This is a genomic window from Aeromonas sp. QDB30, from assembly GCF_027707645.1.
Taxonomy (GTDB): Bacteria; Pseudomonadota; Gammaproteobacteria; order Enterobacterales; family Aeromonadaceae; genus Aeromonas; species Aeromonas caviae.
Map to the genome: position 1 here is coordinate 56,417 of NZ_JAPCIY010000004.1, position 42,842 is coordinate 99,258.

Below are 42,842 nucleotides of genomic sequence, written 5' to 3' on the forward strand. Positions count from 1 at the left end.
GACCATGTCACCGTTGCGACCGGTGATCTCGCCGACGAACTGCTGGGTGTCGGAGACGGAGTAACCGTAGTCGTAGTTCTGGTATTCGCTGTGGTTGTGACGGCGCAGGAAGCCCTCGGTGTAGCCGCGGTGGGCCAGGTTCTCGAGGGTGCCCATCAGGGTCGGATCGAATGGACGGCCAGCCACCGCATCGTCGATGGCCTTGCGATAGACCTGGGCGGTACGGGCGCAGTAGTAGAAGGACTTGGTACGGCCTTCGATTTTCAGCGAATGAACGCCCATTTTGGTCAGGCGCTCGACGTGCTCGACGGCGCGCAGATCCTTGGAGTTCATGATGTAGGTGCCGTGCTCGTCTTCAAACGCGGTCATGAACTCGCCCGGGCGGTTGGACTCCTCCAGCAGCACCAGGGCATCGGTCGGCTTGCCTGCGCCCAGGGTCGGATCCACCTTTTGCACGGCGATGGGCTCCTGGCGGTGGACGATCTGGCCCACGTCATCTTCCTTGCCCTCGTGCACCTTGTACTCCCAGCGGCAGGAGTTGGTGCAGGTGCCCTGATTGGGGTCACGCTTGTTGATGTAGCCGGAGAGCAGGCAGCGGCCGGAGTAGGCCATGCACAGCGCCCCGTGGACGAAGACTTCCAGTTCCATCTCCGGCACCTGCATGCGGATCTCCTCGATCTCGTCGAGAGACAGCTCGCGGGAGAGGATGGCACGGGTCAGGCCCATCTGATGCCAGAACTTCACCGTGGCCCAGTTGACCGCGTTGGCCTGCACCGAGAGGTGGATAGGCATGTCGGGGAAGGCTTCGCGCATCATCATGATGAGGCCGGGGTCGGACATGATGAGTGCATCCGGCTTCATATCCACCACGGGGCGCATGTCGCGGATGAAGGTCTTGAGCTTGGAGTTGTGGGGCTGGATGTTGGCCACCACATAGAACTGCTTGCCGAGGGCATGGGCCTCGTTGATGCCGAGCTGCAGATTCTCGTGATCGAATTCGTTGTTGCGCACCCGCAGGCTGTAGCGCGGCTGGCCCGCATAGACGGCGTCTGCGCCATAGGCATAGGCGTAGCGCATGTTCTTGAGGGTCCCGGCAGGGGAGAGCAATTCTGGTCTGAACATGTTGGACTCTTTTATCTGATTGCAAATCAGGACGGCGCCACCTGATGGCGTCGTGTGGGTTCATCGGTGGCGCGACCGTCTTCGACGCACGCCCATCCGATGGGGGTACATCGGAGCAGGAGGTGACTCGATACTCCGGATATACGGGGTGCGAGATTGTACTCGTGACCGCCTCGTCATGCAATTTGGGACGGTCTTGGCATGCCTGCGCCATGTTCATTTTACGCTCAGACTGGGGTTGCTAGAGTGCAAGGGGTGAAAGATGCCCCTGAGTTGGCTGTGAAATGGATCTTTTCGGCGAAAAAGACCATCTCCAAGTTGAAATTTTGCCCTGCTCGGGAAAGAATGCGCGCTCGGTTGTTGGTCCCCGGTGACGGGCCCACAAGAGACCGATGATGAGCAGGGCAAAGGCCCACAGGAACAGGAAACCATACAGGAATTTTATGAATCCCCTTCGCATTGCCGCTTCGGCTCTTTTATGTACGCTGGCGCTGGTCAGCCAGCAGGCCGCCGCCGTTGAATACCAGCTGCCTGCAGCCAACAGCCGCCTGATCGGTGAGAACCAGGAATACGTGGTGCCCGCAGACAATCGTCCGCTGGAGCAGATCGCCTCCGACTTCCAGCTGGGTCTGACCAACATCATGGAAGCCAACCCGGGCGTCGACCCCTACCTGCCCAAGGCGGGCAGCACGCTGATCATTCCCCATCAGCTGATCCTGCCCAACGCTCCCCGCGAAGGGATCGTCATCAACGTGGCGGAGATGCGTCTCTACTACTACCCGAAGGGCAAGAACGTGGTGCATGTGCTGCCCATCGGCATCGGCCAGCTCGGGGTCAACACCCCGGAGAACTGGATCACCAAGGTTGAGCGCAAGCGTGCCAACCCGACCTGGACCCCGACCGAGAATATCCGTCGCCGCTACGCCGCCCAGGGCAAGACCCTGCCCGCGGTCTGGCCGGCCGGCCCGGACAACCCCATGGGCCTGCACGCGCTCTACATCGGCAACCTGTACGCCATCCACGGCACCAACGCCACCTTCGGCATCGGTCTGCGGGTGAGCAGCGGCTGCGTGCGCCTGCGCGCCGACGACATCAAGTACCTGTTCGATCACGTGCCGGTCGGCACCCGCGTCCAGTTCGTCAACCAGCCGGTCAAGACCACGGTCGAGCCGGATGGCGGCCGCTACATGGAAGTGCACGAGCCGCTGTCGCGCACCGAGGAAGAGTTCAACTCCACCGCCTCCGTGCCGCTGCCCATGACCCCGGCTACCACCCGCTTCATCGCCCACTCTGACAGCGATTCCAACGTGGTCAAGCAGGTGCTGGAACAGCGTACCGGCATCCCGACCCGCCTCAATCCAGAGGCGTAATGGCCGGCAAGTGCAGTTAAACAACAACGGCGACCATCAGGTCGCCGTTGTTGTTTCTGCGTATCCGGACGTCAGCTGGCTGGTGGGGCATAGAGGGCCAGCCAGTTGCCTTCGGTATCCTCGATGATGACCCGGGAGCCATGACCACTGCCGATGCTGTGCAGAGGCTCCAGCACCCGCCCGCCGAGCCGGGGGACCAGCAGTTCCGCTTCCTGCAGCCTGTCACCGAGGGAGAGATAGATGAGGGGACCGGCACCGCCGGGCTGGTGATATTTGTCCATGGGGCCGAGACAGGCCGCCGCGTTGCTGCCGTCGTGGCGCAGCATGGCAAAGCGCATGGTCTCTTCCTGGATGGGGGTGACCTGCACATCGAGCAGGGCCGAGTAGAAGTCCATGGCGCGATCCAGATCCCGTGTCGGAATGTCGGCCCAGACCAGGGTGTTGTCCATCGTCGTATTCTCCAGAGTTCCCGGCCAACGCGGTCGGTGGCTCTTTGAGGTTAGAAGTGGCTGTCGGGGGGTGCCATGGATAAAAAAAGCGGCGCCTGATGGCGCCGCTTGAAGGGGGAAGAGCCGAGTAAGGCTCCCCCTCTTATTTGCCGGCAATGCTGAGCCCGCCAAAGCGGATCAGCGGGGCATAGAAGTCCTTGCCATCGTCGTGGTGCAGCTGGTTGCCGACCGCTTCCAGCTCCCCGAGCAGACGATAGAAGTTGCCCGCCACCGTGATGCCGCGTACCGGTGCCACGCGCTCGCCATTTCGGCAGAGGAAGCCGGAGGCACCGAACGAGAAGTCGCCGCTCACCGCATCGGCCCCGGAGTGCAGGCCGTCCAGCTTGACCAGCTCCAGGTACTCACCGCTTTGTACCTCGGCCTCGCCGTGGGGGCCGAGCCCGAACACCAGGTGACGAGGGGCTACGTCCAGGGCACTGCGGGCACTGCGGGCGGCTGCACCGTTGCTCGTCACGCCGAAGTGGCGGGCGGTGGCGCTGTTGTGCAGCAGGGTCTTGAGCTCCCCCTCGCCGATGAGCAGGAGATCCGAAGTGGCGGCCCCTTCGCCGTCAAACGCCTTGATCTTCATGCCCCCCGGCATATAGGCACGACTCTCCAGGGTAAGCCAGCGAGAAGCCACGCTTTGGCCCAGCTTGTCGCGCCAGGGGTTGATCCCCTGCTGGGCCCACTTGCCAGACAGGGCGGCCTGGAAGCAGCCGAACAGGCTGGCCAGGGCATTGGTGTCGAAGATGGCGCTGTAGTGGCCGCTCGGCACCGCTTCTCCCGCCAGCAGGCCATCGGCCACGGCGTGGATCTGGCGGATCAGGGTCTGGCTGTCCAGTGCATCGAAGCGGCGCTCATACTGCCCCTGGGAGAACATGGACTGACGGCCGTCGCGCTCGATTAGGGCGGAGCTGTAGCAGCCGACGCTGAACGCCTGATGCTGGCAGAGGCTGCCCTGGCTGTTGGCGAGCCACAGCCGCCCCTCTCCCTCGAAGAAGCTGTTGTAGGGGGCGCCGGTCACGTCCGGCAGCGCCAGCATGTCCGACTCGAGGCGCAGGGCCAGGGCAATCTTCTCCTCCACTGGGGTGGTGTCGGGCTGATTGATCTCGGCGCAGTCGGTGGTGAGCCGGCTCTGCTGCACGGTGATGGTCTGATCCGGGTCCACCTTGGCGAAGCGGCTGGCATCCAGCGCATCCTGCAGCATGGCGGCCTGCGCCGACTGGTCGAGGGATTCCGAATAGGCGATGCCGACCCGGCCCTCTTTTATCAGCCGAATGCCGATCTGCTGGCTGCTGGTGACCTTGTATTCGCTGAGCTCGCCCTTGTCGGCCTTGAGGGAGAAGGCTTTGTCCTGGTTGGCGATGATGTCCGCCTCGGCACCGAGATCGGCGACCTGGTCCAGCAGGCGGGCAAGCAGTTGGTTCATGTCGAGTTGGCTCATCAGGCATTTCCCCCCACCAGAATATTGTCAACCTTGAGTGGCGGCTGGCCGACGGAGGCTGGAATGGAGCCTGAGACCGAGCCGCACATGCCGGCGGAGAGGGCAAGATCGCGCCCCACCATGGAGATCTCCTTCAATACCTGCGGGCCGGTGCCGATCAGGGTGGCCGACTTGAGCGGTCGGGTGATCTTGCCCCCCTCGATGAGGTAGGCCTCCTGCACGTTGAAGTTGAACTCGCCGGTGCCGGGCTGCACCGAGCCACCGCCCATCCGCTTGGCATAGATGCCATGCTCCACGGTCGCCAGCATCTCGTCCAGGCTGTGATGGCCCGGCTCTATGTAGGTGTTGCGCATGCGCGAGGCCGGCGCGAACTTGTAGGATTCGCGGCGCCCGGAACCGGTACGGGCGTAGCCGGTGCGCAGGGCCCCCATCCGGTCCACCAGGAAGCCGGTCAGCACGCCATCCTTGATGAGCTGGGTGTGCTGGGTCGCCATCCCCTCGTCATCGACGTTGATGGAACCCCAGGCGTTGCCCTGCAGCCCCTCGTCCACCGCGCTGACCGCCGGATTGGCGATGAGCTGGCCCATCTTGTCGTGGAACACCGAGGCCTTCTTGGCCACCGAGGTGGTCTCCAGCAGGTGGCCGCACGCCTCGTGGAAGATGACGCCGCCAAAGCCGCTCTCCATGATGACCGGCAGCTTGCCGCTCGGGCAGGGGGCGGCGCCCAGTTTCACCAGTGCCTGGCGGGTGGCGGTGAGGGCCAGCTCGCGGGGATCCACGCCGGCGGCGTGTTCCCAGCCCATCATGGAGCCGGGGGCTTCATAGCCCACGCTCTGTTCGCTGCCAAGGGCGGCGATGGTCTGGGCCATGATGCGGTTGTAGTGGCGGCGATCGCTCACCTGCACCCCTTCGCTGTTGAAGATCTCCACCTCCTGCTCCCAGCCCAGCACGTTGCCGGCAAACTGGCTCACTTTGGTGCTCTCGGCGCGGGCCGCGGCATCCATGGCGTGCAGGTAGGCGATCTTCTGTTCCAGCAGCTTGTCGGCCGACAGCGGCAAGGCCACCGGGTTGCGATCGCTCAGGCGACTGAAGTCGAAGGCGGTGGCGGTCACCACGGGGTCACGCCGGTCTTTGGCCGCCAGCAGGCTGACGATGCGCAACAGCTCATCGCGGCTGGCCAGGTTGGTGTAGCCGTAGAGCACCTTGTGGCCATAGCACAGGCGCACGCCGATGCCGAAATCGAGGCCGCCGCTGATGTTTTCTATCTGGCTGGAGAGCAGGCTGAGCTGGCTGCGGCGCTTGCGCTCCACAAACAGCTCGGCGAAGTCGGCACCCAGCGCCAGCGCGTGATCGAGCACGTCGCGGGCGATGGCGGGGGCCAACAGGGAGAATGGGGTCATAGAATTTCCTTATTCTGGTCTGTCCGTTTGCTTCCGATACCCGGCGTTGTGTTGTTATGGGGTGTCGACCTCATTGTTGCAGACCAGAAGCAAAAAGTCGCTATAGCGTCAGCCGATGATACCGAACGAGAAAATCGGTGCGATTTATGCGCCCGGCAGCCCGAGCGCAGGCTACCGACAGGGGAGGTTGGCGCCGCTCATGGCGCTCGCTTGATATCTGGTCGACCCACTGCTCGATGCGGGGTCGATCTGGTCGTCCATTGGCTGGCGTCGTTGAACATCCAGGCGATCAGGATCAGAGCAGTTCGTGGATCTCGTTCAGGATCTGGTCGACCCACTGCTCGATACGGGACTCGGTCTGGTCGTACTGGTTGGCGTCATCAAGGGCCAGCCCGACGAAGTGACGGCCATCGTCGATGAGCGCCTTGGAGGCGTCAAACTCGTACCCCTCGTTGGGCCAGTAGCCCACCAGCTTGACCCCCTTGGGGACCAGCTGATTGTGCAGCAGGCCGAGGGCATCCTGATACCACTCCCCATAGCCCAGCTGATCGCCCATGCCAAACAGGGCGATGATGCGTCCCTCCAGATGCAGGTCGGCGATGTCTTCCCAGCGAGATTCCCAGTCCTCCTGCAGCTCGCCGAAGTCCCAGGTGGAGATGCCCAGGATCAGGATGTCGTACTCCTGCATGCGGGCGAGGGGCACATCCTTGATGTTGTGGAGATCGACCAGCTCGGGGCCAATGAGGGCGCGGATCTTCTCGGCGGCCATCTCGGTGTAGCAGGTGGTGGAGCCGTAAAACAAACCTATCTTCATCGCTCTTCTCTTGATCGCAGTAGGCAAGGGGCGTGACCGGCACAGCGGCGCCCGGGGGGGAGGGCGCCAGTCTAGCAGATTGCGCCGGGCTCTTCACCGCCTGAGGGGATGTGCAGCCTTGCCTTGCGGCCCGGGTGGGTCGGCACGTTACAATGGCGACCTGTTTCCCTGAGCGCGGCGCACCATGAGCAAAGCAGAATCCCATCCCCTGATCGAGCCGTTTCTCGACGCCCTCTGGCTGGAGCGTGGGCTTTCCGACAACACGGTCAGCTCCTATCGCACCGACCTGGAAAAATTTGCCCTCTGGCTCGATGAGCAAGGCGGTTCCCTGCTGCTGGCGGGGCTGGACGACATCCAGCACTACCTCGCCTGGCGGGTCGACCACCAGTTCGCGGCCAGCAGTACGGCCCGTTTCCTCTCGGCCCTGCGCCGCTTCTACCAGTATCTCAATCGCGAGAAGCTGCGCAGCGACGATCCCACCGTGCTGCTGGAGGGGCCAAAGCTCCCCAAAAAGCTGCCATCGGATCTGAGCGAAGCCGAGGTGGAGGCGCTGCTGCAAGCGCCCCTGGTGGACGACCCGCTGGAGCTGCGGGACAAGGCAATGCTCGAGCTGCTCTACGCCACCGGGCTGCGGGTGTCCGAGCTGGTGGGGCTGACCGCCGAGCATGTCAGCCTGCGCCAGGGGCTGGTGCGAGTAGTGGGCAAGGGCAACAAGGAGCGGCTGGTCCCCATGGGGGAGGAGGCGGTGCACTGGCTGGAGCGCTACTACCGGGAGGGGCGCACCCTGCTGCTGGGTGGCACCAGCTCGGACGTGGTGTTCCCCTCCAAGCGGGCCCGGATGATGACCCGCCAGACCTTCTGGCACCGCATCAAGCTCTATGCCCTGAGAGCCGGCATCAGGGGAGAACTCTCCCCCCACACCCTGCGTCACGCCTTCGCCACCCACCTGCTCAATCACGGCGCCGATCTGCGAGTGGTGCAGATGCTGCTGGGCCACGCGGATCTCTCCACCACCCAGATCTATACCCACGTGGCCAACGAGCGGCTCAAGGCACTGCACGGCCAGCACCACCCCAGAGCCTGATCGCCTCACCTGCCTTGCAACAAAAAACCGCCCGAAGGCGGTTTTTTTCAGCACACGACAGGGAGGAAACGGTTATTTCCCCTGCTGGGATTTCAGCAAGTCGCGGATCTCGGTCAGCAGCTCCTGATCCTTGGTGGGGCCGGCCGGGGCAGCGGCTTCCTCTTCCTGCTTCTTCTTCAGGGTGTTGATGGCCTTGAGCCCCATGAAGATGGCGAAGGAGATGATCAGGAAGTCGATACAGGTCTGGATGAATTTGCCATAGGCGATGACCACGGCAGGGGCATCCCCTTCGGCGGCCTTCAGGGTCACGGCGAGATCGCTGAAATCCACGCCCCCCAGGATCAGCCCGATGGGCGGCATGATCACGTCTCCCACGAAGGAGGAGACAATCTTGCCAAAGGCGGCACCTATGATGATACCGACCGCCATGTCGATCACATTGCCCCTGGATGCAAAGGCCTTGAACTCTTGAATCAGACTCATTTTTCCCCCTAGAAATGGACGACATGCCACTTGAGCGCACGTCGATTTGAATAATAAAACATCAGCAAAACAGAGGGATGACTAAAGATGTCTCCCGTCGTCCTGATTAGCTTGCGGGGCTAAAGCCCGATTGGCAACCTGTCATCCCGTGATTTTTTCTTGCGGACGTTATTAATCGATCACTAATTAAGGTCTTTGGGAGAGGGAATTGTCTGGGTTACCTTATGAGGCCATTCAATCATGCCAAGTGAATGAGCTGATGCGATATTTACTGCTGGGAATGATGCTGCTGTGCGCTTTTGCGGCCAGCGCGGGGATGGACCCCCATGTGTTGAAACAGACCATAGAGCAGCGCCTCGGTGTGCAGGTCTACCTGGTGGACGAGACCCCCATGCCGGGCCTCTATCTGCTGGGCACGGCCCAGGGACTGCTCTACAGCGATGCCAGGGGAGACTATGTGCTGCAGGGCTCCATGCTGGATCTGGCCCACGACATGAGAAACCTCACCCGGCTCAGCCAGCAGCAGCAACGCAGGCTGGCGCTCTCCCAGATAGGGGAGGCCCGGCTCTGGCTCAAGGCCACCCCTGAACGCCACCGCCTCACCCTGTTTACCGATCTCGCCTGCGGTCCTTGCCGCATCGCGCTGGAGGAGTTACCCCGCTTGCAGGCGAGGGGCGTGAGCGTGCAACTGCTGCCTGCGCCTGTCGCCGCCTCGGATCAGGCTAGCTGGTGCGATCCCGGTCTGCTGCGCGAACTCAACTTCAGCGATCGTTTGCCTGAGAGCGGCTGTAATGCGATCCTTGCCCATCATATCGGCCTGAGCCAATGGCTCGGGATCAAGGCGTCACCGAGCTGGGTCCTGCCCAATGGCGACCTGGTGCGCGGTTACCAGAGCCCCGAACAACTGCTCAAGATACTGGATCACATCAATGCCCCTGCAAATCCGTCGTCGTCCGCGAGTTGATGATTCCCATCTGCCCGCCACCCTGCACCCGCTGCTTCGCCAGATCTTCACCAGCCGCGGGGTCGAAGACCCTGCCCTGCTGGAGCGCAGCGCCAACCAGCTGCTGCCGCCCCAGCGCCTGTTCGGCATGGCGCAGGCGGTGCCGCTGCTGGCCGAGGCGCTGACGGCGCAAAAACGCATTCTCATCGTCGGTGACTTCGACTGCGACGGCGCCACCAGCTCGGCCCTGTGCGTGCTGGCTTTGCGCGCCATGGGGGGGCACCACATCGATTTTCTGGTGCCCAACCGATTCGAGTTCGGTTATGGCCTCACCCCGGAGATCGTCGAGCTGGCGGTGGCCCGCGGCGCCGAGTTCCTGATCACGGTGGACAACGGCATCTCCAGCATCGCCGGGGTGGCGGCGGCCAAGGCGGCAGGCATGCAGGTACTGGTTACCGATCACCATTTGCCCGGCCAGGAGCTGCCTGACGCCGACGCGATAGTGAACCCCAACCAGCATGGCTGCGACTTCCCCTCCAAGTCCCTGGCCGGGGTCGGGGTCGCCTTCTATCTGATGGCGGCCCTCAACACCCATCTGCGCCAGAGCGGCTGGTATGAGTGCCAGGAGCTGCGCGCCCCCAACGTGGCGGATTACCTGGATCTGGTGGCCCTCGGCACCGTGGCCGACGTGGTGGCGCTCGATGGCAACAACCGCATCCTGGTTCATCAGGGGTTGCAGCGGATCCGGGCCGGCCGTTGTCGCCCCGGCATCCAGGCGCTGGTGGATGTGTCGGGCCGCGACGGTCGTCGCCTGTGCGCTGCCGATCTCGGCTTTGCGCTGGGGCCGCGCCTCAACGCGGTGGGCCGGCTCGATGACATGTCCCTCGGGGTCGCTTGTCTGCTCTGTGACGACATCAACCTGGCGCGCCAGTTCGCCTCCGAAATGGACAGCCTCAACCAGGAGCGCAAGGAGATCGAGCAGGGGATGCAGCAGGAGGCGCTCGCCACTTTGGAGCAGATCCGTTTTCGTGACGGCGAGGTGCCCTCCGGCATCGTGCTGCACCGAAACGAGTGGCATCAGGGGGTGGTGGGGCTGGTGGCCTCCAAGGTGAAGGAGAAGTACTACCGCCCGGTCATCGCCTTTGCCGAGAGCAGCGAGACCGAGCTCAAGGGCTCCGGGCGCTCCATCCCGGGGGTGCACCTGCGCGATGCGCTGGAACTGCTCGATACCCGCCACCCCGGCTTGATGGGCAAGTTTGGCGGCCACGCCATGGCGGCCGGGTTGACCCTGCCCAAGGCCAATATCGAGGCCTTCGGGCGGGCTTTTGAGGCGGTCATCGGCGAGCTGGTGACCCCTGAGCTCTTGACCGGGGTGCTGCTCACCGATGGCGAACTGCTGCCGGACGAGCTCACCCTCGAGCTGGCAGAGCTTATTCGCGCCTCCGGCCCCTGGGGTCAGGCCTTCCCCGAGCCGCTGTTTGACGGGGAATTCGTGCTGGTGCAGCAGCGGCTGGTGGGGGAGAAGCACCTCAAGATGATGCTGACCACGGATTCCGGCCACGCGGTGGATGCCATCGCCTTTGGCGTCGACTTGCAACGCTGGCCCGATGCCTCGGTGAAGCGGGTGCGGCTGGTCTACCGGCTCGACGTCAACGAGTGGCGTGGCAACCGCAGCGTGCAGTTGCTGGTGGAGCATCTGGAAGCCGCCGGTCTCTGATTCCCGCGAGTCTCTCTTGCTGCCGATGACGGCCACCTCAGGGTGGCCGTTTTTTTATGGTGTGAACCCGGATGTTGTCGTTGACCCGTCTATTGCTTCACAGTTTAAGCTTCCCTTCATCGGGTCACGGACACCTCAGCGAGTGGTTGTCATGAAAATATCTGAACTGGCCCGGCGCTGCGGCCTGGCACGCTCCACCCTGCTCTATTACGAGAAACTGGGGGTGATTGCGGGCACGAGGGGCGCCAACGGCTATCGCCACTACGACGATGACGATCTGCAGCGGCTGCGGATGGTACAGGCCCTGCAGGCCGGTGGCCTCAGCCTCAAGCAGTGCCTCGCCTGTCTGGCGGGCGAGCTGGAGCAGGCGACACTGGAAGCCCGGGTCAGGGAGCTGGATGAAGAGCTGGCGCGGATGCAACGCGCCCGGGATCTGCTGGCGGATCTCGCCGGTTTGCGTGCGCACTCCGGCGACGAGTTCAAGGCCTGGCAGCGGCAACTGCAGCATCAAGCCCCGCAGGCCTACTTTGCCTGGGTGATGAAGCAGGGATTCAGTGAAAAAGAGCGTTACCACCTGCAGTGGCTCAGCAAAGACATGAACGAACATGAGCGCTACATCCGGGATTTCAAGCTGCTGCTGGACGGCATGAGCTATTGGGGGCCGGGCGATAGCCTCTTCACACAGCAGCAGTTTGCCGCGCTGCCCAGCCAGCCTCGCCGGATCCTCGACATGGGCTGCGGGCGCGGCGCCGCCACCTTGGCGCTGGCACAGGTGACGGACGCCACCATAGTGGCCATCGATCTGGACGAGGAGGCGCTGGCCGCCGTGGCGAGATCGGCCAGCGCGGCTGGCTTTGAGCAGGTCACTACCCTGTGCGCCAACATGGCGGCGCTGCCGGCAGACCTTGCCCCCGCCGATCTCATCTGGGCCGAGGGGAGTGCCTACACCATCGGGGTGGCCAACGCCTTGCAGGCATGGCGGCCGTACCTTGCCGGCCCTGCTGCCTGCCTGGTGCTGAGCGACCTGGTGTGGCTGACTGACACGCCCCCAGAGGAGGCGCTGGCGTTCTGGCAGCGAGATTATCCCGCAATGCAGACCCTGGCGGGCCTGCTCAAAACGGTGCAGGAGGCGGGTTATCGCTGTCTGTGGCATACCCCGTTGCCGCAAAGGGCCTGGGACAACTATCTGGATCCCATCGAGCGCAATCTGGCGCGCCACCGTGCCGAGCTGGGGGATAGCCCAGCCTGGCAGGATCTGAGCCGGGAAGTGGCCATCCACCGCCAATACCTGGGCAGCTATGGCTATGTGATCTGCTGCCTGCAGACAGTCTGATCAGGCCATCCATTGCAAGATAACAAACGGAGAAAACCTTATGAATATTCTCATTCGACCTGAAACGGGCGCCGATCACGACGCCATTGAAGCGCTGACCGTGGCCGCGTTCCTCAATGCCCCCCATACCGATCACAACGAACAGCTGATCGTGCGCGCCTTGCGCCAGGCCGGGGCACTCAGCCTGTCGCTGGTGGCGGAGCAGGCGGGGCGGGTGGTCGGCCACCTCTGCTTCTCGCCGGTCACCATCAGCGATGGCAGCCCGCACTGGTATGGCCTTGGCCCCATTTCCGTCTCCCCTGCGCTTCAGGGCAGGGGGCTGGGGTCACGGCTGATGGACGCGGGTCTGGCCGAGCTCAAGGGGATGGGAGCGGTCGGCTGCGTGGTGCTGGGGGATCCCGGCTTCTACGGCCGTTTCGGTTTCGTGCCCGAGCCGGGGTTGACGCTGCCCGGCGTGCCGCCCGAGTACTTCATGGCCCGCTCGTTCGGCGCTGCCATGCCCAGTGGTGAAGTGCGCTATCACCCGGCCTTCGAGCAGGGCTAAGCCCTCACCTTGAGGAAGATGCAAGTCGCTTTCTCAAGGTGGTGCAACCTTGCCGGTTTTAGGGAATAGGGCGGTGTTTAATATCAACCTTTCTGATATCTCATGGTGGAAAATGCAATAAGTGACGGTATTGTGATATATTCCACCTGTAATTTTTCTTGACGGACAGCCCCCTTGTCATCCTCTCGCCGCCCCTCGTCATGGCCGATGGTGCTTGCCATCGCCTGCCTTCTCTGGCTTGCCGCTGCGGCGGCGGCAGGGGTCGTTGCAACGCCGGGAATGGAGACGCAAGGGCAGGAGTGGCCGATGCTGTTCCATGAGCCAGCGAACCCGGGGCTTGCCGACAACGTCAGCCTGCCGCCCGCCTCCCAGTGGCGGCTCGGTTTCGAACAGGGACGGCGACTGGAAGGGGCCGCTCATGCCGAGCTCTACCAGATGCTGCTGGCCTGGTTCCAGCACGAGATCCTCGGCCTGCTCTGCGGCCTGCTGTTTTTCCTGCCTCTCATCTATCTCAGGCAGCGGCCCGACTACTTCGGCGCTCTGCACACACGGCGGCTTCGCTGCCACCACCTGCAATATCGCTTCTGCCAGGGCGACTAGGTTCACCAGCCGGGCGCCTGCCCGTTTGATCCCCGTCATTGAGTACCGCTGACCGGGCTGCTCGGCAGTCTGGCGGCTGCCGTGGTCATTCTGGGTGCTGCGCCAGCTCTCTCTGTAAACGTCATCCGTGACGTCATCTTCGCGACTGGCCGTTGGCCGGGCGCGGACGTGCTCTTATTGCAACCAAGTGGTGAACTCATTCATGGACTATTACGTCAATCTCTTCATCCAGTCGATTTTTGTGGAAAACCTGGCGCTGGCCTTCTTCCTTGGCATGTGCACCTTCCTGGCCGTTTCCAAGAACATCAACACCGCCTTCGGTTTGGGCATGACGGTGCTGGTGGTCATGGTGATCGCCATTCCCCTCAACAACCTGATCTACCGCCATATCCTGCGTCCCTAGAGTACCTTCCTCGGGGAGTTTGATCTGGGCTTTCTCGATTTCATCGTCTACATCGGGGTGCTGGCGGCGCTGGTGCAGGTGATGGAGATGGTGCTCGACAAACATTTCCCAGCGCTCCATCACGCGCTCGGTATCTATCTGCCGCTGCTGACGGTGCACTGCGCCATCTTCGGCGGGGTGATGTTCATGGCCCAGCGGGATTACGACTTCATCGAATCCGTGGTCTACGGGGCGGGCTCAGGGCTGGGCTGGCTGCTGGCCATCGTCGCCATTGCGGGGTTGCGCCAGAAGATGAAGTATTCGGATGTGCCCGAGGGGCTGCGGGGGATCGGCATTACCTTCATCGTGGCCGGGCTGATGTCCCTCGGCTTCATGTCTTTTTCCGGCATCTCGCTCTGAGCCATGGGCCGGGTGGTGGCCCAATGAAGGTGCTCAATCCAGACGCTTTGCCATGTTGTAGCCGGTGATGGTGAAGCCCAGCGCCTGATAGAGCGCCAGTGCCCTCGGGTTGTCATGGGCCACCCTCAGCTTGATCTGGTGGATGCCTAGGGGGGCGAGCTGCGCTTCCAGGGCGGCCATGGCTGCCTTGCCGAGGCCGCGACCACGATGGGGCGGTGTCACATAGAAGTCGTAGATGAAGGTGGTGCCGGCGGCGGCGTCGATGGCGTGCCAGAGATAGCCCAGAGGCTCGCCCGGCGCGTTCGAGGCTTCAGGTACCATGGCGAGCAGGTGATGACCCGGGGTGGCGACACCCAGTGGCAGGAGCTGCTGCAACGAGGCGTCGGCCTGACGGTGGGCGTCAGGCAGCGCCATCCCGTGGTTGCTGGCAAGATCCTGGGCGTAATCCTCGATGAAGTAGTCGCGATAGGCGGGAAAGTCTGCGTCACGCAGGGGGATCAGGCGAACGGTGAGAGTCGGCATCCGGCACAGCACTCCAGAGAAGGGGAGTGGCCACGTTACGCCAGAACGGCGCCAATCACAAAGGGACAACCGCTGCCTGCGAGGTGACGGCGATAAAAAAAGAGCGCCCAGGGGCGCTCTTTTTTCTGCCAGCAGGAAAAGAGGCTTATTTGACCTCTTCCCCCTTGGCTTGCAGGTCTGCGTGGTAGGAGGAACGCACGAAGGGACCGCAGGCGGCGTGGCTGAAGCCGAGCTCCATGGCCACATCCTTGAGTTCGTCGAACTCTGCGGGCGGCACATAACGCTTCACCGGCAGGTGGTGGCGGCTCGGTTGCAGATACTGGCCCAGGGTCAGCATGTTGACGCCGTGCTCGCGCAGATCCTTGAGTACCTCGACGATCTCCTCGTTGGTCTCGCCAAGGCCCATCATCAGACCGGACTTGGTCGGCACGTGGGGGTGCATCTCCTTGATGCGGCGCAGCAGCTCCAGGGACCACTTGTAGTCGGCACCCGGACGGGCAACCCGGTACATGCGCGGGGCGGTTTCCAGGTTGTGGTTGAAGACGTCAGGCGGGGTCTCGCGGAACACCTCCAGCGCCTGCTCCATCCGGCCACGGAAGTCCGGGGTCAGGATCTCGATGCGGGTCTGGGGGCTGTGCTCGCGGATCTCGCGGATGCAGTCGGCGAAGTGCTGGGCACCGCCGTCCCGCAGATCGTCGCGGTCCACCGAGGTGATCACCACGTACTTGAGGTTCATCTCCTTGATGGTGAGTGCCAGCTTCTTCGGCTCCTCCGGATCCAGCGGCAACGGACGGCCGTGGGCCACGTCGCAGAAGGGGCAGCGGCGGGTACAGATGGCGCCCATGATCATGAAGGTTGCGGTGCCGTGGTTGAAGCACTCCGCCAGGTTGGGGCAGGAAGCCTCTTCACACACAGAGTGCAGCTTGTTTTTGCGCAGGGTGCTCTTGATGTGCTCGATCTTCTGGCTCGACGGCGGCAGCTTGATCCGCATCCACTCCGGCTTGCGCAGCACTTCCTCGTTGGGATCCGGCATGAATTTCACCGGGATCAGGGCCATCTTGTCGCCATCGCGCAGCTTGACGCCCGGCTCCATACGAACGGGTTTGCTCATGATTCACTCTCGGTGTTTGTTATTGTCTGGTTGACGGTCACCAGGGGCCTTGCGGCTCCCTCGTGACCACGGGGCATGGGGTTGCTCATGCCGCCTCTTCGGTATTCGTGATCTCTTGGTAGCCAATCAGGCGGGCCAGCTCCGTCACCAGCAGGGACTGTGCCTCGGCGACGCTCTGCGGGCCGCCCAGGGCGCTGGTCTGGGTCATGGCCATGCCCGCATAGCCGCACGGATTGATGCGCAGGAAGGGAGTCATGTCCATGTTGACGTTGAGAGCCAACCCGTGGAACGAGCACCCCTTGCGAATGCGCAAACCCAGGGACGCCAGTTTGGCTTCCATACCCAGATCGCTCTTCACGTAGACGCCCGGGGCATCGGCCTTGGCGTAGGCCTCGATATTGCTTTTGGCGAGCGTGTTGATGATGGCGGTTTCGAGGCAGGTCACCAGCTCCCGTACAGAGAGCTTGCTGCGGCGCACATCCACCAGCACGTAGAGCACCAGCTGGCCCGGGCCGTGATAGGTCACCTGGCCGCCGCGATCACTCTGCACCACCGGGATGTTGCCGGGGGCGAGCAGGTGTTCGGCCTTGCCGGCCTGACCCTGGGTGTAGACGGGGTCATGCTCCACTACCCAGAACTCGTCCGGGGTGTCGGGGGTGCGATTGTCGGTGAACGCCTTCATGGCGTCCCACACCGGCTGGTAGGGGCGACGGCCCAGCTGTCTGACGAGCAGTTGGCCGGCTGACGGTTGTGGCTCGGCGGGCGTTTCGAGTGACATCTTTCCTCACTGGCGGCGCGGTGTCGGTACGGTCGCCGCTGCGACCGGGCGGCAAATAATCAGTCGCCCCGGTGGCGGGGCGAGAGAGGCAACTTACAGGACGTAACGAACCAGCTCGATCTTGCCAAGGGCGGTATACATGGCCTCGATGTGTTCCTTGCTCTGGGCGGTGACCGTCACCCGTACCGAGTGATAGTTGCCCTTGGAGCTCGGTTGAACGGTCGGGCTGTAGGTGCCGGGAGCATGTTGCTGCAGCACTTCCACCACCATGTCGGGCAGGGCGGGATCGGCCACGCCAAGCACCTTGAACGGGAACTTGCAGGGGAACTCCAGCAGTTCATCAAACTTGGTATTCATCTACTTCACCTTTCTGGGTCGCCGGGAAGCGACGTCATCTTTACGTCTTTGAGGGCCGCCGAAACGGTCCCCTCATCTGCCCCCAGGGGACAGTTCCCAGTCTATATGGGCATGAGCCGCCTCGGGATCAAGACCCGGCGGTGCGGCAAGACGTGGAAATGCTGCTTTTTACCACAAATCGTCAGTCGGCGGAACCTGCAGATTACAGGGTTATTGACTGGACAGACCGCAAAAGACAGCAGCGGCGCCTGTTGGCGCCGCTGCTTGAGGAAGGGTCTGTTACTTGAACCAGCTGGAGACCAGCATCACCAGGTAATCCCACAGGCGGCTCATCAGGCCACCTTCCTGCACCTCTTCCAGGGCAACCAGGGGAACCTGCTTGATCTCCTTGTCCCCTTGCTTGAGGTACACGGTACCGACGCGCTGGCCCTTGGCCAGGGGCGCCTTCAGCTCGCTCTCCAGCTGGAAGTCCGCCTTGAGGTTGTTGCCCTGGCCACGGGTGACCAGCACGGAGACGTCCTTGTCGACCCCCAGCTTCACTTCAGACTTGTCGCCCATCCAGATCTTCTGGGTGACCAGTTCGGTGCCCGCCTTGTAGGGGGTCAGGCTCTGGAAGAAGCGGAAGCCGTAGGTGAGCAGCTTCTTGCTCTCGGCGGCGCGGGAAGCCTCGCTGTTGGCCCCCATGACCACGGCGATCAGGCGCATGCCTTCGTTGTTGGTGGCGGAAGAGACCAGGTTGTAGCCGACCTGGCTGACGTGACCGGTCTTGATGCCGTCAACCTGCAGGGATTGGTCCCACAGCAGGCGGTTGCGGTTGTGCTGGGTGATGCCGTTGAACACGAAGGACTTCTGGGAGTAGATCTTGTACTCCTCCGGCTGATCGTGGATCAGGGCCTGACCCAGGCGGGCCATGTCGCGGGCGGTACTGTAGTGGCCCTCTTCATCCAGGCCGTGGGGGTTCTTGAACTGGGAGTCCTTCATGCCGAGCTTGGCGGCCCAGGCGTTCATCAGGCTGGCGAAGGAGTCGGTGCTGCCTGCCAGGTGCTCGGCCATGGCGACGCAGGCGTCGTTGCCGGACTGGATGATGATGCCCTTGTTGAGATCATCGACGGAGACCTGCTTGCCCACCTCGATGAACATCTTGGAGGAGTCGGAGTAGTTCTTGGACCAGGCGTTCTGGCTGATGGTCACCATGTCGGTGCCCTTGATGTTCCCTTTGTGCAGCTCGTCGCCGACGATGTAGGAGGTCATCATCTTGGTCAGGCTGGCGGGGGGCAGACGCTCGTCGGCGTTCTGCTCGGCCAGCACCTGGCCCGAGAAGTAGTCGATCAGGATGTGGGCCTTGGCGGAGATCTCGGGCGCGGCAGGCACCACCATGGGGGCGCTGTTCAAAGTGGGGACCGGCTGGGCACTCGGCAGGGCCGAATCCGGGGTCGGAACAGGCTGGTTGGCCTGAGCGGTGGCGCTTAACAGGGAGGCCAGAATAACGGAGCGGGCAAATTTGGACATCTTGAAATTCCTGGTGCCTGGATGGGATGTACCCAAGTTGAAAAAAAGCGGGCCCCACTATACCAGATGTGCGTGTCGGTCATAGTCCGAGATGCGACCTGGACGGGATTTTATGGGATGGTCCCCGACCTCGCGTCGTATCCCGGCGCGAGGTCGGGGCGGGTATCAGGGCACGATGAAGGCCTGCTCCAACCCACCCTGGCGGATCTGCTCGAGCAGAGGGGCCTGCTTGTCGCTGGCCACGGGTCCGAGCAGGACGCGGAAGACGGCGCCATGTGCCACCACCTGGTACGGCACGCCATAGCGCTGGGTCATCACCTTGCCCATGGCCTCGGCCCGCGCCTGCGAGCCGCTGGCGAGCACCTGGATCATCTTGCCCTGGGTCGCACCGGCCTTGGGGGGGGAGACGGTGGTGGTTGCCGTGGCGGCAGGAGCAGGCGCGGCCTTGGCCGGTGCCGTGGGGGCCGGCGTCTCGTTCGCGAAGGAATTGGCTGCTGGCGCCGCAGGCTCCATGGGCGTCATCGGGGTCATGGGCACCATCTCTACCATCTGATCCGGCTGATCGGTGATGAGTTCGAGGCGCACCCGGGCCTCACCCCCTTCCACCATCTCCAGCTGCGCGGCGGCGGCGTGGGAGAGATCGATGAGGCGATCGCTGCCGAAGGGGCCGCGATCATTGACGCGAACTATGGTCTCCAGACCGTTGTCCAGATTGGTGACCCGCACGTAGCTTGGCAGGGGCAGGTTGCGGTGGGCGGCGCTGAACAGGGTGCTGTCCTGCACGTCACCGTTGGCAGTCTTGTTGCCGTCCAGATCCCGGGAGAGCCAACTGGCAGTGCCTTCCTCGCTGTAGTGCTTGACGTCGCGCCACACCTCAAACTTCTGCTTGCCGATCCAGTAGTCCCGGTTGCCGCTCTCGCTCATGGGTTCGGGGCGGGGAATGGCGCCGGTCGCCTGGGGGATCTCGATGACCTGGGGCTTCTCCTGGGGGATGGGCTCTGGCGGCAGCGGCTGGGGCTCGGGTTGGCTGCTACAGGCGGCCAGCAACAAGGTCAGGCTGAGGGGAAGAAGTTTGTGGCTGTAATGCATAAGCGTCCTGGATTGCTTGACTGAGTTGATGCACCGCCATCGCATAGAGAGGGCTGCGATTGTAGCGGGTGATCACGTAAAAATTGTGGCGCGCGACCCAGTATTCCGGTCCTTCGGCCTGCTCCATCGCCAGCAGTTTTACCGGCGTCTCGGGTGACGGCGGTGTGGCGACTTCTATGCCCGCAGCGGCCAGCTCTGCCCAGCGGTGTCTTAGCTCGGGCTCGGGTGCAAGCAGGGTACCTACTGGCGCCAATCCGATCAAGGCGGGCTCCACCACCGGCTCGCCCCAGCGCCAGTGGTGCAGGGCGAAGTAGTTGGCCACGCTGCCGATGGCATCTGCCGGGTTGGCGAAGAGATCCCGCTTGCCGTCTCCGTCGAAGTCGACCGCGTAGTGGCGGTAGCTGGAGGGCATGAACTGGCCCATGCCCATGGCGCCGGCATAGGAGCCCTTGAGATTGGTGAGCGGCCACTTCTCTTCCCGGGCAAGCAGCACCAGCTGGGCAAACTCCTTGGCGAAGAAATCCGCCCGTTCTGGGTAGTGGAATCCCAGGGTGTAAAGGCTGTCGAGCACCGGATGGCGGCCCATCTGTCGACCGTAAAAGGTCTCGATGCCGATGATGGCGACGATGAGGGAGGCGGGGACCTGGTAGGTCTGCTCGGCCCGTGCCAGGGTGGCGGCATGGCGCTGCCAGAATCCCACTCCGTCCCGGATGCGCTCCGGGGTGACGAACAGCGGCCTGTAGCGGTGCCAGGGCTTGGCTTCCCAGGGGCGGCGGATGGTGTCCAGTACCTCCTGGCGCAGGCTGGCCTGGGCGGCGGCGGCCTGCAACTCTGCCAGCGGCACCTGCTGCTGCTCGGCCAGCAGGCTGAGCCGGGCCGGCGAGACGGCAGCACCCGCCGTCAGGGTGCACAGAGATAGAGCCAGCCAGCCGAGCCGCATCAGGCGAGCAGCCGCCTGTGGGTCTGGATGGACATCAGAACGCCGAAGCCCGCCATCAGGGTCACCATGGAGGTGCCGCCGTAGCTCACCAGTGGCAGGGGAACCCCTACCACCGGCAGGATGCCGCTTACCATGCCCATGTTGACGAACACATAGACGAAGAAGGTCAGGGTCAGGGCGCCCCCCAGCAGGCGTTCGAAGCTGTTCTGGGCCTGCATGGAGATAAACAGGCAGCGGCTGATGATGTAGAGGTAGATGACCAGCAAGAGGGCCACGCCCACCAGACCGAACTCCTCGCTGAAGACGGCGAAGATGAAGTCGGTGTGGCGCTCTGGCAGGAATTCGAGCTGGGACTGGGTGCCTTGCAGCCACCCCTTGCCAAACACGCCGCCGGAGCCGATCGCAATCTTGGACTGGATGATGTGATAGCCGCGACCGAGGGGGTCCTTCTCCGGGTCCAGCAGCATCAGCACCCGCTGGCGCTGGTAGTCGTGCATCAGGAAGAACCAGAGAACCGGCATGAAGGCGCAGATGAGCAAGACCGCGAGCCCGATGAGCCACCAGCTGATCCCCGCCAGGAAGATGACGAAGAAGCCGGAAGCGGCCACCAGGATGGAGGTGCCGAGATCGGGTTGGGCCGCGATCAGCAGGGTGGGCAGCAGCACCATCACCAGGGCGATCATCACATGGCTGAACTTTGGCGGCAGGGAGTGCCGGCTGAGCCAGGCGGCCACCATGATGGGCATGGAGAGTTTCATCACCTCGGAGGGCTGGAACTTCATGAAGCCGAGATCGAGCCAGCGCTGGGCCCCCTTTCCGATATGGCCGAACACGTCCACAGCGATGAGCAGCAGCACCACCACCGCAAACAGGGGCACCGACCAGCGGGCATAGAGGGAGGGCGGCAGCTGTGCCATGCCGATCATCAGACCGAAGGCCAGGGCGCCGCGCACCAGCTGGCGCACAATGGAGTCGAGATCCTGGCCCGAGGCGGAGTAGAGCACCACCATGGAGAGGGCCATCAGGGTCAGCAGGCCGAGCAGCAGCGGCAGGTCGATGTGCAGCTTGTACCAGATGCTCTGCTGGCGGGCAGAATTACTCATTGGGAAACGACCTCACTCGGTTGGGACGGCTTTTCCGGTGCCGGTGGCAACTGGGGTTCCGGCGGCAGCAGATAGGCATCCAGCATGTGGCGGGCGACCGGTGCCGCCATGGCGCTGCCGCCCCCGGCGTTCTCCAGCACCAGGGCGACCACCGCCTTGGGTGCCTCGAAGGGGGCGAAGGCGACGAACAGGGCGTTGTCGCGGTGCTCCACCTTGGTGGTGGCCGCGTTGTAGACCTGGTTCTCCTTGAGGCCCACCACCTGGGCGGTGCCGGACTTGCCCGCCGCCTTGTAGGGGGTATTGGCGAAGGCGCGGCGCCCCGTCCCTTCGTGGCCGTTGATGACGCGCCACATGCCGTCCTTGGCCACCTGCCAGTAGGTATCGCTCTTGGCGGCGATGGCCACGTTCGGGTTGATGGGGGCGTTGACCACGCCATCGGAGGAGGCGGTGCTCTTGAGCAGGTGCGGCGTCACGTCGTGACCGTTCTGGGTCAGGATGCTGATGGCCTTGGCGAGCTGGATCGGGGTGGCGCTCCAGTAGCCCTGGCCGATGCCGATGGAGATGGTGTCCCCCTGGTACCAGGGTTGACGCCAGCGGGCCATCTTCCAGTCCCGGGAGGGCATGACACCCCGGGTCTCTTCATAGAGGTCCACGCCGCTGTACTGGCCGAAGCCGAACTTGGTCATGTAGCTGTTGATCTTGTCGATGCCGACCCGGTAGGCGAGATCGTAGAAATAGGTATCCGCCGACACCTCGATGGCACGATAGACGTCGAGCCAGCCGTGGCCCCAGCGGCGCCAGTCCCGGAACTTCTTGGTGGTGCCCGGGATGGAGAAGCTGGGCCCGCCGAAGTAGCGGTAATTGGGGGTGATCGCCCCCTCGTTGAGCCCCATCACCGCCATCATGGGCTTGACGGTGGAGGCGGGGGCATAGATGCCCTGGGTGGTGCGGTTGACCAGCGGCCGGGCGGGATCGTTGAGCAGCGCCGAGTAGTTGGCGCTGGAGATGCCGGTCACGAACAGGTTGGGGTCGTAGCTCGGGCTCGACTCCATGGCCAGGATGGCGCCGGTGTTGGGTTCCATCATCACGATGGCGCCCCGGCGGCCGGCCAGCAGCTCCTGGGCCTTCAACTGCAGGCGGATGTCGATGTTGAGGTAGATGTCCTTGCCGGGCTCGGGGGGCTGGAATTTCAGGGTGCGCACCACCCGGCCGCGGTTGTTCACCTCGACCTCCTGATAACCCGCCACGCCGTGCAGCTGATCCTCGTAGTACTTCTCCACCCCCTGTTTGCCGATGTCCTTGGTGGCGGCATAGTTGGCGAGCTTCTCCTCCTTCTCGAGGCGCTCCACGTCACGGGTGTTGATCTTGGCCACGTAGCCCAGGGCATGGGTGAGGGTGTCGCCGAACGGGTAGTAGCGCTTGAGGTAGGCCTCGATGCTGGCCCCCGGGTAGTTGTGCTGGTTGACCGAGAAGAGGGCGACCTGGTATTCGGTCAGCTTCTCGAACAGGGGCACGGGCTTGAAGCGGCGCTGACGTTTGACCTCGGCCAGGAACTTCTCCTTGGTCCCCTCCGGCAGGGCCAGCAGGGTGATGAGGTCGTCCGCGGTCTTCTCCAGGTTCTCGGTCTCTTCGGGCACGATCTCCAGGCTGTAGACCGGGCGGTTTTCCGCCAGCAGGACACCGTTGGCGTCGTAGATGAGACCACGGGGCGGCGCCACCGGCACCACACGGATGCGGTTGTCGTTGGATCGGGTCTGATAGGTTTCGTAAGACTCTACTTGCAGGTAGTAGAGGTTAGCCAGCAGCACCAGCATGAGGGTGACCATGCCGATGTAGGCGACCAGGGTGCGCCGGAAGAACAGACGTCCCTCGGCACTGTGATCGCGCATTTCAATGCGATTCTTCAGCATGCCGTTACCTTGTGGCTGACGTGCGGGTGAGAGAGGAGAAATGCATGCTCAGGGTCGGCATGGGTCACTCTCTGTGATAAGGGTGATTGGTGGTGATGCTCCAGGCGCGGTAGAGGCTCTCGGCCACCAGTACCCGCACCAGGGGATGGGGCAGGGTCAGGGGCGAGAGCGACCAGCTCTGTTCCGCGGCAGCCTTGCACTCGGGGGAGAGCCCCTCCGGGCCACCCACCAGCAGCGCCACGTCCCGGCCATCCAGCTTCCAGGCTTCCAGTTGCACGGCGAGCTGCTCCGTGGTCCAGGGCTTGCCCGGAATGTCCAGGGTCACGATGCGGGAGCGGCCGGCGGCGGCCAGCATGGCTTCCCCTTCCTTTTGCAGGATGCGGGGAATGTCGGCATTCTTGCCGCGCTTGCCTGCGCCTATCTCGACCAGCTCGAACGGCATGTCTTTGGGGAAGCGGCGACGGTACTCTTCGAAGCCATGCTCTACCCAGGCAGGCATCTTGGTGCCCACGGCAATCAACTGGATCTTCATCTTTGGTTACGCTGTCGCCCTTTATTGCGAATTGACCTGGGCGGCGCCGCTCCAGAGTTTTTCCAGCTGGTAGAAGTCGCGGTACTCATCCTGCATCACGTGGACGATGACCGACCCCATGTCCACCAGCACCCACTCACCGGTGAGTTCCCCTTCCACGCTCAGCAGGTCGAGCCCCGCATGACGGGCCTCGCTGGCGAGGTTGTGGGCGATGGCACTGACGTGACGATTGGAGTTGCCGGAGCAGATGATCATGGTGTCCGTGATGCTGGATTTGCCGCGCACATCGAGGGTGATGATGTCGCGGCCTTTCATGTCATCGATCTTGTCGACGATAAAGGCGAGCAATTCTTGGCCTTGCAATGTCTTCTCCTATCTTCCGGCGCCAGAGGGCGGCGGATTATATCATGGTCACTCCCGTTTCCCAGCCTGGCAAAGGGAGCATCGCCCGGGGAGCCGTCCCGTGGGGGAGGGGCCCCTTGACGATCACTATAGTGTGCAACCCGGCCTGGCAATAGTCAGGGCCGGGCCCGGTGCGCCCGGACGTGTCGGCTGACCCGCCTGCGTGACGCCGTTTACTGCGTTGCCGATGAGCGGTAGAGCCCGTGGCGCCGGATATAGTCGGCGACCGGGTTGGGCAGCAGGTATTTGGGATCCTGGCCTGCCGCGAGCAGGGCACGCAGCCGTGTGGCCGACAGCTCGACGGGCAGATTGTCACAAAGCCAGACATGACCGTGGCGCTGGCGATGGAGAGCCCGAATGTCCCGGGTCTGGTGGCGGGCCAGCAGCTCGGCCACCTGGACGGGATAATCCGGTTGCCAGCCTGGGCGGCAGCTCACCACCAGGTGGGCGTAATCGAGCAGCTCCTGCCAGCGGTGCCAGCCCGGCAGGCCGAGCAGGGAATCCATCCCCATCAAAAAGCAGAGCGGGGTGTCCGGCAGCTCGCTCCTCAACTCGACAAGGGTGTCGATGGTCCAGGAGGGGGTGTCGCGCCTGAGCTCCCGCTCATCCACTACGAATCCCGGGTTGTCCGCCGCAGCGAGCCGGACCATGGCGAGCCGCTGCTCGCTGGAGCAGAGCGGATTGGCCCGGTGGGGCGGGATATGGTTCGGGAGCAGGCGCACCTCGGCCAGACCCAGGGCCTCCCGGGCCTCGATGGCGGGTCTCAGGTGGCCGATGTGAATGGGATCGAAGGTGCCGCCGAGGATCCCGATGGGCGGTGTCAGCATGATTCCGTCTCCAGCAGGGGGAGCGGGGTTCCGTCACGAAAGCCGAGGGCGATGGTTTGCAGCATCAGCCAGGCCTGTTCGGTGTCGAAATGGCGCTGGGCATGGTCCAGCTGGGCCATCAGTTGCCAGAGTTGCCGGATCTTGGGGAAGGGAAGCCGGGTCAGCGCCTGCTGGATGAGCTGCTGGCGGCTCTGCCAGATGCGCAGGCGGCTGAAATGCTCCACCAGGGGCTGTCCGGCGCGGGCGGCCAGCGCCAGCTCGGTGAGCTGCTCCAGTTCGCGGCACAGGGTCCAGGCCAGCATGCCGGGTTCGGTGCCCTCGGCGCGCAGGGCCAGCAGGATGCGCTGGGCCCGGTTCACCTTTCCTTCCAGCAGGGTATCGACGAGCTGGAAGGGGGTGAAGTGGGCGTGGCGGATGATGGTCTCCTGCAGATAGGCGACGCTGATGGGCTGGGGCGGGGAGAGCAGGGTCAGCTTCTCGATCTCCTGGCTCGCGGCCAGCAGGTTGCCCTCGTAGGCGTGGCACATGAAGTTGACCGCATCCGGCAGTGCCTTGAGGCCGAAGCGCTGAAAGCGGGCGCTCATCCAGCGCGGGAAGAAGCGGGGTTCGGGGTGGTTGACCGGCACATAGGTGCCGCTCTGGCTCAGCTTGTCGAACCAGGCCGCCTTCATCTGGGTCTGGTTGAGGCGGGGGCCCGAGAGCACCAGCAGCAGGTCGGGGTGGAGCTGCTTGCCAATGTCGCTGATGCGGGCGGCGAGATCCTTGTCGATCTTGGCGGGCAGCACCAGCTCGATGATCTGGCGGGCCGAGAACAGGCTCATGGCCTGGCAGGCATCGTAGACCTGGTTCCAGTCCAGCCCCTGTTCCACCACGAAGCTGTGGCGTTCATCGAAGCCCTGTTTGCGTGCCACCTGACGCACGGCGTCGACAGCTTCCAGTTTGAGCAGGGGCTCGTCCCCAAAAATGAGATAGCAGGGCTTGAGCCCTGCCTTGAGATGATCCGCAAACTGCTCGGGATAGACTCTCATCAACACCCTCTCATCAAGATACGCGCATCAGAACTTGACCTGACTGAGCTGGCGAATAACCAGGTTGGCGGCCTGCTCCTGCATCTCCTTGCCGAGCTGTTCCTGCTCGCGGGAGGAGGCGAGTGCCGCATCCGGCTTGTTCAGGAAGCTGCGGTTGAAGGTGATGGGGAAGACCTGGGTCGGTTTGCCCGGCATGACCACGGTGAACTGGGTGCTGTAACTCAGCAGGTATTCGCGGTCCTGGCCGATGGAGTCGACGGAGGCGACCTGGCTGCGGCTACGTACCCCGGCCAGGGTCAGCACCGGGATGCCCTCCTTGTCGGCGAGCTGCACGCCAGCGGCCTTGAGGCGGGTGGTGACCAGTCGGTAGAAGTCGCTCTTGTTGTCACCGACCACTTTCATGGTCATCAGTTCGGGGGGAATGGCGGTGCCCCGCATCTGAAAACCGCAGGCCTGCAGCAACAGTCCTGCCAGCACGATGGCCATCCAGCGCGTGAAGATGGTGCCCATAAAAAATCCTCTTTGCATGAAGGGAAGAGCGGCGGGCGCAGGGCCCGCCGTCATCATCCGTGTGTCGTCAGCCCCTGGCCCAGACCGTCGGCCGCCGCCAGGGGAGGCGTCATCAGTTGGCCACGATGTTGAGCAGTTTGCCCGGCACGTACACGACTTTGCGCACGGTCAGACCGTCGGTGAACTTCTGTACGGACGCATCGGCCATGGCCAGCTTCTCGACGTCGGCCTGGCTTATCTCGGCCGGCACGGTCAGCTTGCCGCGCATCTTGCCGTTGATCTGCACCACCACCAGCTTCTCGGTCTCGACCATGGCCGCTTCGTCGGCCACCGGCCAGGCCGCGACATCGATGTCCCCTTCCTTGTCCAGCATCTTCCACAGCTCGAAGCCGATGTGCGGGGTGATGGGGTAGAGCATGACCACGACCGCTTCCAGCGCTTCCTGCATCAGGGCGCGATCCTGAGCGTCGCTGCCCAGTTTTGCCAGGTTGTTCATCAGCTCCATGATGGCAGCGATGGCGGTGTTGAAAGTCTGACGGCGACCCACGTCGTCGCTCACCTTGGCGATGGTCTTGTGCAGCTCGCGGCGCACGGCTTTCTGGTCGCTGGTGAGGGCGGCGACGTCCAGTGCGGCAACGGCGCCACCGGATACGTGCTCGAAGGTGATGCGCCACAGGCGACGCAGGAAGCGCTGGGCACCCTCTACGCCGGAGTCGGACCACTCCAGGGTCATCTCGGCCGGGGAGGCAAACATCATGAACAGACGGACGGTATCGGCGCCGTAACGCTCCACCATCAACTGCGGGTCGATGCCGTTGTTCTTGGACTTGGACATCTTGGTCATGCCGGAGTGGATCACTTCACGACCCTCAAGGTCGACCGCCTTGGTGATGCGGCCCTTGTCGTCACGTTCCACCTTGACGTCGAGGGGGCTGACCCAGACGTTGCCGCCCTTCTCATCCTTGTAGTAGAAGGCGTCGGCCAGCACCATGCCCTGGCAGAGCAGGCGCTTGAACGGCTCGTCGCTGTTCACGAGGCCCGCATCACGCAGCAGCTTGTGGAAGAAGCGGGCGTAGAGCAGGTGCATACAGGCGTGCTCGATGCCGCCGATGTATTGATCCACCGGCAGCCAGTGGTTGGCAGCCGCCGGATCCAGCATGCCCTTGTCGTAGTCCGGGGAGCAGTAGCGGGCGTAGTACCAGGAGGACTCCATGAAGGTGTCGAAGGTATCGGTCTCGCGGAACGCTTCCTGGCCGTTGTAGGTGGTCTTGGCCCATTCTGCGTCGGCCTTGATCGGGCTCTGGATGCCATCCATCACCACGTCTTCCGGCAGCAGTACCGGAAGCTGATCTTCCGGGGTCGGCACCACGGTACCGTCCGCCAGGGTCAGCATGGGGATGGGAGCGCCCCAGTAGCGCTGACGGGAGACACCCCAGTCGCGCAGACGGTAGTTGACGGTGCGCTTGCCCTTGCCGAGCCCTTCCAGCTTGTTGGCGATGGCATCGAAGGCACCCTGGAAGTCGAGGCCGTCGAACTCGCCGGAGTTGAACAGCACGCCCTTCTCGGTATAAGCCGCTTCGCTCACGTCGACGTCACCATCAACCGGCTTGATGACAGGCTTGATCTCGAGGCCGTACTTGGTGGCGAATTCGTGGTCACGCAGGTCGTGACCCGGTACCGCCATCACGGCGCCGGTGCCGTAGTTCATCAGCACGAAGTTGGCGACCCAGACGGGCACCTTGCGGCCATCCAGCGGGTGAATGGCGTAGAGGCCGGTTGCCATGCCCTTCTTCTCCATGGTGGCCAGTTCAGCTTCGGCTACCTTGGTGTTCTTGCACTCTTCGATGAAGGCGGCCAGCTCCGGATTGTTCTGGGCTGCTTGCAGCGCCAGCGGGTGACCGGCGGCGATGCCCACATAGGTCACACCCATGAAGGTGTCCGGACGGGTGGTGTAGACCTCGAGGTGCTCGGCCTGACCGTCGATATTGAAGCTGATGTTGACCCCTTCGGAGCGGCCAATCCAGTTGCGCTGCATGGTCTTGACCATCTCCGGCCAGCCTTCCAGATTGTCGATGTCGTTCAACAGCTCTTCGGCGTAGTCGGTGATCTTGATGAACCACTGAGGGATCTCTTTTTGTTCCACCGGGGTGTCACAGCGCCAGCAGCAGTTGTCCACTACCTGCTCGTTGGCCAGCACCGTCATGTCGTTCGGGCACCAGTTGACGGAAGAGGTCTTCTTGTAGACCAGGCCCTTTTCGTAGAGCTTGGTGAAGAACCACTGCTCCCAGCGGTAGTAGTCCGGCTTGCAGGTGGCCAGCTCCCGATCCCAGTCATAGCCCAGACCCAGCATCTTCAGCTGGTTCTTCATGTATTCGATGTTTTCGTAGGTCCAGGGGGCCGGCGCCGTGTTGTTCTTGATGGCGGCGTTTTCTGCCGGCAGGCCGAAGGCGTCCCAACCGATGGGTTGCAGCACGTTCTTGCCATTGAGCCGTTGATAACGGGAGATCACATCACCTATGGTGTAGTTGCGAACGTGCCCCATGTGTAGACGACCAGACGGATAGGGGAACATGGAGAGGCAGTAGAACTTTTCCTTGTCTACTTTCTCCACCGCCTTGAAGGTTTTCTTGGCATCCCAGTGCTTCTGCACTGCTGGTTCTATGGATTGGGGAACGTATTGCTCTTGCATTGGTGACATCCGGATCTGTGAAATGAATAGATAAAACGGCTGGGAAATCCCGATAGAATACCCATATCCTGCGGCGGCAACAACCGCCAGCATCCGCCCGGTCTCGGGCCAGGTCCGGTACCCGCGAGGATTTGCAGAGCCGCAAGAGCCGCAAGAGCCGCGAGAGTCGCAACGAAGTGAGAATGGCAACCGCCGCCCGTATCCGCCGAGCCCGAGGTCAGGGTCTGGCTCGATCGGGATTCAGCAGAGGAGTGATGGCCATGGACAAACGTCGACAAGGGTATGAAGCCTTTATCGCCCAGCTCAAGAAGCAGTGGGAAGAGACGGAAGCGTTTCAGGGAGAGCGCCTCAACCGGATGATCGCCAAGGTGCAGGCCTATCTGGAGGCGGCCGGGGATCTGACCCAGGACGAGCTGGCGCTGATCGCCGAGTATGTGAAGCGGGATCTGGGCAACTATGACGAAGGGCGCAAGGATGAGCAGGTGGAGGAGTCTGCCTTCATGCTGGCGCTCAAGGACACCGCCTGGTCCTGGCTGGCAGACGTGACCGACCGCACCCAGGTGGAGTGGCAGGAGTTGGCGGACGAGCTGGAACACAAGGGGGTCTACCGGGCCGGCGACTGGGTGGGGCTCGGAGTATTGGTGTGCGATCACTGCGAGTGGCGCCATACCGTGCTGCACCCGGAGCAGCTTGGCACCTGCCCCGAGTGCGGGGCCGATGAGTATCATCGCGAGCCGCTGTCTCCTTGAGCCGCCAGACTGTGCCAAGCCATAAGCCAAACCATAAAAAGAGGCGCCCAAGGGCGCCTCTTTTGTTTATCGGGGTTATGTGGTCTTAGCCCTTGCGCGCCCAGGGGTGGGCGCGGGGGCGCAGCCACAGGGCCAGCCCCAGCAGGGCGGCGGCCAGGCCATACATGGGCCAGCTGCCAAAACGCAGATAGGGGGTCATGCCGTGGGCGGGGCGTACCTCGGCACGCAATACTCCAGCCTCGAACTGCGGGATCTGGGCGATGATGCTGCCGTCTATCTCGGTGACGATGGTGATGCCGGTGTTGGTGTCGCGCAGCAGCGGGCGGGCCAGCTCCAGGGCGCGCATGCGGGCGATCTCCATGTGCTGCCAGGGGCCGATGCTGGTGCCGAACCAGGCGTCGTTGGAGACGGTCAGCAGAAAGTCGGTATCCGGCTGCACGTTGCGGCGCACCTCGTCCGGGAAGATGATCTCGTAACAGATGGCGGCAGCAAACTTGAGCCCCTTGGCGATCAGGTTCGGCTGCACCTCGTCACCCCGGCTGAAGGAGGACATGGGCAGGTTGAAGAAGGGGGCGATGGGACGCAGCAGATCTTCAAAGGGTACGAACTCGCCGATGGGCAGCAGGTGGTACTTGTAGTAGCGGTTCTTGTGCTCGTAGTAGTAGGACTCCTTGCCTTCTGCATCCTGCACCCCCATGCCGAGCACGGTATTGAAGAAGCGCTGCTGTTTCAGATCGTAATGGATGATCCCCGCCAGCAGGCCGGTGTCGTTCACCTTCATCGCCTTGTCCAGGCTCTCCAGATAGATACCCATCTCCTTCTCGATGGCCGGGATGGCGGACTCCGGCCAGACGATGATGTCGGCATCCTGGTTCTCGCGGCTGAGATCCTGATACTTGCGCACGGTCGGCACCAGGGCCTCCGGATCCCACTTGAGGGACTGCTCGATGTTGCCCTGCACCAGCGCGACCTTGACCGGTTCACCCCGGGTCACCCAGTTGAGCTGCATCAGCCCCTGGGCGGCGCCCACCAGGGCGACGGGGAGCAGCAGCCAGGCCGGCTTGCGGTGTTGCCATACCAGCCAGAGGGCGGAGGCGGTGAGCAGCAGGGCGAGGGTGATGCCCTGCACCCCGAGAAGGGGAGCGAAGCCCTTGAGGGGGCCGTCTATCTGGGTGTAGCCGAACCAGAGCCAGGGGTAGCCTGTCATCACCCAGCCCCGCAGCCAGTCGGCCATCAGCCAGAGCGCCGGGAAGGCGAGCAGCCAGCGGCTCCAGTGGCGGCCGGCAAAGAAGCGGGCGAAGAGCCAGCAGGCCAGGGTCGGATAGAGGGAGAGATAGGCGCAGAGCCCGGCCAGCAGCACGAAGGCGGCCGGCAGCGGAATGCCGCCAAACTCCGTCATGCTGACGTGGATCCACCACTGCCCGGGCAGGAACAGACCCATGGCGTAGCCGAAGCCGCGCCAGGCTGCCTGTTTGGGGGTGGCCTTGTCCAGCAGGGCGTAAAGGCCGAGCAGGGAGGGGATCACCAGGGGCCAGTAGCCGAAAGGGGAGAAGGCCAGCACGGCGATGGCGCCGCTGGCAATGGCAAACAGGCTGGTCAGGAGTTTCGATTTCACGGGGGATCGGGGCTCGAATTGGACTGAATGGAAACACAATGGCCGACATCTTAACCGCAAACCGGGTCAACGGCGAGCCTCGCGGTCGGCGTGGGCTAAGTGGCGGTAGCGCGGCGGGAGGGAGGCAAAAAAAGCGCCCCTGACGAGAGGGGCGCGGGATGTGCGTGGGGCTGGGCGGGATCAGGACTCCGGCTGCGCCGCCGCATGATGCTCGGGGATCTTCACCTGCAACTGTTGCAGGCGACGGCGATCGGCGTGCATCACCTTGAACAGGTAGCCGTCGAGTTCGATCTCTTCACCCTTCTTGGGCAGGTGGCTGAAGGCGTGCATCACCAGACCGCCGACGGTGTCCACCTCTTCATCGCTGAACTGGGTGCCGAAGAAGTCGTTGAAGTCCTCGATCTCGGTCAGCGCGCTCACCGAGAAGACTCGCTTGCTGATGCGGCGGATCTCTTCCGGCTCGTCCTCGATGTCGTCGAACTCGTCGTCAATCTCGCCTACGATGAGCTCCAGAATGTCCTCGATGGTCACGAGACCAGAGACACCGCCAAACTCGTCCACCACGATGGCCATGTGGTAGCGCTCTTCCCGGAACTCCTTGAGCAGGCGATCGACCCGCTTGCTCTCCGGCACGATCACCGTGGGACGCAGGATCTTCTCCAGCTGGAGCGGCTCGCTGGCATGCTGGCCGCCAAACCCGAACGGCAGCAGATCCTTGGCGAGCAAGATGCCCTCCACGTGATCCTTGTCTTCGTTGATCACCGGGAAGCGGGAGTGGCCGGATTCGATGATGACCGGCAGGAACTCGTCCACCGGCTGGGACTTCTCGATGGTCACCATCTGGGAGCGGGGGATCATGATGTCACGCACGCGCAGCTCGGCAATTTCGAGCACGCCCTCGATCATGTCCTTGGTGTCCTGATCGATGAGGTCCCGCTCTTCGGCATCGGCGATGACCTCTACCAGATCGTTGCGGTCTTTTGGCTCGCCCTGGAAGAGTTGGCTGAGTTTGTCGAGCCAGGTTTTCTTCGGCGAGCCGGTACTAGGGTGATCGTCGGTCATTTTCTCTCTTGGTTACTCGTATGAACACACTTGAAATCGTTGTGGCTATATGAGGATGGGCATCGGCTGTTTCAAGACGATGACCATCCGGTTCGTTACTCTTCGTCGTTCAGATAAGGATCGGCGAAGCCCAGTTCCTGCATGATGTCGCGCTCGAGCTGCTCCATCTCCTCGGCTTCCTCGTCCTCGATATGGTCATAACCTAGCAGATGCAGACTGCCATGCACAACCATGTGAGCCCAGTGGGCCATCAGGGGCTTGCCCTGTTCGACGGCTTCGGCCTCGACCACCTGGCGGCAGATCACCAGATCCCCGAGCAGGGGCAGCTCGAGACCCGGCGGCGCCTCGAAGGGGAAGGAGAGCACGTTGGTGGGCTTGTCCTTGCCGCGATAGGTGTGGTTGAGCTCGCGGCTCTCCGCCTCGTCCACCAGGCGCACCGTCACCTCGGCCTCGGGCTGGAAGCCCAGAATGGTGCCGTCGAGCCAGCCTTGCAGCTGGGCCTCGCTCGGCAGGCCGTCCGGGCTGGCGCAGGCCAGTTGCAGATCCAGGGTCACGCTCATTGGGCACTCTCTTTGCTGGTGTTCTCGTTGCGGGGAGTGGCTGCGTTCTTCTCGGCCGCCTGCTGGGCATCGAATGCCTCGTAGGCCTGCACGATGCGGGCCACCACGGGATGGCGCACCACGTCCTTGGACTCGAAGAAGTTGAAGGAGAGACCATCGACCCCCTGCAAAACCTCCAGGGCGTGGCGCAGACCGGATTTGGTGCTGCGAGGCAAGTCCACCTGGGTGATGTCGCCGGTCACCACCGCCTTGGAGTTGAAGCCGATGCGGGTCAGGAACATCTTCATCTGTTCCGTGGTGGTGTTCTGGGCCTCGTCCAGGATGATAAAGGCGTCATTCAAGGTTCTGCCTCGCATGTAGGCGAGCGGCGCCACCTCGATGACGTTGCGCTCCATCAGCTTCTCCACCCGCTCGAAGCCCAGCATCTCGAACAGGGCGTCGTAGAGGGGGCGCAGGTAGGGGTCCACCTTCTGGGAAAGATCGCCGGGCAGGAAGCCGAGCTTCTCACCGGCTTCCACCGCCGGGCGGGTCAGCAGGATGCGGCGGATCTCCTGGCGCTCCAGGGCATCCACGGCGGCGGCCACGGCGAGATAGGTCTTGCCGGTCCCGGCGGGCCCGATGCCGAAGCTGATGTCGTGGCGCACGATATTGGCGATGTACTGGGCCTGGTTCGGGCTGCGGGGCTTGATGAGACCGCGCTTGGTCTTGACCGTGACCTCCTTGCCATACGGCAGGGAGGGGGCGGGTTCGTCGTCCTGCTCCAGCACGCGGGACTCCTGCACCGCCAGGTGCACCATCTCGGGGGTGATGTCGCTCACCTTGCTCCCCTTGAGGGGCTGGGTTTCCACATAGAGGTGCTTGAGGATGACGGCAGCCGCCTCCACCTGGGCCTGCTTGCCGATCACTTGGAAGTGGTTGTCCCGGTAGCTTATCTCGATGCCGAGACGGCGCTCCAGCTGCTTGAGGTTGTCGTCAAAGGGTCCGCACAGGCTGGCGAGGCGCTGGTTGTCGGCGGGTTCCAGATGCAGATTCAGGGTGGAGATGTGTCGGCTCAAGGTGTCCTCTTATCGGTTGTTCCCCCGCCAGGGGGCGGGGGAGAGAGTCATCAATGGGGTCTGAAGGCCGCAACGCCCAGATCATCGGGCACGTTGTCAGGACGACGGGCGAGGATCTCGCTCGGGGCCGTGGCGATGCGCAGGTTCATTTCGTCCTCGCCGCGGATGAAGCGGCCGCGCAGGGAGTAGGGGCGTACGTCGGTGATCTCCACGTCGGCGAAGCCGCCGATGAGGCGGTGCGGCCCCTCGAAGTTGACCACCCGGTTGTTCTCGGTGCGGCCACTGAGCTGCATGGGATCCATCTTGGAGGGCCCCTCCACCAGGATGCGCTGCACCGAGCCCAGCATGGCGCGGCCGATGAGCATGGACTGGTGATTGATGCGGTTTTGCAGTCGAGTCAGGCGGGCCTTCTTCACCTCCATGTCGACGTCATCGGGCAGGTCCGCGGCCGGGGTGCCGGGGCGCGGGCTGTAGATGAAGCTGAAGCTCATGTCGAAGTTGATCTCCTCGATGAGTTTCATGGTGGCCTCGAAGTCTTCGTCCGTCTCGTTCGGGAAGCCGACGATGAAGTCGGAGCTCATGGTGATGTCGGGACGCACGGCGCGCAGGCGGCGGATCTTGGACTTGTACTCCAGCACGGTGTGCGGGCGCTTCATCATGGTCAGGATGCGATCCGAGCCGCTCTGGATGGGCAAGTGCAGGAAGCTGACCACCTCGGGGGTATCACGATAGACCTCGATGATGTCGTCGGTGAACTCGACCGGGTGGCTGGTGGTGTAGCGAATGCGGTCGATGCCGTCGATGGCAGCCACCAGGCGCAGCAGTTCGGCGAAGGTGCAGACCTCCCCGTCGAAGGTCGGTCCCCGGTAGGCGTTGACGTTCTGGCCGAGCAGGTTCACTTCGCGCACCCCTTGCTGGGCGAGCTGGGCGATTTCATAGAGCACGTCATCCAGCGGCCGGCTCACCTCCTCGCCACGGGTGTAGGGCACCACGCAGAAGGAGCAGTACTTGGAGCAGCCTTCCATGATGGAAACGAAGGCGGTCGCTCCCTCGGCACGGGGGTCGGGCAGGTTGTCGAACTTCTCGATCTCGGGGAAGGCGATGTCCACCTGGGCACCGCGCCCCTCCTGCACCTGCTTGATCATGGTCGGCAGGCGGTGCAGGGTCTGGGGTCCGAAGACGATGTCCACATAGGGCGCCCGGCTGCGCAGGTTCTCCCCTTCCTGGGAGGCGACGCAGCCGCCCACCCCGATCACCAGCCCCGGTTTTTTCGCCTTGAGCTTCTTCCAGCGACCGAGCTGGTGGAACACCTTCTCCTGGGCCTTCTCGCGGATGGAACAGGTGTTGAGCAGCAGCACATCTGCCTCTTCCGGCTCCTCGGTAAGCGTGTAGCCATTGCTGGCATCCAGCAGGTCCGCCATCTTGGACGAGTCGTACTCGTTCATCTGGCAGCCCCAGGTCTTGATATGAAGTTTCTTGCTCATTGCTTCTCGTGACTGGTTTTGAAATCGGCAGGGTCAAAGGACCGGCCATTTTACTCCGCAATCCCGGTGCTGACCAGTCTGGGGCCGCCCGTCGCCATCAGGGCCGGCTTGTCGTCGGCAATTGCGCATCCCCCTCACTGTTTCTGCCGCCTCCTTGCGTTATCATGCCCCATTCGGTTCGGCCCTTGCCCCTTATCGCGGGGACTCCTTGCAGGAATCAAGTTATGGAACAGTGTGATATCGCCATCGTCGGCGCCGGCATGGTGGGCGCCGCCACCGCCTGCCTGCTGGCGGCAGAGGGGCTCTCGGTGCGGGTCATCGAGACCCGGTTGCCCGAGCCCTATGCCCCCGAGCAGTCGCTGGATCTGCGGGTTTCCGCCATCAGTCAGGCCTCGGTGGCGCTGCTGACCCGGGCCGGTGCCTGGCAATATCTGCAGCAGATGCGGCTGTGCCCCTATCGCCGGCTGGAGACCTGGGAGCTGGACGGCTTCGCTACCCGCTTCGACGCGGTGGATCTCGGGCTGCCCCAGCTCGGCTACATCATCGAAAACCGGCTGATCCAGCTCGCGCTGCTGAAAAGGATGGAGGATTTCCCGACCATCCAGACCCATACCCCGGCGGCGGTGACGAGTCTGCGCCAGGGTGCGGATGACGCCGTGCTGACCCTGGATGACGGCACCGAGCTGCAGGCGCGCTGGGTGTTGGCCTGCGATGGTGCCGAATCCCACACCCGGCGATTGGCCGGCATCGGGGTGTCGCGTTTCGAGTACCGCCAGCACTGCATGCTGATCAACATCGACACCGATTTTGCCCAGGAAGACATCACCTGGCAGCAGTTCACCCCGAGCGGCCCGCGCGCCTTCCTGCCGCTGCCGGGCCGCCATGGCTCCCTGGTCTGGTATGACAGCCCGGCCCGCATCCGGGCGCTGGCCGCCATGAGCAACGAGGCCCTGGCCGTCGAGGTGCGCCGCCACTTCCCGAGCCGCCTTGGCGGTTTCACCGTGACGGACAAGGGGAGCTTCCCCCTGGTGCGCCGTCACGCCAACGACTATCACGCCGGGCGAGTGGTGCTGCTCGGGGATGCGGCCCACACCATCAATCCGCTGGCGGGGCAGGGGGTGAACCTCGGTTTCAAGGACGTGGCCTGCTGGGCCGGGTTGCTCGGCAAGGCGGGGGCGCAGTGGCACGAGCTGGCGCTGGCCGGGCGTTACGAGGGGCGACGCCGCCCTGACAACCTGCTGATGCAGTCGGGGATGGATCTCTTCTACGGGGTCTTCAGCAACGAGATAGGCCCCCTCAGGCTTGCCCGCAACCTGGCGCTGAATCTGGCGGACAAGGCGGGCCCCCTCAAGGAGATGGCGCTACGCTATGCGCTTGGGCTGGTATGAGGCAGTGCGTGGCACTGCCAGGTGCCAATCGGGTGGCATATCAATCCGTGTGATGGTGCCAGCCGGTTTTTTATATGGCCGCGAGGAGTGATCCTGGCGGCGCAGGGGCAAAACGGCCTCAGGCAAGGGGGGAGCACACCATGAACAAGGCATTGCTGGTGATCGATTTCATCAACGACATCGCCCACCCGGACGGGCGCATCGCCGCCTCGGCGGCCCAGGTGATCGAGCAGGACGCCATTGCGCACGCCAACCAAGCGATGGCTCATGCCCGCGCTCACGGCTGGCTGGTGGTGCTCATCAAGGTGGGGTTTGACGAGGGCTATCTGCTGCAACCCAAGGGCTCCCCCATGTTTGGCCGTGCCCGGCAGTTCGGGGCCCTCTCCCTGGTGGACAGCGGCACCGACTTTCACCCGGAGCTCGATGTGCAACCCGGGGATCTGGTGCTGACCAAACCCAGGGTCAGCCCCTTCTACGGCACGGCGCTGGAGCCTGCGCTACGGGCCAATCGCATCGAGCATCTCTATGTGTGCGGCGTGAGCACCAGCTGGGCCATTCAGGGGGCGGTGCGAGATGGCCACGATCGGGACTACGCCATCACCATCCTGGAGGATGCCTGCGCGGCGGCGGATGCCGCAGAACACCAAGCTTCCCTGCGCATGCTAGGTCGCATTGCCGAGATCATCAAGGTCGCGGAGCTGGCGGAGCGGGACTGAGCCCGGCCATCTTCTCCTGCAGGCATCTCATGCACCTCATGCGGGCTCGGGGTGCGTTTCTCTCACCATGGCGAGGAAGCGATCCCGAATGGGATCGGCAAATTCCGGGTTCCACACCAGGCTGATTTCCCATTCCGACCAGGGGCCGGAGAGGGGGTAGAGGGTCACCTCCTTGCCCGCGATGAACCCCACGCTGCGCGGCAGGATGGCGTTGCCGATACCGGCGGCCACCAGGGCCACCAGGGTCTGGATGTCTTCCGCCTCCTGAATGAGACCGGTCAGCTGGTTGGCGCCGAGAAAGCGGGCGATCTGCTGGCTGAGACCCGGGCAGCGATGGCCCACCATCTGCAGCAAGGGATCGCGGATCAGCGCCCGCTCCAGGTCGAAGTCCGGCCCTGCCACCTGGGTGGGGACGGCCAGCACCAGTCTGTCCGTCAGCAACCTGTGTTCCCTCAGTTGTGGCGCATCAGGCCGTCGCATGAAGCCCAGTTGCAGCCGACCCGCCAGCAAGTGCTCCTGCTGGATGGCGGACGTGGTGTCCCGCAGGTGAACCAGCACGTCGGGGGCCTGCTGCTTGAAACGGGCCACCAGGGAGGGGGCCAGTGCGAAGCTGGAGAGCCCGAACCCGATGTTGAGGCGTCCGGCGGCACCGCTTGCCAGCGCCAGGGCATGCCGCTCGAATCCCTTGCCGTGATCCACCAGAGCCCTGGCCTGGGGCAGCAACTGGAGGCCGATGGCGGTCAGCTCGGCCCCGTGGCGGCCCCGGTTGAACAGGGTGCTGCCGAGGGCCTGCTCCAGTCCCTGGATCTGCTTGGTCAGGGCCGGTTGCGTCACAAAAAGCCGGCTGGCCGCCTCCCGGTAGTTGGCACTCTCGGCCAGCATGACGAAGGCCTGCAATTGTCTCAGGTCGAATCTCATTCCATTTGGTTATCCAATGTGGCGATTTATTGATTATAAATTATCTAATCTCCTTGTTCTAATGGTCTCGAAACGGGCCTGCTTGCCCGCTGTTCAGCCACAAGGAGTCATGTCATGTCGAGCGAACGCTATCTGTTCTTGATCAAGGGGAGCCTGGTGATGGCTCAGCCGCTGGCCGCACCGGAGACCGGGGAGCTGCTGACCAGCCTGTTGCAGCAGGGGTTCGTCGTCGCCCCCTTGCCGGTGTGGGCCAGCAATGCGGAGCAGGCGCTCGCCTGTTACGAGGCCGCTGCCCAGCGGCAGGTCTTCGCCGATGCGCTGGCGGGGAGAGCCCTGTGAGCGCGGTGCGCGTGAGGGCAGCGGCCCTGCTGCTGGACATGGACGGGACCTTGGTCCACTCCACCGGCGACGTGGAAGTCGTGTGGCGGCGCTGGTGTCAGCACCATGGGCTGGATCCCGATCCCGTGCTCGCCATGTGTCACGGCGTGCGCTCACGGGAGGTGATAGGGGCCCTGGCTCCCCAGCTGGACATGGCGGTGGAGGTGGCCCTGCTCGACGATCTGGAGATGGAATACGCTGCGGCGCCGATGCCCCTGGACGGTGCCCGGCGACTGCTCGAACAGCTGCCGCCGACGCACTGGGCGCTGGTGACCTCCGCAAGCCGGAGGGTGGCAGAGCACCGGCTGCTGCACGCCGGATTGCCGCTGCCCCGTCTCCTGGTGTGCGCCGGGGATGTGGTACGGGGCAAGCCGGATCCCGAGCCTTATTTGCTGGCTGCCAGCCGGTTGGGACTGGCTCCGGCCGATTGCCTGGTGTTCGAGGATGCGCCAGCGGGCATCGCCAGCGCCCTGCAGGCGGGTTGCCAGGTGGTGCAGATGGGGGGAACAAGGCGGTATGACGACAGGCTCAAGGGCTGGCTGCGGGACTGGCGCGGGATCGAGATCGAGGTGGCATCGGACGGGCTCCATCTTCATCTGCCCGCCCCGCAGCCGGCAGAGGCCGGATGATGACGACAAGAGCCACGCCATTCAGGTGCCGCAAGATTGCCCGACGCTGGGGGAAGCCTGCTCAGGCGAGTAGCGTTCCACCCGGTTGCGGCCATTGTGCTTGGCCAGATAGAGCGCCTGATCGGCGCGAGAGAGCAGCTCGTCCAGATTGAAGGGGCCCTCTCTCTGGGAGGCGATACCGATGCTGACCGTGATGCAGACGGCGGGCTCGGCTCCATTTTCTTCCCCTGGCTGCGCGACGATTTTTCGCAGCCGCTCGGCCACCGCCATGGCCTGCTCCTCGCTGAGGCCGGGCAAGATGGCCACGAATTCCTCTCCCCCCAGGCGACAGAAGAGGTCCCCGGTCGAAGCTGGTCGCGCACTCGGGCCGCGAAGCCGCTCAACTGGTTGTCCCCCTCTTCGTGACCGTGACGATCATTGATGCGTTTGAAATGATCGATGTCCAGCATGCAGATCGCCACAGGGTAGCGCTGCACCGTGAGGTGCTGGAGCAGTTCATTGGCGGCCGACCAGAAGCCGGCCCGGTTCAGCGCACCGGTCAGGTGATCGTGGTGGGCCAGGTGTTTCATCTCCCGCAGCAGGCTGTTGCGGGCCGCCATGATGCTGGCGGCGGTCAGGGGGGTGAGAGCGATCAGCATGACCCCTATCCGGACGGAGAACATCCAGTACTGGGTCTGGACATCGTGATTGATGACGAGGTGGCCGTTTGAGAGGGCGATCAGGATCAGGGTGCTGTAACCCAGGGTCAGCAGGCTGGTGGCGAAGACGGAGTAGGTGACGGCGCACCAGAGCAGTGCCGGTACCGGGAAGGCGATGGATCCCGGCCCCTCGATGAGCAGGGTGAGCAGCAGGGAGGCCACCAGGCTCAGCAGCGGCATCAATCCGGTCCAGGAGAACTCGGTGCGGTAGAGGAGGGTACGCCAGGGGGGCACGCTGTCATGGGGAGGCAGTGTCAGGAGCACCGGCAGTATGGTCATGTAGTTCACCAGCTCGCTGGCAAACCAGAAGCCCAGCCCGTAGAGCGGGGGGCCCAGAGACAGGATGGGATTGATGATGGCGCCGACCACGCCGGCGGCGAGGGAGGCGGCCAGGGTGTTTCGCAGCAGGAGCACGAGGGAGGTGGGGCGCCTGAGGAGCTTGTCGGCAGGCGCGAGCCGATGCATCAGCAGATACCCGACGCCGATGCCGGCCAGGTTGCCGCAGGTCAGCAGGATGGTTTTGAACAGGGGCTCGCCGGTGAAGAGGGCGGCGAGAAAAAAGCCCAGTATGCCGCCGGCCCAGCCCGCCGGGGTGGCCAGGCGTGGATAGCGCACCATGCAGCCGAGCAGGACCGCATTGGCAGGCCAGAAGGCCGCCAGCAGGTTGGGGGGGCGGGTGAAGATGCCGATTAGCGAGAACAGCAGTACCAGGGCGGCGACACACAACAGAGCGGACAAGGGCGTCAATGTGCATGAGGTACGTTGGCGTGCGATGTCCCCCATGGGGACCTCCTGACAAGAGAGGGTTTGCTCAGAGTATGGCTGGCACGTGACAAGGGTGAACGTGTGAGAGAAGAAAACGCCCCCTGGTGGAGGGGGCGTGAAGGCTTACTTGAAGACCCGGAAACGCACCTCGTCGTCGATGAAGGTCTTGTCGCCGGCAGGTTGCTCTATGCTGCCAAAAGGCATCTGGGCACGGAGCAGCCAGCTGGCGGGCAGGTCCCACTCCTTGCGCACCGCATCGTCGATGAGCGGGTTGTAGTGTTGCAGGGAGGCGCCGATGCCCTCCTGGGCCAGGGTGGTCCAGACCGCGAACTGGGCGATCCCGGTGGCATGTTCGGACCAGATGGGGAAGTTGTCGGCATAGAGAGCGAATTTCTGCTGAAGATCCTCGATGACGGCGGTGTCTTCGAAGAAGAGCACGGTGCCAGCCCCGGCGCGGAAGCTGTCGTTGATCTTGGCTTCACTCTGGGGATAGGCCTCCGGCGGCACTATCTTCTTGAGCTCCGCCTTGACGATGTCCCACAGCTTGTGGTGCTGCTCGCCGAACAGGATGACGGCGCGGGAACTCTGGGAGTTGAACGAAGAGGGGCTGTGCTTGACGGCATCCTTGATGAGGGCGGTCAGCTGGGCCTCGGAGTGGGTCACCCGGTTGCCCAGGGCATAGATGGTACGACGTGCTTTGATCTGTTCGATAAACGGACTGCTCATAACATCTCCTTGGTTGATGAATCATCACCGCCAGCGTTGCCGACAAAGGTCATCTGGCTCCGATTTCTCGAGTCATCGACTATAACACCTTGCGGGCAATAAACCGTCAACGACGAGTAATGACTGTTTCTACTTTTTATGGATATTCACATGACGGATGTGAATATGGCCGCGAGACACCTTGATATCCGACATTCCGCACCTGATTTAGGAATAAATTTGCCGATAGCGCTCACCCAATACCTCCAAAATGATCTGCTGGTCTCCTGTTAGCTCCGTTACTTGTGGCGGAGCTTCTCCCAGTCGATATTCATGGATGCCACCAAAGCGCAAAAAGATCCAACGGGCCGTCGGCTGCTGGGTCGGTTTCTTTTTCATATCCGCCACACTGCGATTCTGCTCCACTAATCCCTGCCGGATCCGGTGCTCCAACGCTGCGTAAATCATCAGGCTACAGGTCATCACCATGAGCAACGCTTCAATCCGCTCCGGCTTTTTCAGGTACAGTGAGGAGGTTAAAAACTCCGGGCTCTTGAGAAAACGAAAGCCCCGTTCGACATTCTGCTGCGCTTTATAGGTGGCCAAAAGTTCGGCCATGGTCAGCGTATCGCTGTGGTCATTGGTCGCCAGGATGAACACCCCGGTCTG

The 42,842-nt window shown here is 63.4% G+C and carries 42 protein-coding genes and 1 pseudogene (1 of these 43 cut by a window edge); 13 read left to right on the top strand and 30 right to left on the bottom strand.

What is annotated here, in order from left to right; all coding sequences use genetic code 11:
• On the bottom strand, positions 1–1,122 hold the 5' portion of the coding sequence (trhP, locus tag PG896_RS02210; RefSeq protein ID WP_010675357.1) for a prephenate-dependent tRNA uridine(34) hydroxylase TrhP. 243 nt of this gene lie to the left of the window's left edge; the window shows 1,122 of its 1,365 coding nt (coding positions 1–1,122); the start codon lies at positions 1,120–1,122; its stop codon lies off the left edge, out of view.
• 443 nt (positions 1,123–1,565) lie between these two features.
• On the opposite strand from trhP, the gene PG896_RS02215 reads away from it, so the two are divergent.
• Positions 1,566–2,492: a L,D-transpeptidase family protein gene (locus PG896_RS02215; protein WP_103243614.1), complete on the top strand. Its 927-nt coding sequence runs from the start codon at positions 1,566–1,568 to the stop codon at positions 2,490–2,492.
• Between the two features lie 71 nt (positions 2,493–2,563).
• On the opposite strand, the gene PG896_RS02220 is transcribed toward PG896_RS02215, so the two are convergent.
• The 4 genes from PG896_RS02220 to fldB all read right to left on the bottom strand — a co-directional run bounded on the left by PG896_RS02220 (position 2,564) and on the right by fldB (position 6,638).
• Positions 2,564–2,941, bottom strand: a complete 378-nt coding sequence (locus PG896_RS02220) for a VOC family protein (RefSeq protein WP_010673739.1) — start codon at positions 2,939–2,941, stop codon at positions 2,564–2,566.
• 142 nt (positions 2,942–3,083) lie between these two features.
• A complete protein-coding gene (locus PG896_RS02225) occupies positions 3,084–4,424 on the bottom strand; it encodes a TldD/PmbA family protein (RefSeq protein ID WP_161469855.1) in 1,341 nt (446 codons plus the stop codon).
• Positions 4,424–5,824, bottom strand: coding sequence for a TldD/PmbA family protein (locus PG896_RS02230; protein ID WP_161469856.1), 1,401 nt, complete (start codon positions 5,822–5,824; stop codon positions 4,424–4,426). Before PG896_RS02230 ends, PG896_RS02225 begins: the two co-directional genes overlap by 1 nt.
• A 295-nt stretch (positions 5,825–6,119) precedes the next feature.
• The gene (fldB, locus tag PG896_RS02235; RefSeq protein WP_160838797.1) at positions 6,120–6,638 is read right to left on the bottom strand and encodes a flavodoxin FldB; all 519 of its coding nucleotides are present in this window, start codon (positions 6,636–6,638) and stop codon (positions 6,120–6,122) included.
• A 184-nt stretch (positions 6,639–6,822) separates the two neighbouring features.
• Between fldB and xerD the strand changes: the two genes are divergently transcribed.
• Complete coding sequence (xerD, locus tag PG896_RS02240; protein WP_042014490.1) at positions 6,823–7,722, top strand: site-specific tyrosine recombinase XerD; 900 nt, start codon at positions 6,823–6,825, stop codon at positions 7,720–7,722.
• A gap of 72 nt (positions 7,723–7,794) precedes the next feature.
• Here the strand turns inward: xerD and mscL are convergent, their stop codons facing one another.
• Positions 7,795–8,205, bottom strand: a complete 411-nt coding sequence (mscL, locus tag PG896_RS02245) for a large-conductance mechanosensitive channel protein MscL (RefSeq protein ID WP_010673746.1) — start codon at positions 8,203–8,205, stop codon at positions 7,795–7,797.
• A gap of 259 nt (positions 8,206–8,464) precedes the next feature.
• Here mscL and PG896_RS02250 point away from each other — a divergent pair, with 259 nt between their 5' ends.
• From PG896_RS02250 to nqrE, 6 genes and pseudogenes are all read left to right on the top strand, one after another.
• Entirely contained in the window at positions 8,465–9,169 is a 705-nt protein-coding gene (locus PG896_RS02250; RefSeq protein ID WP_039041117.1) for a disulfide isomerase DsbC N-terminal domain-containing protein, read from the top strand.
• Positions 9,135–10,865 (top strand): single-stranded-DNA-specific exonuclease RecJ, encoded by a 1,731-nt coding sequence (gene recJ, locus PG896_RS02255; RefSeq protein ID WP_270835337.1) that lies wholly within the window; start codon positions 9,135–9,137, stop codon positions 10,863–10,865. Before PG896_RS02250 ends, recJ begins: the two co-directional genes overlap by 35 nt.
• Before the next feature lie 151 nt (positions 10,866–11,016).
• Complete coding sequence (locus PG896_RS02260; protein ID WP_109111913.1) at positions 11,017–12,198, top strand: MerR family transcriptional regulator; 1,182 nt, start codon at positions 11,017–11,019, stop codon at positions 12,196–12,198.
• Between the two features lie 40 nt (positions 12,199–12,238).
• Positions 12,239–12,742 carry a GNAT family N-acetyltransferase gene (locus PG896_RS02265; protein ID WP_109111912.1) on the top strand — a complete coding sequence of 168 codons (504 nt, stop codon included), beginning with the start codon at positions 12,239–12,241 and terminating at the stop codon, positions 12,740–12,742.
• 174 nt (positions 12,743–12,916) lie between these two features.
• Complete coding sequence (locus PG896_RS02270; RefSeq protein WP_234929079.1) at positions 12,917–13,342, top strand: hypothetical protein; 426 nt, start codon at positions 12,917–12,919, stop codon at positions 13,340–13,342.
• A 202-nt stretch (positions 13,343–13,544) separates the two neighbouring features.
• A pseudogene (gene nqrE, locus PG896_RS02275) lies at positions 13,545–14,144 on the top strand (NADH:ubiquinone reductase (Na(+)-transporting) subunit E).
• Between the two features lie 33 nt (positions 14,145–14,177).
• Here the strand turns inward: nqrE and PG896_RS02280 are convergent.
• From PG896_RS02280 to leuS, 15 genes are all read right to left on the bottom strand, one after another.
• Complete coding sequence (locus tag PG896_RS02280; RefSeq protein WP_109111911.1) at positions 14,178–14,666, bottom strand: GNAT family N-acetyltransferase; 489 nt, start codon at positions 14,664–14,666, stop codon at positions 14,178–14,180.
• Between the two features lie 145 nt (positions 14,667–14,811).
• Positions 14,812–15,777, bottom strand: coding sequence for a lipoyl synthase (gene lipA, locus PG896_RS02285; RefSeq protein WP_109111910.1), 966 nt, complete (start codon positions 15,775–15,777; stop codon positions 14,812–14,814).
• An 85-nt stretch (positions 15,778–15,862) separates the two neighbouring features.
• Complete coding sequence (gene lipB, locus PG896_RS02290; RefSeq protein WP_010673755.1) at positions 15,863–16,555, bottom strand: lipoyl(octanoyl) transferase LipB; 693 nt, start codon at positions 16,553–16,555, stop codon at positions 15,863–15,865.
• Between the two features lie 93 nt (positions 16,556–16,648).
• On the bottom strand, positions 16,649–16,912 hold the full coding sequence (gene ybeD / locus PG896_RS02295) for a DUF493 family protein YbeD (protein WP_010673756.1): 264 nt from the start codon (positions 16,910–16,912) through the stop codon (positions 16,649–16,651).
• Positions 16,913–17,191: 279 nt separating this feature from the next.
• On the bottom strand, positions 17,192–18,421 hold the full coding sequence (locus PG896_RS02300) for a D-alanyl-D-alanine carboxypeptidase family protein (RefSeq protein ID WP_039041110.1): 1,230 nt from the start codon (positions 18,419–18,421) through the stop codon (positions 17,192–17,194).
• Positions 18,422–18,586: 165 nt separating this feature from the next.
• Entirely contained in the window at positions 18,587–19,510 is a 924-nt protein-coding gene (locus PG896_RS02305; RefSeq protein ID WP_029314093.1) for a septal ring lytic transglycosylase RlpA family protein, read from the bottom strand.
• Positions 19,452–20,450: a lytic murein transglycosylase B gene (gene mltB / locus PG896_RS02310; protein ID WP_010673759.1), complete on the bottom strand. Its 999-nt coding sequence runs from the start codon at positions 20,448–20,450 to the stop codon at positions 19,452–19,454. The genes PG896_RS02305 and mltB overlap by 59 nt, the downstream gene beginning before the upstream one ends.
• Positions 20,450–21,553 (bottom strand): rod shape-determining protein RodA, encoded by a 1,104-nt coding sequence (gene rodA, locus PG896_RS02315; RefSeq protein ID WP_010673760.1) that lies wholly within the window; start codon positions 21,551–21,553, stop codon positions 20,450–20,452. Before rodA ends, mltB begins: the two co-directional genes overlap by 1 nt.
• Positions 21,550–23,463: a penicillin-binding protein 2 gene (gene mrdA / locus PG896_RS02320; RefSeq protein WP_010673761.1), complete on the bottom strand. Its 1,914-nt coding sequence runs from the start codon at positions 23,461–23,463 to the stop codon at positions 21,550–21,552. The genes rodA and mrdA overlap by 4 nt, the downstream gene beginning before the upstream one ends.
• A gap of 64 nt (positions 23,464–23,527) precedes the next feature.
• A complete protein-coding gene (gene rlmH / locus PG896_RS02325) occupies positions 23,528–23,995 on the bottom strand; it encodes a 23S rRNA (pseudouridine(1915)-N(3))-methyltransferase RlmH (RefSeq protein WP_005298242.1) in 468 nt (155 codons plus the stop codon).
• Positions 23,996–24,016: 21 nt separating this feature from the next.
• Positions 24,017–24,358, bottom strand: coding sequence for a ribosome silencing factor (gene rsfS, locus PG896_RS02330; RefSeq protein ID WP_010673762.1), 342 nt, complete (start codon positions 24,356–24,358; stop codon positions 24,017–24,019).
• Between the two features lie 212 nt (positions 24,359–24,570).
• The gene (gene nadD / locus PG896_RS02335; protein ID WP_134996977.1) at positions 24,571–25,224 is read right to left on the bottom strand and encodes a nicotinate-nucleotide adenylyltransferase; all 654 of its coding nucleotides are present in this window, start codon (positions 25,222–25,224) and stop codon (positions 24,571–24,573) included.
• Positions 25,218–26,252, bottom strand: a complete 1,035-nt coding sequence (holA, locus tag PG896_RS02340; protein WP_109111906.1) for a DNA polymerase III subunit delta — start codon at positions 26,250–26,252, stop codon at positions 25,218–25,220. Before holA ends, nadD begins: the two co-directional genes overlap by 7 nt.
• 27 nt (positions 26,253–26,279) lie before the next feature.
• Positions 26,280–26,762 (bottom strand): LPS-assembly lipoprotein LptE, encoded by a 483-nt coding sequence (locus PG896_RS02345; RefSeq protein ID WP_010673765.1) that lies wholly within the window; start codon positions 26,760–26,762, stop codon positions 26,280–26,282.
• Between the two features lie 112 nt (positions 26,763–26,874).
• Positions 26,875–29,451: a leucine--tRNA ligase gene (leuS, locus tag PG896_RS02350; protein WP_109111905.1), complete on the bottom strand. Its 2,577-nt coding sequence runs from the start codon at positions 29,449–29,451 to the stop codon at positions 26,875–26,877.
• A gap of 260 nt (positions 29,452–29,711) precedes the next feature.
• Between leuS and PG896_RS02355 the strand changes: the two genes are divergently transcribed.
• Positions 29,712–30,200, top strand: a complete 489-nt coding sequence (locus PG896_RS02355) for a zinc ribbon-containing protein (protein ID WP_041215952.1) — start codon at positions 29,712–29,714, stop codon at positions 30,198–30,200.
• Positions 30,201–30,285: 85 nt separating this feature from the next.
• Here PG896_RS02355 and lnt read toward each other — a convergent pair whose 3' ends face one another.
• From lnt to miaB, 5 genes are all read right to left on the bottom strand, one after another.
• Positions 30,286–31,815 carry an apolipoprotein N-acyltransferase gene (gene lnt, locus PG896_RS02360; RefSeq protein ID WP_162540509.1) on the bottom strand — a complete coding sequence of 510 codons (1,530 nt, stop codon included), beginning with the start codon at positions 31,813–31,815 and terminating at the stop codon, positions 30,286–30,288.
• Positions 31,816–31,995: 180 nt separating this feature from the next.
• A complete protein-coding gene (corC, locus tag PG896_RS02365) occupies positions 31,996–32,877 on the bottom strand; it encodes a CNNM family magnesium/cobalt transport protein CorC (protein WP_010673769.1) in 882 nt (293 codons plus the stop codon).
• Positions 32,878–32,972: 95 nt separating this feature from the next.
• A complete protein-coding gene (gene ybeY / locus PG896_RS02370; RefSeq protein ID WP_042865109.1) occupies positions 32,973–33,437 on the bottom strand; it encodes an rRNA maturation RNase YbeY in 465 nt (154 codons plus the stop codon).
• Positions 33,434–34,492, bottom strand: coding sequence for a PhoH family protein (locus tag PG896_RS02375; protein WP_042865110.1), 1,059 nt, complete (start codon positions 34,490–34,492; stop codon positions 33,434–33,436). Before PG896_RS02375 ends, ybeY begins: the two co-directional genes overlap by 4 nt.
• A 50-nt stretch (positions 34,493–34,542) precedes the next feature.
• Positions 34,543–35,976 (bottom strand): tRNA (N6-isopentenyl adenosine(37)-C2)-methylthiotransferase MiaB, encoded by a 1,434-nt coding sequence (gene miaB, locus PG896_RS02380; RefSeq protein WP_216987100.1) that lies wholly within the window; start codon positions 35,974–35,976, stop codon positions 34,543–34,545.
• 224 nt (positions 35,977–36,200) lie between these two features.
• Between miaB and PG896_RS02385 the strand changes: the two genes are divergently transcribed.
• On the top strand, positions 36,201–37,364 hold the full coding sequence (locus PG896_RS02385) for an FAD-dependent monooxygenase (protein ID WP_109111902.1): 1,164 nt from the start codon (positions 36,201–36,203) through the stop codon (positions 37,362–37,364).
• A 140-nt stretch (positions 37,365–37,504) separates the two neighbouring features.
• Positions 37,505–38,080, top strand: coding sequence for a cysteine hydrolase family protein (locus tag PG896_RS02390; protein WP_270835338.1), 576 nt, complete (start codon positions 37,505–37,507; stop codon positions 38,078–38,080).
• A 36-nt stretch (positions 38,081–38,116) separates the two neighbouring features.
• On the opposite strand, the gene PG896_RS02395 is transcribed toward PG896_RS02390, so the two are convergent.
• On the bottom strand, positions 38,117–38,998 hold the full coding sequence (locus PG896_RS02395) for a LysR family transcriptional regulator (RefSeq protein WP_270835339.1): 882 nt from the start codon (positions 38,996–38,998) through the stop codon (positions 38,117–38,119).
• A 114-nt stretch (positions 38,999–39,112) separates the two neighbouring features.
• Here PG896_RS02395 and PG896_RS02400 point away from each other — a divergent pair, with 114 nt between their 5' ends.
• Both PG896_RS02400 and PG896_RS02405 read left to right on the top strand, forming a co-directional pair.
• The gene (locus PG896_RS02400; RefSeq protein WP_010673776.1) at positions 39,113–39,337 is read left to right on the top strand and encodes a hypothetical protein; all 225 of its coding nucleotides are present in this window, start codon (positions 39,113–39,115) and stop codon (positions 39,335–39,337) included.
• Positions 39,334–40,005 carry an HAD-IA family hydrolase gene (locus PG896_RS02405; protein WP_109111899.1) on the top strand — a complete coding sequence of 224 codons (672 nt, stop codon included), beginning with the start codon at positions 39,334–39,336 and terminating at the stop codon, positions 40,003–40,005. Before PG896_RS02400 ends, PG896_RS02405 begins: the two co-directional genes overlap by 4 nt.
• On the opposite strand, the gene PG896_RS02415 is transcribed toward PG896_RS02405, so the two are convergent.
• From PG896_RS02415 to PG896_RS02425, 3 genes are all read right to left on the bottom strand, one after another.
• Positions 39,969–41,486, bottom strand: coding sequence for an MASE1 domain-containing protein (locus PG896_RS02415; protein WP_367142329.1), 1,518 nt, complete (start codon positions 41,484–41,486; stop codon positions 39,969–39,971). The two genes, PG896_RS02405 and PG896_RS02415, sit on opposite strands and share 37 nt — an antisense overlap.
• Before the next feature lie 105 nt (positions 41,487–41,591).
• Positions 41,592–42,194 (bottom strand): nitroreductase family protein, encoded by a 603-nt coding sequence (locus PG896_RS02420; RefSeq protein ID WP_109111898.1) that lies wholly within the window; start codon positions 42,192–42,194, stop codon positions 41,592–41,594.
• 207 nt (positions 42,195–42,401) lie between these two features.
• Positions 42,402–42,842, bottom strand: a 441-nt coding sequence (locus PG896_RS02425) for an IS1634 family transposase (RefSeq protein WP_270835340.1), incomplete at its 5' end; no start/stop codon positions are given.

Coding starts and splice junctions, on each gene's coding strand:
- PG896_RS02215 (WP_103243614.1), top strand. CDS start 1,566: ATGAATCCCCTTCGCATTGCCGCTTCGGCTCTTTTATGTACGCTGGCG.
- PG896_RS02220 (WP_010673739.1), bottom strand. CDS start 2,941: ATGGACAACACCCTGGTCTGGGCCGACATTCCGACACGGGATCTGGAT.
- PG896_RS02225 (WP_161469855.1), bottom strand. CDS start 4,424: ATGAGCCAACTCGACATGAACCAACTGCTTGCCCGCCTGCTGGACCAG.
- PG896_RS02230 (WP_161469856.1), bottom strand. CDS start 5,824: ATGACCCCATTCTCCCTGTTGGCCCCCGCCATCGCCCGCGACGTGCTC.
- fldB (WP_160838797.1), bottom strand. CDS start 6,638: ATGAAGATAGGTTTGTTTTACGGCTCCACCACCTGCTACACCGAGATG.
- xerD (WP_042014490.1), top strand. CDS start 6,823: ATGAGCAAAGCAGAATCCCATCCCCTGATCGAGCCGTTTCTCGACGCC.
- mscL (WP_010673746.1), bottom strand. CDS start 8,205: ATGAGTCTGATTCAAGAGTTCAAGGCCTTTGCATCCAGGGGCAATGTG.
- PG896_RS02250 (WP_039041117.1), top strand. CDS start 8,465: ATGCGATATTTACTGCTGGGAATGATGCTGCTGTGCGCTTTTGCGGCC.
- recJ (WP_270835337.1), top strand. CDS start 9,135: ATGCCCCTGCAAATCCGTCGTCGTCCGCGAGTTGATGATTCCCATCTG.
- PG896_RS02260 (WP_109111913.1), top strand. CDS start 11,017: ATGAAAATATCTGAACTGGCCCGGCGCTGCGGCCTGGCACGCTCCACC.
- PG896_RS02265 (WP_109111912.1), top strand. CDS start 12,239: ATGAATATTCTCATTCGACCTGAAACGGGCGCCGATCACGACGCCATT.
- PG896_RS02280 (WP_109111911.1), bottom strand. CDS start 14,666: ATGCCGACTCTCACCGTTCGCCTGATCCCCCTGCGTGACGCAGACTTT.
- lipA (WP_109111910.1), bottom strand. CDS start 15,777: ATGAGCAAACCCGTTCGTATGGAGCCGGGCGTCAAGCTGCGCGATGGC.
- lipB (WP_010673755.1), bottom strand. CDS start 16,555: ATGTCACTCGAAACGCCCGCCGAGCCACAACCGTCAGCCGGCCAACTG.
- ybeD (WP_010673756.1), bottom strand. CDS start 16,912: ATGAATACCAAGTTTGATGAACTGCTGGAGTTCCCCTGCAAGTTCCCG.
- PG896_RS02300 (WP_039041110.1), bottom strand. CDS start 18,421: ATGTCCAAATTTGCCCGCTCCGTTATTCTGGCCTCCCTGTTAAGCGCC.
- PG896_RS02305 (WP_029314093.1), bottom strand. CDS start 19,510: ATGCATTACAGCCACAAACTTCTTCCCCTCAGCCTGACCTTGTTGCTG.
- mltB (WP_010673759.1), bottom strand. CDS start 20,450: ATGCGGCTCGGCTGGCTGGCTCTATCTCTGTGCACCCTGACGGCGGGT.
- rodA (WP_010673760.1), bottom strand. CDS start 21,553: ATGAGTAATTCTGCCCGCCAGCAGAGCATCTGGTACAAGCTGCACATC.
- mrdA (WP_010673761.1), bottom strand. CDS start 23,463: ATGCTGAAGAATCGCATTGAAATGCGCGATCACAGTGCCGAGGGACGT.
- rlmH (WP_005298242.1), bottom strand. CDS start 23,995: ATGAAGATCCAGTTGATTGCCGTGGGCACCAAGATGCCTGCCTGGGTA.
- nadD (WP_134996977.1), bottom strand. CDS start 25,224: ATGCTGACACCGCCCATCGGGATCCTCGGCGGCACCTTCGATCCCATT.
- holA (WP_109111906.1), bottom strand. CDS start 26,252: ATGAGAGTCTATCCCGAGCAGTTTGCGGATCATCTCAAGGCAGGGCTC.
- PG896_RS02345 (WP_010673765.1), bottom strand. CDS start 26,762: ATGGGCACCATCTTCACGCGCTGGATGGCCATCGTGCTGGCAGGACTG.
- leuS (WP_109111905.1), bottom strand. CDS start 29,451: ATGCAAGAGCAATACGTTCCCCAATCCATAGAACCAGCAGTGCAGAAG.
- PG896_RS02355 (WP_041215952.1), top strand. CDS start 29,712: ATGGACAAACGTCGACAAGGGTATGAAGCCTTTATCGCCCAGCTCAAG.
- corC (WP_010673769.1), bottom strand. CDS start 32,877: ATGACCGACGATCACCCTAGTACCGGCTCGCCGAAGAAAACCTGGCTC.
- ybeY (WP_042865109.1), bottom strand. CDS start 33,437: ATGAGCGTGACCCTGGATCTGCAACTGGCCTGCGCCAGCCCGGACGGC.
- miaB (WP_216987100.1), bottom strand. CDS start 35,976: ATGAGCAAGAAACTTCATATCAAGACCTGGGGCTGCCAGATGAACGAG.
- PG896_RS02385 (WP_109111902.1), top strand. CDS start 36,201: ATGGAACAGTGTGATATCGCCATCGTCGGCGCCGGCATGGTGGGCGCC.
- PG896_RS02390 (WP_270835338.1), top strand. CDS start 37,505: ATGAACAAGGCATTGCTGGTGATCGATTTCATCAACGACATCGCCCAC.
- PG896_RS02395 (WP_270835339.1), bottom strand. CDS start 38,998: ATGAGATTCGACCTGAGACAATTGCAGGCCTTCGTCATGCTGGCCGAG.
- PG896_RS02400 (WP_010673776.1), top strand. CDS start 39,113: ATGTCGAGCGAACGCTATCTGTTCTTGATCAAGGGGAGCCTGGTGATG.
- PG896_RS02415 (WP_367142329.1), bottom strand. CDS start 41,486: ATGGGGGACATCGCACGCCAACGTACCTCATGCACATTGACGCCCTTG.
- PG896_RS02420 (WP_109111898.1), bottom strand. CDS start 42,194: ATGAGCAGTCCGTTTATCGAACAGATCAAAGCACGTCGTACCATCTAT.